The 57,504-nt window shown below is 59.9% G+C and carries 47 protein-coding genes and 3 tRNA genes (2 of these 50 running past the window's edge); 28 read left to right on the top strand and 22 right to left on the bottom strand.

Annotation, left to right across the window (positions count from 1 at the left end; genetic code table 11):
• Positions 1 to 474 carry the 3' portion of a tetratricopeptide repeat protein gene (locus QDT79_RS23935; protein ID WP_308317159.1) on the top strand. 234 nt of this gene lie to the left of the window's left edge, so only the last 474 of its 708 coding nucleotides appear in the window; its start codon lies off the left edge, out of view; its stop codon occupies positions 472 to 474.
• Between the two features lie 32 nt (positions 475 to 506).
• Here the strand turns inward: QDT79_RS23935 and QDT79_RS23930 are convergent, their stop codons facing one another.
• Together QDT79_RS23930 and QDT79_RS23925 are read right to left on the bottom strand one after the other, a co-directional pair.
• Positions 507 to 1,154: a DsbA family protein gene (locus QDT79_RS23930; RefSeq protein ID WP_063990723.1), complete on the bottom strand. Its 648-nt coding sequence runs from the start codon at positions 1,152 to 1,154 to the stop codon at positions 507 to 509.
• A 68-nt stretch (positions 1,155 to 1,222) separates the two neighbouring features.
• Positions 1,223 to 2,107, bottom strand: coding sequence for an MBL fold metallo-hydrolase (locus tag QDT79_RS23925; RefSeq protein ID WP_063990724.1), 885 nt, complete (start codon positions 2,105 to 2,107; stop codon positions 1,223 to 1,225).
• Between the two features lie 108 nt (positions 2,108 to 2,215).
• Between QDT79_RS23925 and QDT79_RS23920 the strand changes: the two genes are divergently transcribed.
• Complete coding sequence (locus tag QDT79_RS23920; RefSeq protein WP_063990725.1) at positions 2,216 to 3,124, top strand: LysR family transcriptional regulator; 909 nt, start codon at positions 2,216 to 2,218, stop codon at positions 3,122 to 3,124.
• 27 nt (positions 3,125 to 3,151) lie between these two features.
• Here the strand turns inward: QDT79_RS23920 and QDT79_RS23915 are convergent, their stop codons facing one another.
• Positions 3,152 to 4,075: a LysR family transcriptional regulator gene (locus QDT79_RS23915; protein ID WP_107227920.1), complete on the bottom strand. Its 924-nt coding sequence runs from the start codon at positions 4,073 to 4,075 to the stop codon at positions 3,152 to 3,154.
• Between the two features lie 133 nt (positions 4,076 to 4,208).
• On the opposite strand from QDT79_RS23915, the gene lysA reads away from it, so the two are divergent.
• Entirely contained in the window at positions 4,209 to 5,471 is a 1,263-nt protein-coding gene (lysA, locus tag QDT79_RS23910; protein WP_308317158.1) for a diaminopimelate decarboxylase, read from the top strand.
• A 52-nt stretch (positions 5,472 to 5,523) separates the two neighbouring features.
• Here lysA and galR read toward each other — a convergent pair whose 3' ends face one another.
• A complete protein-coding gene (galR, locus tag QDT79_RS23905; protein WP_107227918.1) occupies positions 5,524 to 6,543 on the bottom strand; it encodes an HTH-type transcriptional regulator GalR in 1,020 nt (339 codons plus the stop codon).
• A 220-nt stretch (positions 6,544 to 6,763) separates the two neighbouring features.
• Here galR and QDT79_RS23900 point away from each other — a divergent pair, with 220 nt between their 5' ends.
• A complete protein-coding gene (locus QDT79_RS23900; RefSeq protein WP_308317157.1) occupies positions 6,764 to 9,046 on the top strand; it encodes a molybdopterin guanine dinucleotide-containing S/N-oxide reductase in 2,283 nt (760 codons plus the stop codon).
• Here QDT79_RS23900 and QDT79_RS23895 read toward each other — a convergent pair.
• The 4 genes from QDT79_RS23895 to QDT79_RS23880 all read right to left on the bottom strand — a co-directional run bounded on the left by QDT79_RS23895 (position 9,018) and on the right by QDT79_RS23880 (position 13,521).
• Positions 9,018 to 9,563, bottom strand: a complete 546-nt coding sequence (locus QDT79_RS23895; RefSeq protein ID WP_308317156.1) for a hypothetical protein — start codon at positions 9,561 to 9,563, stop codon at positions 9,018 to 9,020. The two genes, QDT79_RS23900 and QDT79_RS23895, sit on opposite strands and share 29 nt — an antisense overlap.
• A 25-nt stretch (positions 9,564 to 9,588) precedes the next feature.
• A complete protein-coding gene (locus QDT79_RS23890; protein ID WP_308317155.1) occupies positions 9,589 to 12,000 on the bottom strand; it encodes a fimbria/pilus outer membrane usher protein in 2,412 nt (803 codons plus the stop codon).
• A gap of 8 nt (positions 12,001 to 12,008) precedes the next feature.
• Positions 12,009 to 12,719 carry a fimbria/pilus periplasmic chaperone gene (locus tag QDT79_RS23885; protein WP_308317154.1) on the bottom strand — a complete coding sequence of 237 codons (711 nt, stop codon included), beginning with the start codon at positions 12,717 to 12,719 and terminating at the stop codon, positions 12,009 to 12,011.
• A 112-nt stretch (positions 12,720 to 12,831) separates the two neighbouring features.
• Complete coding sequence (locus QDT79_RS23880; protein ID WP_063990732.1) at positions 12,832 to 13,521, bottom strand: fimbrial protein; 690 nt, start codon at positions 13,519 to 13,521, stop codon at positions 12,832 to 12,834.
• Positions 13,522 to 14,455: 934 nt separating this feature from the next.
• Here QDT79_RS23880 and aas point away from each other — a divergent pair.
• Together aas and lplT are read left to right on the top strand one after the other, a co-directional pair.
• Positions 14,456 to 16,609: a bifunctional acyl-ACP--phospholipid O-acyltransferase/long-chain-fatty-acid--ACP ligase gene (aas, locus tag QDT79_RS23875; protein ID WP_308317153.1), complete on the top strand. Its 2,154-nt coding sequence runs from the start codon at positions 14,456 to 14,458 to the stop codon at positions 16,607 to 16,609.
• A complete protein-coding gene (gene lplT, locus QDT79_RS23870; RefSeq protein ID WP_049202156.1) occupies positions 16,609 to 17,793 on the top strand; it encodes a lysophospholipid transporter LplT in 1,185 nt (394 codons plus the stop codon). Before aas ends, lplT begins: the two co-directional genes overlap by 1 nt.
• A gap of 36 nt (positions 17,794 to 17,829) precedes the next feature.
• Here the strand turns inward: lplT and QDT79_RS23865 are convergent, their stop codons facing one another.
• From QDT79_RS23865 to mutH, 4 genes are all read right to left on the bottom strand, one after another.
• Positions 17,830 to 18,870, bottom strand: a complete 1,041-nt coding sequence (locus QDT79_RS23865) for an NADP(H)-dependent aldo-keto reductase (protein ID WP_130018245.1) — start codon at positions 18,868 to 18,870, stop codon at positions 17,830 to 17,832.
• A gap of 206 nt (positions 18,871 to 19,076) precedes the next feature.
• Positions 19,077 to 19,295 (bottom strand): YgdI/YgdR family lipoprotein, encoded by a 219-nt coding sequence (locus QDT79_RS23860; RefSeq protein WP_038878690.1) that lies wholly within the window; start codon positions 19,293 to 19,295, stop codon positions 19,077 to 19,079.
• A gap of 155 nt (positions 19,296 to 19,450) precedes the next feature.
• Positions 19,451 to 20,167, bottom strand: coding sequence for a TerC family protein (locus QDT79_RS23855; RefSeq protein WP_063990736.1), 717 nt, complete (start codon positions 20,165 to 20,167; stop codon positions 19,451 to 19,453).
• Positions 20,168 to 20,269: 102 nt separating this feature from the next.
• Entirely contained in the window at positions 20,270 to 20,956 is a 687-nt protein-coding gene (gene mutH, locus QDT79_RS23850; RefSeq protein ID WP_063990737.1) for a DNA mismatch repair endonuclease MutH, read from the bottom strand.
• Between the two features lie 696 nt (positions 20,957 to 21,652).
• On the opposite strand from mutH, the gene rppH reads away from it, so the two are divergent.
• The 12 genes from rppH (at position 21,653) to recD (ending at position 40,296) form a co-directional block, all read left to right on the top strand.
• Positions 21,653 to 22,180 (top strand): RNA pyrophosphohydrolase, encoded by a 528-nt coding sequence (gene rppH / locus QDT79_RS23845; protein ID WP_004931849.1) that lies wholly within the window; start codon positions 21,653 to 21,655, stop codon positions 22,178 to 22,180.
• A gap of 12 nt (positions 22,181 to 22,192) precedes the next feature.
• Entirely contained in the window at positions 22,193 to 24,439 is a 2,247-nt protein-coding gene (gene ptsP / locus QDT79_RS23840) for a phosphoenolpyruvate--protein phosphotransferase (RefSeq protein ID WP_308317152.1), read from the top strand.
• 223 nt (positions 24,440 to 24,662) lie between these two features.
• Positions 24,663 to 25,535, top strand: coding sequence for a prolipoprotein diacylglyceryl transferase (lgt, locus tag QDT79_RS23835; RefSeq protein WP_063990739.1), 873 nt, complete (start codon positions 24,663 to 24,665; stop codon positions 25,533 to 25,535).
• Positions 25,536 to 25,542: 7 nt separating this feature from the next.
• Complete coding sequence (thyA, locus tag QDT79_RS23830) at positions 25,543 to 26,337, top strand: thymidylate synthase (protein WP_016929918.1); 795 nt, start codon at positions 25,543 to 25,545, stop codon at positions 26,335 to 26,337.
• A gap of 174 nt (positions 26,338 to 26,511) precedes the next feature.
• The gene (locus tag QDT79_RS23825; RefSeq protein WP_149559848.1) at positions 26,512 to 27,015 is read left to right on the top strand and encodes a prepilin peptidase-dependent protein; all 504 of its coding nucleotides are present in this window, start codon (positions 26,512 to 26,514) and stop codon (positions 27,013 to 27,015) included.
• A complete protein-coding gene (locus QDT79_RS23820) occupies positions 27,009 to 27,587 on the top strand; it encodes a prepilin peptidase-dependent protein (RefSeq protein WP_308317151.1) in 579 nt (192 codons plus the stop codon). The genes QDT79_RS23825 and QDT79_RS23820 overlap by 7 nt, the downstream gene beginning before the upstream one ends.
• Positions 27,584 to 28,030 (top strand): YgdB family protein, encoded by a 447-nt coding sequence (locus tag QDT79_RS23815; protein WP_308317150.1) that lies wholly within the window; start codon positions 27,584 to 27,586, stop codon positions 28,028 to 28,030. The genes QDT79_RS23820 and QDT79_RS23815 overlap by 4 nt, the downstream gene beginning before the upstream one ends.
• Positions 28,020 to 28,376 (top strand): prepilin-type N-terminal cleavage/methylation domain-containing protein, encoded by a 357-nt coding sequence (locus tag QDT79_RS23810; RefSeq protein WP_107227908.1) that lies wholly within the window; start codon positions 28,020 to 28,022, stop codon positions 28,374 to 28,376. Before QDT79_RS23815 ends, QDT79_RS23810 begins: the two co-directional genes overlap by 11 nt.
• A 32-nt stretch (positions 28,377 to 28,408) precedes the next feature.
• A complete protein-coding gene (gene recC / locus QDT79_RS23805) occupies positions 28,409 to 31,780 on the top strand; it encodes an exodeoxyribonuclease V subunit gamma (protein WP_308317149.1) in 3,372 nt (1,123 codons plus the stop codon).
• A gap of 232 nt (positions 31,781 to 32,012) precedes the next feature.
• The gene (gene ptrA, locus QDT79_RS23800) at positions 32,013 to 34,901 is read left to right on the top strand and encodes a pitrilysin (RefSeq protein ID WP_063990786.1); all 2,889 of its coding nucleotides are present in this window, start codon (positions 32,013 to 32,015) and stop codon (positions 34,899 to 34,901) included.
• The gene (gene recB / locus QDT79_RS23795) at positions 34,898 to 38,449 is read left to right on the top strand and encodes an exodeoxyribonuclease V subunit beta (RefSeq protein WP_308317148.1); all 3,552 of its coding nucleotides are present in this window, start codon (positions 34,898 to 34,900) and stop codon (positions 38,447 to 38,449) included. The genes ptrA and recB overlap by 4 nt, the downstream gene beginning before the upstream one ends.
• Positions 38,446 to 40,296, top strand: coding sequence for an exodeoxyribonuclease V subunit alpha (gene recD / locus QDT79_RS23790; RefSeq protein WP_308317147.1), 1,851 nt, complete (start codon positions 38,446 to 38,448; stop codon positions 40,294 to 40,296). The genes recB and recD overlap by 4 nt, the downstream gene beginning before the upstream one ends.
• Positions 40,297 to 40,333: 37 nt before the next feature.
• Here recD and argA read toward each other — a convergent pair whose 3' ends face one another.
• A complete protein-coding gene (argA, locus tag QDT79_RS23785) occupies positions 40,334 to 41,677 on the bottom strand; it encodes an amino-acid N-acetyltransferase (RefSeq protein WP_175089959.1) in 1,344 nt (447 codons plus the stop codon).
• 221 nt (positions 41,678 to 41,898) lie between these two features.
• On the opposite strand from argA, the gene amiC reads away from it, so the two are divergent.
• On the top strand, positions 41,899 to 43,152 hold the full coding sequence (gene amiC / locus QDT79_RS23780; RefSeq protein WP_107227903.1) for an N-acetylmuramoyl-L-alanine amidase AmiC: 1,254 nt from the start codon (positions 41,899 to 41,901) through the stop codon (positions 43,150 to 43,152).
• A gap of 90 nt (positions 43,153 to 43,242) precedes the next feature.
• On the opposite strand, the gene QDT79_RS23775 is transcribed toward amiC, so the two are convergent.
• The 3 genes from QDT79_RS23775 to QDT79_RS23765 form a co-directional block, all read right to left on the bottom strand.
• Positions 43,243 to 43,319 (bottom strand) — tRNA-Met (locus QDT79_RS23775).
• Positions 43,320 to 43,385: 66 nt separating this feature from the next.
• Positions 43,386 to 43,462 (bottom strand) — tRNA-Met (locus tag QDT79_RS23770).
• 57 nt (positions 43,463 to 43,519) lie between these two features.
• Positions 43,520 to 43,596, bottom strand: a tRNA-Met gene (locus QDT79_RS23765).
• Positions 43,597 to 43,812: 216 nt separating this feature from the next.
• Here QDT79_RS23765 and mltA point away from each other — a divergent pair.
• Positions 43,813 to 44,949, top strand: coding sequence for a murein transglycosylase A (gene mltA, locus QDT79_RS23760; RefSeq protein WP_308317146.1), 1,137 nt, complete (start codon positions 43,813 to 43,815; stop codon positions 44,947 to 44,949).
• A gap of 83 nt (positions 44,950 to 45,032) precedes the next feature.
• On the top strand, positions 45,033 to 45,839 hold the full coding sequence (gene tcdA, locus QDT79_RS23755) for a tRNA cyclic N6-threonylcarbamoyladenosine(37) synthase TcdA (RefSeq protein WP_063990750.1): 807 nt from the start codon (positions 45,033 to 45,035) through the stop codon (positions 45,837 to 45,839).
• On the opposite strand, the gene csdE is transcribed toward tcdA, so the two are convergent.
• Complete coding sequence (gene csdE / locus QDT79_RS23750) at positions 45,830 to 46,264, bottom strand: cysteine desulfurase sulfur acceptor subunit CsdE (protein ID WP_063990751.1); 435 nt, start codon at positions 46,262 to 46,264, stop codon at positions 45,830 to 45,832. The genes tcdA and csdE overlap by 10 nt on opposite strands.
• 19 nt (positions 46,265 to 46,283) lie before the next feature.
• On the bottom strand, positions 46,284 to 47,489 hold the full coding sequence (gene csdA, locus QDT79_RS23745; protein WP_107227901.1) for a cysteine desulfurase CsdA: 1,206 nt from the start codon (positions 47,487 to 47,489) through the stop codon (positions 46,284 to 46,286).
• 196 nt (positions 47,490 to 47,685) lie between these two features.
• On the opposite strand from csdA, the gene QDT79_RS23740 reads away from it, so the two are divergent.
• The 4 genes from QDT79_RS23740 (at position 47,686) to rlmM (ending at position 50,756) form a co-directional block, all read left to right on the top strand.
• Positions 47,686 to 47,910: a YgdI/YgdR family lipoprotein gene (locus QDT79_RS23740; protein ID WP_025304050.1), complete on the top strand. Its 225-nt coding sequence runs from the start codon at positions 47,686 to 47,688 to the stop codon at positions 47,908 to 47,910.
• Positions 47,911 to 48,295: 385 nt separating this feature from the next.
• Entirely contained in the window at positions 48,296 to 49,213 is a 918-nt protein-coding gene (locus tag QDT79_RS23735) for a transcriptional regulator GcvA (RefSeq protein WP_025304049.1), read from the top strand.
• A gap of 51 nt (positions 49,214 to 49,264) precedes the next feature.
• A complete protein-coding gene (locus QDT79_RS23730; RefSeq protein ID WP_004931896.1) occupies positions 49,265 to 49,660 on the top strand; it encodes a DUF423 domain-containing protein in 396 nt (131 codons plus the stop codon).
• The gene (gene rlmM / locus QDT79_RS23725) at positions 49,653 to 50,756 is read left to right on the top strand and encodes a 23S rRNA (cytidine(2498)-2'-O)-methyltransferase RlmM (RefSeq protein ID WP_063990753.1); all 1,104 of its coding nucleotides are present in this window, start codon (positions 49,653 to 49,655) and stop codon (positions 50,754 to 50,756) included. The genes QDT79_RS23730 and rlmM overlap by 8 nt, the downstream gene beginning before the upstream one ends.
• A gap of 39 nt (positions 50,757 to 50,795) precedes the next feature.
• Here the strand turns inward: rlmM and xni are convergent, their stop codons facing one another.
• The 3 genes from xni to queF all read right to left on the bottom strand — a co-directional run bounded on the left by xni (position 50,796) and on the right by queF (position 54,011).
• Positions 50,796 to 51,554: a flap endonuclease Xni gene (gene xni / locus QDT79_RS23720; RefSeq protein ID WP_308317145.1), complete on the bottom strand. Its 759-nt coding sequence runs from the start codon at positions 51,552 to 51,554 to the stop codon at positions 50,796 to 50,798.
• Between the two features lie 54 nt (positions 51,555 to 51,608).
• Complete coding sequence (ppnN, locus tag QDT79_RS23715; RefSeq protein WP_107227899.1) at positions 51,609 to 52,973, bottom strand: nucleotide 5'-monophosphate nucleosidase PpnN; 1,365 nt, start codon at positions 52,971 to 52,973, stop codon at positions 51,609 to 51,611.
• 192 nt (positions 52,974 to 53,165) lie between these two features.
• Positions 53,166 to 54,011: an NADPH-dependent 7-cyano-7-deazaguanine reductase QueF gene (gene queF / locus QDT79_RS23710; protein ID WP_063990756.1), complete on the bottom strand. Its 846-nt coding sequence runs from the start codon at positions 54,009 to 54,011 to the stop codon at positions 53,166 to 53,168.
• Positions 54,012 to 54,074: 63 nt separating this feature from the next.
• Here queF and syd point away from each other — a divergent pair, with 63 nt between their 5' ends.
• Positions 54,075 to 54,623: a SecY-interacting protein gene (syd, locus tag QDT79_RS23705; RefSeq protein ID WP_107227898.1), complete on the top strand. Its 549-nt coding sequence runs from the start codon at positions 54,075 to 54,077 to the stop codon at positions 54,621 to 54,623.
• Positions 54,624 to 55,232: 609 nt separating this feature from the next.
• On the opposite strand, the gene QDT79_RS23700 is transcribed toward syd, so the two are convergent.
• Positions 55,233 to 56,471, bottom strand: a complete 1,239-nt coding sequence (locus QDT79_RS23700; RefSeq protein ID WP_197817111.1) for an MFS transporter — start codon at positions 56,469 to 56,471, stop codon at positions 55,233 to 55,235.
• A 178-nt stretch (positions 56,472 to 56,649) separates the two neighbouring features.
• Between QDT79_RS23700 and QDT79_RS23695 the strand changes: the two genes are divergently transcribed.
• Both QDT79_RS23695 and QDT79_RS23690 read left to right on the top strand, forming a co-directional pair.
• Positions 56,650 to 56,976: a YqcC family protein gene (locus QDT79_RS23695; protein WP_033638567.1), complete on the top strand. Its 327-nt coding sequence runs from the start codon at positions 56,650 to 56,652 to the stop codon at positions 56,974 to 56,976.
• A 145-nt stretch (positions 56,977 to 57,121) separates the two neighbouring features.
• Positions 57,122 to 57,504, top strand: the beginning of a protein-coding gene (locus QDT79_RS23690; protein WP_308317144.1) for an alpha-2-macroglobulin family protein. It continues 5,593 nt past the right edge of the window; only the first 383 of its 5,976 coding nucleotides appear in the window; the start codon lies at positions 57,122 to 57,124; its stop codon lies off the right edge, out of view.

Raw genomic sequence — 57,504 nt, 5'->3', positions numbered from 1 at the left:
TACAACAACGTGGCGTTGTCGCTGATGCACGCCGGCGAATTGCTTAAGGCGCAGGCCTATCTGGCACTGGCGCCGCACGATGACAAATCGCAGCACAACATGAGCCTGTTGCGCCAACGGCTGGCGCAGCGGCCGCCGCCGCAGGGGCCGGGCGGCGTGTATTGGCAATACGCCGGGCGCGGCGTGTGGAGCGAGGTGACGGTGAAGCCGCAGGGCGAGCGCTGGCTGATTGATTTTTCCGGCTACGCCATGCCGCAGATGGGGCTGTATTACGGCCCGAACATGGGCGACTTCACCGCCGAGCTGCCGATCGAGCACGGCAAGGCGGTCTACCACCAGCATGACTCGGAAAGCGCGCAGGTCTGCGACGTGACGATGGCGTTTGGTGAGCAAGCGCTGGAGATGCACTCGCGGGGGGATTGCGGGTTCGGTCACAACGTGCGGGCGGAAGGGCGGTTCGTGCGGGTCGAATGACCCGCCCCGGCAGCCGGGGCGAGAAAGGTTGGTTACGCCAGCGCGGCGGCGCCCAGCAGGTTTTTCCAGGCTTCCACGTTACCCAGATAGTTGCCGGCCGGCAGCAGATGCAGGCGGCCTTCGCTGTCCTGCAGCGCAAAGGTCGGGAAGCCCTGGCCTTGCACTTTGGCCAGCAGCGCCCGGCTTTCCGCGATATGTTGCGCGGTCGGCGCGCCGCTGTTGAAACGCATTTCGGCGATAAACGCCGCCGAAGGCAACCCCAGCTCTTTCGCCAACGCTTCCAGCACCGGCGTGTCGGCGATGCGCCGGCCTTCCTGATAGTGTGCCTGCTGAATGCGGTGCAGCATGTCCAGCCCGCGTCCCGCCAGCTTTTCCGCCGCCAGGATAGCGGTGATCGGCGGCTCGGAATCCATCACCGCCGTGGTGTCGCGCAGCAGACCGTTGAAATAGGCTTCGCCAAAAGGCTGGCCCGTCATCTCGGCGATGCGTTTGTCGTGCGGAATGACGTAGTTGCGCCATTCGTCGGTAATCTGACGGCGGTTGTTGCCGGTCATCATGCCGCCGGCGTGCGGCACGACCTTCAGCCCGGGGAGGCTCTGAGCCGCTTTCACCAGCGGCGCGGCGCCGTAGCACCAGCCGCACAGCGGATCGAAAATGTAATGCAGAGTGGTTTCGGTCATCTTTACTCCTCGCCTGGCGCGCGGCAGCTCACCGCGGCGCCAGGGCTGGTTCAATCACGCACGGGCGCTTATTGTGGCCACTTCATCTCGCCTTTCAGCACTTTCGCGCTCAGTTCCAGGCTCGACTCGTCTTTCAGCGTCGGGTAGTGCGTTTTCATCGCTTCAATCAGCGCGGCGGAATCCTTGGCCTTCGGCAGCTCGGCTTCCAGCGTGGTCAGGTATTTCTGGGTAAATTGTACCGATGCCAGCGTTTGCGCTGCGCCCGGCAGGAAGTGGCCCGGCACGACGACCTGCGGCTTCAGCGCTTCGATGCTTTTCAGCGTCTGCTGCCAGTGCTGGCGCGATTCCACGCTCTGGTTGTCGGCGATCCACGGATGGATGTTGTCACCGGCGACCGCGACACCGCCTACTACCGCTTTCAGCGCCGGGATCCACACGAAGGTGCGATCGGGGGTTGGGCCGTTCAGGCCTTTCACTTCCACTTTCTGGCCGTCGATGGTGAAGCTGTCGCCCTGCAGCGGCTGCGGCACGATCACGGCTTTTGGCGCGTTGTCTTTCAGAATCGGGCCCCAGTAGGCGACTTTGCCGTCTTTGGTGGCGTTGATGTCCTTGATGGTGCCTGGCGAAGCGATGATTTTCGCCTCCGGGAAGGCCGCCTTAATCACGTCCAGACCGAAATAGAAATCCGGGTCTGAGTGGCTGATATAAACGGTGGTCAGTTTCTTGCCGGTCGCCTTGATCTTTTTCACCAGCGCTTCAGCGTCGTTGCGTTGGAACTGAGCGTCGATCAGCGCCACTTCGTGTTTGCCGCTGATGATTTCGGAAGACACCGGGAACACGCTTTTCTCGCCCGGGTTATACACTTCCATGGTCAGGGTGTCGGCAGCGGTGGCGTAGGTGCTGAGGGTGGCGACGCCGGTGAAGGCCAGAGTTAACAGTGATTTCTTAAACATGGGCAGAGGTCCTTAGGTATCGGTTAATGTTGTAATGATGTTAGGTTGCATAAAGCGATAGAAAAACCGGATAATAAGCAATTATTCGTTGCATAAATCGGACTAATCATGGATCGCATTACCGCCGCTGAGGTTTTTGTCACCATCGTCGATCGCGGCAGCATGATCGCCGCCGCCGACACGCTGGAGATGTCGCGTGCGATGGTGACGCGCTACCTGGCGCAGATGGAGCAATGGGCCGGGGCGCGTTTACTGCACCGCACTACCCGTAAGCTTAGTCTGACCGACGCCGGTGAGCGCACTCTGGAACGCTGTCGGCAAATGCTGGCGCTGGCGGGGGAGATCGACCTGGTGGAGGAAGGGCAGAGCGATGAGCTGCGCGGCCTGCTGCGCATCACCTGTTCGCAGTCGCTTGGGCAAACGGCGCTGGTGGGGGCCGTCGCTCAGTATTTGAAGCGTCATCCGCAGGTGGCGGTCGATCTGCAGATGAACAACCGGGCGGTGAACCTGGTGGAAGAGCGCATCGATCTGGCGCTGCGCATCACCAACGAGCTGGATCCCAACCTGATTGCCCGCCCGCTGTCCACCTGCGCATCGGTGGTGTGCGCCGCGCCGGCGTATCTGGCGGCGCACGGCACCCCGCGTCAACCGCAGGATCTGGCGTTGCACAACTGCCTGACCTACTCCTATTTCGGCAAAAGCCTGTGGCACTTCGACGCTCAGGGGGTGAAATCGGCGGTGGCGGTCAGCGGCAATCTGAGCGCCAACGAGTCGGTGGTGCTGATGGCCGGCACGGTGCAGGGGGCGGGCATTTCCATGCAGCCCTATTATTCGGCGGCACCGCTGCTGGCCAGTGGCGAACTGGTCGAACTGTTGCCGGATTACCGGCCGCAGTCGATGGGTATCTACGGCATCTATACCTCACGCCGCCAGATGCCCGCCACCTTGCGCACCATGCTGGACTTTCTGGTGGAGTGGTTCGCCACCGATCCGCAGTGGCAGGCGACGCTGCGCTGATGCTTCGGCAATATTCCCACGCCGCTTTCAGCGCCTGACGGCGGCGGCCAGCCGGGCGGCAAAGGCGGCGGCCTGTTGATGAAGGTGGTCGATAAAGGCGGTGACCAGCGCCGATGAAGGGCGGTGCAGCGGCCGGATCAGGCTGACGGTGAACGGCACGTCGATGCTGAACGGCCGCACGTGCACGCCGCTGCCGGCATAGTCAAGCGCCGTCAGCGGGTTGACGATCGACACCCCGACACCGGCCCTCACCATGGCGCACACCGACGCCGCGCTGTGCGTTTCCATCACCATGCGGCGCTCGACGCCCTGTTCGCCGAACAGCGCATCCAACAGGTGACGATAGCTGTCGGTGCTCGACAGGCTGATAAAGTTCTGCCCGGCGAAGTCCTGCGGCGTCAGCCGATCTTTCACCAGCAGCGGGTGGCCCGTCGGCAGCACGCACACTTCGTTCAACGTCATCAGCGTCACCCGCTCGGTGCCCGCCGGCGTCAGGGTGGTTTCCGTCAGCCCAAGATCGTGGCGCTGGGCAGACAGCCACTCTTCCAGCAGCGGCGACTCTTGCGGAATGACGCTGAAGCTGACTTCGGGGTAACGTTCGATAAAGGGCCGGCACACCGCCGGCAGCAGCGATTGGGAAAATACCGGCAGGCACACGATCGACAGCTGCGCTTGCTGAAACTGGCGGATGCCGGCGGCGGCGTTGACGATGCGATCGAGGCCGTAATAGGAGCGCTGTACCTCTTCGAACAGCCGTAACCCCTGCACGGTGGGAGACAGGCGCCCGCGCACCCGCTCGAACAGCTGCAGCCGGATCAGCTTCTCAAAGCGCGCCAGCTCACGGCTGACGGTCGGTTGCGAGGTTTGCAGCAGGGCTGCCGCCTCGGTCAGGTTGCCGGTGGTCATCACCGCTCGAAAGATTTCGATTTGCCGCAAAGAGATGTTATGCATGGCGAGGCCGCTCGGCTGTGGGTAAAGCCATATCATAAATGAATAGACTACGGCTAAATAGATATTTTCCACCCGATTCAGCGTGCGGCACTATGGCGTTATCTGCCGTCATTTTCGAATTGGGAATATCGCCATGCCACGCCCGTTGCACGACACCTCCACCGCGTTGAACGCCGCTAACCTGTTGGCCTTGCCGCCGCGTTTCGGCTGCCCGGTCTGGGCCTATGATGCGGACATCATCAGCCAGCGCATCGCTCAGCTGCGCCACTTCGACACTGTCCGTTTCGCACAGAAGGCCTGTTCGAACATTCATATTTTGCGCTTGATGCGCGAGCAGGGCGTGAAGGTGGATTCGGTGTCGCTGGGCGAGATCGAACGGGCGCTGCAGGCCGGTTTTCAGCCGGGCGGCGAACCGAGTGAGATCGTGTTTACTGCAGACGTGTTGGATCACGCCACGCTGGCGCGCGTCAGCGAATTGAAGATCCCGGTCAACGCCGGCTCCATCGACATGCTGGAGCAGCTCGGCCAGGTTTCCGCAGGGCACCCGGTGTGGCTGCGCATTAACCCGGGGTTTGGCCACGGCCATAGCCAGAAAACCAACACTGGCGGCGAGAACAGCAAGCACGGTATCTGGTATGCCGACCTGCCGCAGGCGGTGGAGAAGATCCGCCGCTACGGCCTGAAACTGATCGGTGTGCATATGCACATCGGTTCCGGCGTCGATTACCAGCATCTGGAACGGGTCTGCGATGCGATGGTGCAGCAGGTGATCGATCTCGGTCATGACATCAGCGCCATTTCCGCCGGTGGCGGCCTGTCTATCCCGTACCAGTACGGCGAAGAGGCGATCGATACCGAACACTATTTCGGTTTGTGGAACCGGGCGCGTGAACGCATCGTAGCGCATCTGGGGCATCCGGTGCAGCTGGAGATCGAACCGGGGCGTTTCCTGATGGCGGAAGCGGGCGTCCTGGTGGCCGAGGTGCGGGCGGTAAAAGACATGGGCAGCCGCCACTTCGTGCTGGTGGACGCCGGTTTTAACGATCTGATGCGCCCGGCGATGTATGGCAGCTATCACCATATTTCGCTGTTGCCGGCCGATGGGCGCGATACTTCGGGGCAACCGTTGCGCGAAACGGTGATCGCCGGGCCGCTGTGCGAATCCGGCGACGTGTTCACCCAGCAGGCGGGCGGCGGCGTGGAAACCCGCGAGCTGCCGCCGGTCCAGATCGGCGATTATCTGGTGTTCCACGATACCGGCGCGTACGGCGCGTCGATGTCCTCCAACTACAACAGCCGCCCGCTGTTGCCCGAAGTGCTGTTCGAAAACGGCGAACCGCGCCTGATCCGCCGCCGCCAGACCATCGAAGAACTGATCGCGTTGGAGCTAATCTGATCAGCGGGCGGGCGTGTTGCGCCCGCTTCACAGCGTCATGCGGCGGTGCGAATTACGGCTGTTCGTGCGCGTTGTTGAGGGGGGCGACCGAGTGGCGGCGCACCAGCGTCGGGCTGAACATGTTGGTGATTTCCGGCAGCGGTTGCCGAGTGGCCAAGGCCAGGGCCAGTTCCGCCGCCTGAGTGGCCATCGCGACGATAGGGTAGCGAATGGTGGTCAGGCGTGGGCGTAGATAGCGCGAAATCAACACGTCGTCGAAACCGATCAGCGAAATTTGCCCCGGCACGTCGACGCTGTTGTCGCTCAGCACCGACAGCGCGCCGGCGGCCATCGGATCGTTGTAGCAGGTAATGGCGGAGAACGAACGGCCGCGGCCGAGCAACTCGGTCATTGCCTGTTCGCCGCCGATCTCGTCCGGTTCGCCGTAGGCGATCAGCTTTTCATCCACCGCAATGCCGTGTTCCTGCAGCGCGTCGAGATAGCCCTGTAGCCGGTCGGTGGCGTCAGAAATCTGGTGGGTGGAGCAGATGATGGCGATACGCTGGTGCCCTTGCTGGATCAGATGACGGGTCGCCAGCCAGGCGCCGTAGCGATCGTCGAGCGCCACGCAGCGCGTTTCAAAACCCGGCAGCGTGCGGTTGATGAGCACCATGCCCGGGATCTGTTGCATCCAGCCGCAAAGTTCCTGATCGCTCAGCCTTTTGGCGTGTACCACCAGCGCTTCGCAGCGGTGCCGCACCAGCTGTTCAATCGCCTGTCTCTCTTTTTCGGCGTCGTGGTAACCGTTACCAATCAGCAGAAAATTGTGGGTGGCGTAGGCCACCTGCTCGACTGCTTTGACCATCGCGCCGAAGAAGGGATCGGAAACGTCGGAGACGATCAGGCCCAGCGTCTCGGTGGATTGCTGCGCCAGCGCCCGAGCGTTGGCGTTAGGGTGGTACTGCAGTTGTTCCATGGCGGCCAGCACCGCAGTGCGCGACCCTTCGCTGGCCTTGGGGGAATTGTTTATCACGCGGGACACCGTGGCCACGGAAACACCCGCCAGCCTGGCAACATCCTTTATCGTAGCCATATCAGTCAACACATCCTGGGTAATCGCTTACATCCCCCAGTTTTGCGGAAAAAAACCGGGGCTGCAAGCGGTCTCGTGCGCAACTTGTGGTGGCCGTTGCAGAATCTCTTCGAGTCTGTACGCATAACCATCGGCAGCCGACCGATAGCGCAATTTGTACGTTGGCTCTGGCGGCGGGCTGAGGTAACGTCTGTGCATTCCGAATTGCGCCGAGAACGCCATGTCCATTAAACGCTATCCGCAGCTCGCCCATTGGGGCGCTTATACCGCCGTGGTTGAAGACGGCCGGCTTATCCGTTGTGAACCCTTCGTCGACGATCCTGATCCTTCGCCGCTGCTCGATTCCATCGTACCGATGGTCTACTCCGACAAACGTATCCGCAAGCCGGCGGTGCGCCGCTCGTGGATGCAAAAGCGCGAGGGCAGCGACCGTACGCTGCGCGGCAGGGAAGATTTCGTCGAGGTGGACTGGGAGCTGGCGCTCGATTTGGTGGCGCAAGAGAATCGCCGGGTGCGCGATCGCTACGGTCCCTCCGGGCTGTTCACCGGTTCTTATGGCTGGTCGTCGGCCGGGCGTTTGCATCATGCACGCTCGCTGGTGCGGCGGTTCTATTTCAGCGGTGGCGGCGGGGTCGATCAGCAGGGCAACTACAGCTGGGGCGCGGCGCAGTTTTTCCTGCCGTATGTGATCGGCACTTTCTCGCCGTTGACCGGGCGTGTCACCAGTTGGCCGAGCGTGGTGGAGCATTGCGAATTGTTTGTGGCGTTTGGCGGTCTGGCACTGAAAAACGCGCAGGTCTCTTCCGGCGGCGCGGCGGAGCATGCGCTCAAGCCCTGGCTGCAAAAGCTGGCGCATAAGGGCACGCCGGTGATCAACATTAGCCCGATGCGCGACGATTGCCCCGGGTTCGTCAACGCGGAATGGATCCCGATCCGGCCGAATACCGACGTGGCGCTGATGCTGGCGCTGGCTTATGAAATCCAGCGGCTGGGCGCGCAGGATGAAGCCTTCCTGCACAGCCACTGCGTGGGCTATCAACAGCTGGCGGATTACCTGAACGGCGTCGGTGACGGCGTGGCGAAAACGCCGGCCTGGGCCAGCGCCATTACCGGCATTCCGGCGGCGCGCATCGCGCGGCTGGCGCGGCAGCTGATCGGCGTGCGCAGTTTCATCACCTGTTCCTACTCCGTGCAGCGCGCACACCGCGGCGAGCAACCGTATTGGATGATGATCGCGCTGTCGTCGATGTTGGGCCAGGTGGGGCTGCCGGGCGGCGGTTTCTCGTTCGGCCACGGCTCGATGAACGGCGTCGGTAACCCGCGCGTGGACACCCCTGCGCCGACTATGCCGGTAGGGGATAACCCGGCCGGGCTGGCGATCCCGGTGGCGCGCATTTGCGACATGCTGCTGCACCCCGGCGAAGCCTATCAATTTTGCGGCGAGACGCGGCAGTACCCGGATATCCACCTGGTGCATTGGGCCGGCGGCAACCCGTTCCATCACCATCAGCAGCTGAACCGGCTGGTGGAAGGCTGGCAGAAGCCGGATACGGTGATCGTACAAGATATCTGGTGGACGGCGGCGGCCAAAATGGCGGATATCGTGTTGCCGGTCACCAGTTCGCTGGAGCGCAACGACATCGGCGGCTCCTCGCGCGATCGCTACGTGCTGGCGATGCATCAGGCGATTGCACCGCAGCATCAGGCGCGCAACGATTTCGATATCTTTGCCGATCTGGCGGAGCGCCTGGACTATCGCGAACGTTTTACCGAAAACCGCGACGAGCGGGCCTGGATCGAGGATATCTACCGGCAATGCGGCGCAGCGCAGCGGCGTGCCGGTGTCGTCTGGCCCGAGTTTGAGGATTTTTGGCGCCAGGGCTATGTCGAACTGCCCGCGCCGGCCAAGGAGTTCGTCTTTTTTGACGCGTTCCGCGCCGATCCGCAGGCTAACCCGCTGCAAACGTCCAGCGGCAAGATCGAGTTGTTCAGCGAGCGGATCGCCGGCTATCGCTATGAGGATTTCGCTCCGCATCCGCAGTGGCAGCCACCGGTGGAGTGGTTGGGCGCGCCGCAGGCCAAAACCTGGCCGCTGCATCTGATCTCCATCCAACCGAGCGATCGTCTGCACAGCCAGATGGATCCGGCGCCGCTGGCGCAGGGCAATAAGACCGCCGGGCGCGAAACCCTGTATATGCATCCGGAGGACGCGGCGCAGCGCGGCGTGGCGGACGGCGCCGAAGTGCTGGTCAGCAATGCGCGCGGGGGCTGCCTGGCGGGGGCGTCCCTCACTGACGGCGTGACGCGCGGTGTGGTATTGATGGCAACCGGTGCCTGGTTCGAGCCGGGTTTCGACGCGCAGCGCCGGCCGGTCGAGCAGGCGGGCAACCCGAACGTGCTGACGCTCGATATCGGCACCTCGCCGCTGACGCAGGGGCCGAACGCCATGAGCTGCCTGGTTGAGGTTAGCGCATTCACCGAACGTCGGGATCAAGATAGTTAGCGCTGACCAGCAATTGGGTCGACAGCGGGATGTTATCGCGTTGCTGTTGACGCAGTTGTGTCGCGGAGGTGGCGAAACTGGACACTGTTAATGACAGAGTGAAGTGTTGCCCAACCTCGTTATCCGGTACAAGAATGTGTAATGCTTCACGATCGACGGATAAACGATAGTTGGGCAGATGTCTTTGGCTCCGCAGCCCGGGGCCAAGTGAAAAGGCAATCGGCTCACCATCACCATTGCGTAATTCATCAACCGTGAGGCTGAGATAGCTAGAAGCATCGGCTGCGCTGCCTCCGTTTCTATTCTCCCGCAGAGTGAATCCCTGCAACTGCACTGGCTCATCGCAAGCCAACCGATACTGCAATGGGGCGCTGTGCAGCAGAGTGGATTGTTGAGACAGTGACCCGATATTGTGCTCTCCCAGATAAACGCTGTTTTGTGTGGCCGTTAGCGTGCAGTTAGCGTTAGCCCCAAAACTGATGGCGATAGCTGTTAACCCGTAATAAATCACTTTCATATTTTCTCCTGATATCGATGAACGTTTAGCGACACACGGCTTCGGAGTGGCTGATGCCGGCACGATTGCGGGGAGAGGTGTCTGCAGCAATTGCGAAATAACATGCCTGTCCCGCAGAGGTTTTCATGCTGAAGCGTTGTGATGACGCATCGTTCTTCGCGCGGTGCGCTTTCTGATGTTCAATGAAGGCTGCGCCCTGATCATTGGTAAAAGCGACCACTCGTTGTTGTTCATCCAAAATCATGCTGCCGATAGCGGGTTTTGTGCCGTCGGCATAGCTAATCTGAACAATGGCCCGCAATGTATTAATGGCATTGATATTGATATGTTTAACGCTGCCACGTGCCAGATTGATATTGCGCACGCCGTTGTCGATATCGGCACCGGGGGGCAAGGTGCTGGTGTCCACGTTAATCAGGCTGGGTTGATATTCACGCAGCCTTGGGATGACCGCCTTACCTTGCTTGCCATAGGTTTTCACCTTTCCGCCTGGCGTGGACACGCTGATTCCGGCGAGGCCCGGTATCGTCAAGATGCCGAAGGTATCGCCGATTTTCTGGGGTGAGAGCGTTAGCCCGCTGCTGTCTGCCACCAGGGAGCCTGTGGCGCTGTAGTAAGATGCCTGCTGATTTTCTGACAGATGGCTATAGCTGCCGGAAAGAGTGGCAAACGGGCTCAAGTAGTTCACATTGCCTGAATAGGTGCCGTTATTGGATTGGGTGCCTTGCGTTGCATTGAGTCCATACGCCAGATCGCCATTCAGCGCTTGGCCGGAAAGCGAATTGCTGATGCTACGATTTCTTCCGTTGCTTATCATATTGGCGCTATAACGTCGGTTTTTTCCCAGCGGTAATGAAAGGGTGGCGAACAGTCGGGTATCGTTATCGCGAACGTCGCGGCTGCGCTCTTTTTCCAGGCTAACGCCAACGGTGGCTGCGCCAAATTGACGGTTCCAGAAGGCGTAGACTCGCTGATTCTGTTGTTCATTTCCCCCTTCAGTGCGTGTAACGCCCAAAGATAGATTTCCAATGTACTGATGGTGCCAACCTAGGCCCAGGCTGTAGCTTTGACGTTGGTGTGAAGATGATGCGCCGTGCGGTAGATGCCAATAAGCCCCTTCGCTGTCATCTTTGCGCGGAGAACGAAGCTGTGTGGGTGAACGGTATCGCTCTGACTGGATGCTGTATCCGGCGTTCAGCTTAAGGTTTTTTATCAGAGGCAATGCACTATTCAGCTGCAGTTTGGTGCCCTTACCGCTTGGTGACTGTGCCACGTGGCTCAAAGCCGTAAAACGATAATCGCTATCGGTAACGCTATAACCGGCGGCGAGGCCGCGATAATCGCGACTGAGGAAACTTCCCCCTCTCACTTGGTGATGATTGAGCCATGGCAAAGAAAATGAGCCAGTGATGAAAGACATTTCTGTGCTTTTTTCCAGGCTGTGAGTGCGCCCGAGAGCAAGGGAATAACTGCCCTGGCGGGGAGCCGGGCGTCCTGATGTCGTCAGATAAGGGACGATGAATTGTTTGCGACTACCGTTGCTTTCCGTGACGGTGACGGACAAATCGACTGCGTCGAACTGCGCGGGGATATCCGTCAGGTGGAAAGCGCCCGGTTGCACCTGCGTGGCGTAAACTAATCTGCCATTCTGAAAAATCTCAACCTTGGCTTGGCTCTCGGCGATGCCTTCGACTGCCGGCACATCACTGCGTTGACTAAATGACAGTGACGAGTCAGGTAGCCATTGCAGGCCGTCCAAGGTAATGCCGCTGTATAGCGAATCTGATAACGTTGCTCGTCCCAAACGCATCATGGCGTCGTGGTCCGTCAATGTCCGCTGCACATAACTATTATAAGGCGTGTACCCCTGATGCCGTTCGGACTTGTTATAGGTGCCATTATGGCGAAACATCCAGTTGCTGCTGTTAAAGCCGGTTTCCAACGCCGCGTAATCACTGCTGTGGTTTTGGCTGTCGAATCGGCTCGCAGTATAATTCAGCATCAGGGCATGGCCACCAAATTCATAGTCGGCCGGTTGTCGACGGATATAGCGCTCGGGCAACAGCAAAATCAATTGATTATTACCGGTTTCATTGTCGATGCGGCTGCCTTGATAGCATTGGCTCATCAGCATATCTGTTTGAGTGTTGAGCTTGCAGGGGTGTAACCCCAGGTTTTCTGCGAGTTCAGCGTCGTATTGCCATTCGCCTTGTTTGTCGATATTGACTTCATGCCGTCCATGGTTTTGGCCGTTGACGCTGATGAAGAGCGATTGTTTTCCTGCGGGGAATTTCGTTCCAGAGGAAAAGTAATCAGCAATCTCACTGGACAATCCAAGTGCGCGCATCATCTCAATATCGTAGTCGGCCTGGCTGGTCGAGACACAGCCGATAGGCAGACAAAACGCCAGCAGACGTAACGGTATGTGCAATTTCAAAGGCTGTCTCACTGGATTGGGGCAAGGTTAACCGTGATATCGGGTATGGCGCGCCCTGTGTTACTGATTGGCGTGAAGTGCAAACGGGAGGGGGGGCTGATAAGCCTATCGCCCTTACGTGTACCGATCGTTTGCCCAGGCAGCAAATAAGGTTGTTCCAAAACAAACTGCTGGTTGCTGGGTTGTACGGTGATAGTCGGGGCTAACCTGACAACGTAAGGGCTGAGATTTTTGACTTGTATAGAATGTCCGTTTTGTTGCCAGATCAGGGTTTGCCAGGGAGATTTGTTTTCTGCCAGCGCGGAGGGCGTGGCGATAGCGACGACCCGATGCCGAGTATTTACCTTAAGTTGGTTGCTTTTTTCTCCCATATCGGGAATTTCCTGGAAATAGATATGGCGCATTTGCTGACGAGCCTTATCAAGTCCCGAGGGATCGGCAAGCATGACGCGTACCAGCTGAGATTTACCCGGATCAATGCGCGCGGCTGGCGGAGAGAGAATGAACAGGGGATCTTCTCCTTGCTTGCTTAATGCATTCTTAACAACGGACGAAAATAACAACACAGGATAATTACCGATATTATCGACTCTTACGGTTGTCTCTCCTTTCTCTTGATTGACCAAGAGGCTTATTTTTTCCAGTTTAATGGTTGCCTGGCCGTAAAATGGAGTCAGCAATATAAATATTGCGGTGAGATAATGGATGAGACCTTTCATTTTATTTCCTGAATAGCGGAGAATAACGAACTCTAGTCAAAGGACGTTAAGATATTTTGCCAAACAACCAGGCTGAAATAAGTGGGGACAGAGAAATGTCCCCACCTGGTGATTACAGGTAGTGAACCGAAAGATTCACAGAGGCTTGCAATGCAATGCTGTCTTGCATTTGGATGCTTTTATCATCAATGTAGCTGAGCGGGGTAAGGAAGGAACGGTAGCTGAATGTACCGCTCAGGTTCTGGCCGATCGCCATATTGTCGTAATTAGCATCTGATGTGACCGCAAAGCGATTACCTGAGGCAGCAGAGAAAATAGCCTGTTCGTGATCTGCACCGTCAGTTACATTGGTCAAATCAAAGATATCATCGCCTTCGGGAATCAGCGCCGCACGGACGGTTTCACCATCCATAGCGATATCCGACAGTGCCAGGCCCAACACGGCGATATCTTTATTGCTGGCGTCTTTTGCCAGCGATGCGGTGAAGCTTCTGTCCATATACTTGAAATCGGCATCGCCACTGGCGCTGGTCACTTCAATACCCATGTTGGTCGGTGCCGTGCAGTTTACGGTGAACGGAATGCTACCCATGCCGTTGCCTTCCAACTGGACGGGATTTACTTTATCAAAAGCTTCGCTGGAATGGCGGCCAAGATCAATGCTATTGGTGTTGGCAGCAATACTGCAGCTGGTGTTATTGTAAATTTCTCCGGAGAAATCTACAGACGTACTGGCTGTTTTTGCAGCCAATACGCTCGTGCACGACAGAGGTAGCAGAGCTAAAAATAAATATTTCTTCATTCGGAGTTCCTTCTGAGAATATGCCAATAAATAAATGAAAATCGTATTGCTTGAAAAGATAAAGCAAGGATGTCGCAACGTTTTACTCGCGATTCAATGCAGGAGTATTTTATTTCTCAATCTAAATCCCTGCAATATTGTGCTAAGGATTTATATAAAAATAGATTTATATTCTAACTAATTGTCTTCTGTTATCGAATCTTACTTGTTTGCCCTGTTTGGTAGCTAACGTATAGGTTTTATTGCTTACGGTTTTTTTAATTATTAATAATTAATTATCCTCGATGCATGCTTTTACTGTGAGGTTACGATAACCGCAAGATCGGGAAGCGGCTCTGTTTTTAGTTTGACCATTTTTAACTTTGTCTTTTTGTTGTTATTGTTGTGCTTGAAAAGCAAGAAAGCGTGTTGCATATGTTGACGAAAATTACACGTTAGATATCTCGTCTAACTTGGTTTTTGCTTTTGAGAATAGTTTTCGTTAATTGATTTCTTTAGCGTTTAGGAGACAAGAGAGATTAGATGATCTGTTTCAGTTTCGATTTGGCTAAACGCCAATGTGCCGTACGTATCTGCGTATGCACAGGGTTTTTTCTTACCACCGACCCGCTTCCATCCGATGAGGCATCATTATTGATCTTTCTGTTGTGAGGATTATTTAAGTTTCATTGAGTTATTACAGCAGATCGCGAGAAATTTACAGCTGGTTGCATTTGGAGCAAAACTCTTGCGATTCGTCGGTAGTTTCCTGCACGCCATCTCTCTAGAGTAGGTGATCCCAGAGGTATTGATTGGTGAGAAATCAGCATACTCTGTATGTTGAAGCCATTTTCAATTGCACCAACCTACGCGGATGCGTAGGTTTTTTTTTGCCTGCCATATAGTATTCTTTTCCCTACAACGATTTACGCCTCCATGGCCAAGGGAGAAGGGCATGATCTTTTCACTGCTGCGCGCGCTGTTTCGCCTGCTGTTTCGGGTACGGGTCGAAGGGGACGTCCAGCACTTCGATCGGCAAAAACTGCTGATTACGCCGAACCACGTCTCTTTCCTCGACGGCGTGCTGCTGGCGCTGTTCCTGCCGATTAAACCGGTGTTTGCGGTTTACGCCAGCATCGGCGAGAGCTGGTTTATGCGCTGGCTGCGGCCCTACATCGATTTCGTCTCGCTCGATCCCACCAAGCCGATGGCCATCAAACAGCTGGTGCGGATGGTCGAGCAGGGGCGGCCGATCGTGGTGTTCCCTGAAGGGCGCATCACCGTGACCGGCGCGCTGATGAAAATCTACGACGGTGCGGCGTTTATCGCCGCCAAATCGGGCGCCACTGTAGTGCCGGTGCGGATCGACGGCCCCGAATTCAGCCGGTTCGGCCGCATGGCCGGGGTATTCAAGATCCGCTGGTTCCCGCAAATCAGCATCCGCATCTTGCCGCCAACCACGCTGCCGATGCCGGAAGCGCCGCGCGCGCGCGAACGCCGGGCGCTGGCGGGCGATCGGCTGATGCAGATCATGATGCGGGCGCGGATGGATACGCGCGAACCGCAGACCCTGTTCCATGCCTTGCTGGCGGCGCAGCACCGCTACGGGCGCCGCAAGCCCTGTATCGAAGACATCGCTTTCAAAGAAGACAGTTATCAGGCGCTGATCAAGAAATCGCTGGGCGTCAGCCGCATTCTGCAGCGCTTTACCGCCGAAGGGGAACACGTCGGGCTGCTGTTGCCGAATGCCACCATCACCGCGGCGGCGATCTTCGGCGCTTCGCTGCGCAACCGCATTCCGGCGATGCTCAACTACACCGCCGGTGCTAACGGCCTGAACAGCGCGATGCTCGCCGCCGGCATCAAGACCATCGTTACCTCGCGCCAGTTTCTGGAGAAGGGCAAGCTGACCCACCTGCCGGAGCAGGTGACGCAGGCCAACTGGGTGTATTTGGAAGATCTGAAGGATACCGTCACGCTGGCGGACAAGCTGTGGATTTTGCGGCATTTGCTGCAGCCGCAGCGCGCGGCGTTGCCGCAACGCCCGGAGGACGCGGCGCTGATCCTGTTTACTTCCGGTTCTGAAGGCCATCCCAAGGGCGTGGTGCATTCGCACGCCAGCCTGCTGGCCAACGTCGAACAAATTCGTACCATCGCCGACTTCACGCCGCGCGACCGCTTCATGTCGTCGCTGCCGCTGTTCCACTCGTTCGGCCTGACGGTAGGGCTGCTCACGCCGCTGATCACCGGCAGCCGTATTTTCCTCTACCCCAGCCCGCTGCACTATCGCGTGGTGCCGGAGCTGGTGTATGACCGCAATTGCACGGTGCTGTTCGGCACGGCGACCTTCCTCAACAACTATGCGCGCTTCGCGCATCCGTATGATTTCGCCCGTCTGCGCTACGTGGTCGCCGGCGCGGAGAAACTGGCGGACAGCACCAAACAGATCTACCAGGACAAATACGGCATCCGCATTCTGGAAGGTTATGGCGTGACCGAATGCGCGCCGGTGGTGTCGATTAACGTGCCGCTGGCGACCAAGGTGGGTACCGTCGGCCGCATTATGCCGCAGATGGAGGCGCGCCTGATCGCGGTGCCGGGCATCGATAACGGCGGCCGCCTGCAGCTGAAGGGGCCGAATATCATGAAAGGCTATCTGCGGGTTGAGCGCCCCGGCGAGCTGGAACCGCCGGCGGCGGAAGATGCGAACGGCGTGCTGCAGCCGGGCTGGTACGACACCGGCGATATCGTCAGCCTGGATGAACAAGGTTACTGCACCATTCGCGGGCGCGTGAAGCGCTTCGCCAAGTTGGCGGGGGAGATGGTGTCGCTCGAGAGCGTCGAATTGCTGGCGCAGCGGCTGTCGCCGGAAAAACTGCATGCCGCCACCGTCAAAAGCGACAGCAGCAAAGGCGAAGCGCTGGTGCTGTTTACCACCGATCCTGCTATCACCCGCGAAGCATTGCTGCGGGTGGCGCGTGAGCTGGGCAGCCCTGAGCTGGCGGTGCCGCGCGATATTCGCCTGTTGAAAACGCTGCCGGTGCTCGGCAGCGGCAAACCCGATTTTGTCACCCTGCGTCATATGGCCGAACAGCCGGAGAGTGCCTGATGAATCCTTCGACCGAATCCCCTTTGTTGTCACGCGGCATGATCGCCGTCATCAGTGCGCAGTTCCTCTCGGCGTTCGGCGACAATGCGTTGCTGTTCGCCACGCTGGCGTTGATCAAGCAGCAGCTGTACCCGGATTGGAGCCAGCCGATCCTGCAGATGGCCTTCGTCGCCACCTACATTATCCTGGCGCCGTTTGTCGGCCAGGTGGCCGACAGCTTCGCCAAAGGGCGGGTGATGATGTTCGCCAACGCCCTGAAGCTGGCGGGGGCGCTGGTGATCTGCTTTGGGTTCAACCCGTTTCTCGGTTACAGCCTGGTCGGTGTGGGGGCCGCCGCGTATTCGCCGGCCAAATACGGCATTCTGGGCGAGATCACCAGCGGCGAAAAACTAGTCAAGGCTAACGGTCTGATGGAGGCCTCGACCATCGCCGCCATTCTGACCGGTTCGGTGGCCGGCGGTATTCTGGCGGACTGGCATGTGGTCGCGGCGCTGGCGGCCTGCGCCTTGGTTTACGCGGGGGCGGTGGTCGCCAACCTGTATATTCCGCGTTTGGCGGCGGCGCGTCCGGGGGCATCCTGGCGCCCGCGGGCCATGACGAACAGCTTCTTCACCGCCTGCGTCACGTTATGGCGCGATGGGCAAACGCGTTTCTCCTTGATCGGCACCAGCCTGTTCTGGGGGGCCGGCGTGACGCTGCGTTTTCTGCTGGTGCTGTGGGTACCGGTGGCGCTCGGCATCGCCGATAACGCCACGCCGACGCTGCTGAACGCCATGGTAGCCGTCGGTATCGTGGTGGGGGCCGGCGCCGCCGCGCGCTTCGTCACGCTGAAGACGGTAAAACGCTGCATGCCGGCCGGGATCCTGATCGGCGTCGCGGTCGCGGTGTTCGCGCTGCAAACCACCATGCTCAATGCCTATGTCTTGTTGGCGATCATCGGCATGCTGGGGGGCTTCTTCGTGGTGCCGCTCAATGCGTTGCTGCAGGAGCGGGGCAAGCATTCGGTCGGTGCCGGCAATGCGATCGCGGTGCAAAACCTGGGTGAAAACGCCGCCATGTTGCTGATGCTGGCGCTGTATTCGCTGGTAGTGAAGCTGGGCGTGCCGGTGGTGGGCGTCGGCGTAGGGTTTGGCGTGGTGTTTGCGCTGGCGATTAGCGTGCTGTGGTGGTCGCAGCGGCGGTAAAAAAACGGGGCGCAGCTTGGCTGCGCCCCGGCTGTATTAAGGTGCCGGAATGGTAAACCGGGTATGGATCTCTTCCAGCGCCTGCAGCACGTCCTCATCCAATACCACATCGAGGCTGTCGATGTTGATTTTCAACTGCTCCAGCGTGGTGGCGCCCAGCAGGGTACTGGCAACGAACGGCTGCTGACGCACGAAGGCCAACGCCATCTGCGAAGGATCCAGCCCGTGTTTTTTGGCCAGCGCCACGTATTCGGCGATCGCCAGCTGGGTTTGCTGCCCTGAATAACGGTTGAAGCGGGTGAACAGCGTATTGCGCGCACCGGCCGGTTTAGCGCCGTTGAGGTATTTGCCGCTCAGAGTACCGAACGCCAGACTGGAATAGGCCAGCAGTTCCACCCCTTCGTGCTGGCTGATCTCGGCCAGGCCAATCTCAAAGCTGCGGTTCAGCAGGCTGTACGGGTTTTGAATCGACACGATGCGCGGCAGCTCGTGTTTCTCCGCCAGCTGCAGGTAGCGCATCACGCCCCAAGGCGTTTCATTGGAAACCCCGATATAGCGAATCTTGCCGGCGCGCACCTGCTCGGTCAGCGCCTCCAGCGTTTCCAACAGCGTAACCGTAGCTTTGTCATCGGTGTATTGATAGTTGAGTTTGCCAAAGCAGTTGGTGGCGCGCTGCGGCCAGTGCAATTGGTAAAGATCGAGATAATCGGTGTTCAGCCGCTTGAGGCTGGCGTCCAGCGCGGCGCGGATGTTTTTGCGATCCAGCGCCTGCTGCGGGCGGATGCTGCTGTCGGTGCCGCGCACCGGGCCCGAGACTTTGCTGGCCAGGACGATTTTTCCGCGATTGCCGCGCGCCTTGATCCAGCTGCCGATATAGCTCTCGGTCAGGCCCTGGGTTTCCGGGCGGGGCGGCACCGGGTACAGTTCGGCGGTGTCTATCAGGTTCACGCCTGCGGCCAATGCATAGTCCAGTTGCGCATGGGCGTCGGCTTCGCTGTTCTGTTCGCCAAAGGTCATGGTGCCCAGTCCCAGCACGCTCACTTCTAAAGAACTGTGGGGAATACGGTGGTATTGCATTAACGGCCTTCCTTTCTTGTTAGCGCTGACGGGCCGCGCGGCCCGGTGAAACAGGAGCCCAATGTCAGAAGACGGCGCAAAGTCCGTCGGGCGGCGATGTCGCCTTTCCTGACTATAACCAAGCGGTGAAGATGGGGGAAGCGGATTCCGCGCGGACGCGAATGAGGGCTACCGCGCTCGAGCGGGCGATAGCCGGCGGGCGATGATTAGCGTTCGATAACCTGGGAAACCTGATCGCCGTTGATCTGGCGGTGGTTGCCTTTCTCGTCTTTATAACTGATGAGGCCAGTGTCTTTGTCGATCTCCGGTTTGCCTTGCGTCAGGATCATGTTGCCGTCTTTGGTCGCCATTACGTAGTCGCTGGAACATCCCGCCAGGCCGGCCACCATCACCAGCGCAGATACTGCCATTACCCACTTTTTCATCCTGCGGATCCTCGATTATGCAGAAAACAATGTTCTTTCAAGATTAGCAAACTCTCGGCGGAGGGCGTCTCAGATAAGTCTTTATCTGATAAGAAAAAGTGAAATGAGGGGGCAACGAAGCGATGGAAGCCGCCGATGGCGGCTTCCGGGTAGGGTTATTCCGGCGCGCGATTTTTCTTGCTGCGCATCAGATTGAGCGCTTCTACCGACATGGAGAAGAACATGGCGAAGTAGATGTAGCCTTTCGGCACGTGCACCTGGAAACTTTCCAGCATCAGCGTGAAGCCCACCAGGATCAGAAACGCCAGCGCCAGCATTTTTACCGACGGATGGCGGTTGACGAATTCGCCGATCGGCCGGGCGGCGAACATCATCACGCCGACGGCGATCACCACTGCCGCCATCATGATGAACAGATGATCGGAAAGACCCACGGCGGTAATCACCGAGTCCAGACTGAAGATAATATCCAGCAGCATAATCTGCACGATCGCGCCGAAGAAGCTATGCACCTTGGTGTGGTGCTCTTCTTCCGATCCTTCGATGGTTTCGTGGATCTCTTTGCTGGCTTTCCAAATCAGGAACAGCCCCCCCAGCAACAGGATCAGATCGCGGGCGGAAATAGCGTGATCCAGCACGGTGAACAGCGGGTGCGTCAAGCGAATCACCCAGGCGATAGAGGCCAGTAGCGCCAGGCGCATAATCATGGCAGCGGCCAGCCCGAGCCGGCGAGCTTTGTTCTGTTGCGCTTTGGGCAGCTTGGCCACCACCAGCGACAGAAAAATGATGTTATCAATACCCAGTACGATCTCAAGAATGGTTAGCGTACCTAACGCTAACCAGGCATTGGGATCCATAATCCATTCGAACATTGCCCGGTACACCTTTTAATACTTAATAAATGCAAAACGTGAATTATACGCGTTTATCGTGGCGCTGACAGTGGGAGCTAAACCAGAGTTAAACGAAATCGCTTAGATTGAGAAATGTCTTGCCAGCAGCGCACCGGTAAAACTCTTTTTCAGATAGAAACCGCGCGGTAACGTCATGATAGGTTGCCCCTGTTCGCCGATGGCTTCGGTGAGCGCCTTGCTGTTGGCCGCTTTGGGGCGCAGCTGCAGTACTTCGCCATGGCGTGCGGTGATGCGCTCTACGTGGCCGAGCACGATCAGATCCATCAACTCTTCCCAATCGCGGCGCAACATCTCTTCTTCTGCAGTGCTCGGGCTCCACAGCAGCGGCGAACCGACGCGGCGTTCGGCCAGCGGGATCTGCCGTTCGCCTTCTACCGGTATCCACAAGACGCGCGCCAGCTTGTGGCGAACGTGGCTGCTGGCCCAGGTGACGCCGCTGTTGCCGGTGAGAGGAGCAACGCAGACAAAAGTGGTTTCCAGCGGTTTACCGGCGGCGTCGACAGGAATGGTTTTCAGCTCGATGCCCAGTTCGGGAAAGTCCTGCTCCGGTTTGCTGCCGGCCATGGCGCCGAGATACCGTTCCAGCAGCATGCCCACCCAACCTTTATCACGCTTCAGATCTTTGGGGATCGGCAACTGCGCGCGGGCGGCCAGCTCGCCAAAGCTGGCGCCTGCCAGCGCCTGAGCGCGTTCGAACAGCTGCCGTTCATTTTCCGGCGGAGGCGGCAAAGAGGATAAAAACGCCATAAATCAAGCCTGTCGAATATGGTTGAAAAACGTACTGCAATTATACGCGGCGAGCGATAACCGCTATCGTCTGGGGAAAAGAATAATAGTAGCATGATTTTACATGACTTTTTTCCTTTCCTTGCGTGGCCGACAATGCACTCCTGGGGCTTGTTCACCTGAAGCCACCGACAATAAACAGGATCTTACACCTATTTATCCACAGATTTATGGGATAACCCAAATTTTTGCCGATCACTGGTTCAATTTACAGCCTTGACTCGGGCGGTTTTTTACGAATTTGTCCGTTTTGTGCGTAACTTGCCCGGATAATCTGTGGATAAAAACGACGTTGATGGATCTTTCGCCAGGGTAAGATCCTTACCGTGCACAGATCACATTTTTGCCCTGTACATAACGATACAACATTATTTAATTATATGTTTTTAATGTTATTTTGTTTTTTTAGGGCTGGGAGGGGATTTTGGGGTTTAAGAGTTTTACCGGCTTATCCCTCGAGTTCTACACACACCTATCCACAGAAAAAGTGAATAAAACCGGTCTGAAAGGGTGGGGTATGTTTATAACTTTGCCTATATCTGTGAGTTATCCCAATGTTATCCGGCCCGCAGTGCCGTAAAGCAGTGGTTTACCGCCTGTAGCTTGTGTGAAACAATCAGGACATCTATGCGAATTTAAGCTTATCGAGGTAGTCCGGTGATCGATGATGATGGCTACCGCCCGAATGTTGGTATCGTAATCTGTAATCGTCAGGGGCAGGTCTTATGGGCCCGCCGTTACGGTCAGCACTCCTGGCAGTTTCCCCAAGGTGGGATTAACCCTGGCGAAACTGCGGAGCAGGCGATGTACCGTGAGCTGTTCGAAGAAGTGGGGCTGAGTAAAAAGGATGTGCGCATCCTGGCTTCGACCCGCAACTGGTTGCGCTATAAATTGCCGAAACGTTTGGTGCGTTGGGACACAAAGCCGGTTTGTATCGGCCAAAAGCAAAAATGGTTTTTGTTGCAGCTACTGTGCAATGACGCTGATATCAATATGCAGCGCAGCAGCACGCCGGAGTTCGACGGTTGGCGCTGGGTGAGCTTCTGGTATCCGGTGCGCCAGGTGGTGTCGTTCAAACGCGACGTCTACCGCCGGGTGATGAAAGAATTCGCCGTGACCGTGATGCCGATGCAAGAGCAGGCGGCGCCGCGACAGGCCCCCGCTTATCGCCGAAAGAGAGGTTAAGTTAAGCCGACTATGCTCACGCGCTTGCGAGAAATTGTAGAGAAGGTGGCCGCGGCGGCCAGTCTGACGGATGCGCTGGATCTGCTGGTCAATGAAACCTGTCTGGCGATGGACACCGAAGTGTGTTCCATCTACCTGGCGGACAACGACCGCCGCTGTTACTACCTGATGGCCACGCGCGGGCTGAAAAAGCCGCGCGGGCGCACTATCGCATTGGCGTTTGACGAGGGCGTCGTCGGGTTGGTCGGCCGCCGGGCCGAGCCTATCAACCTGGCCGATGCCCAAAGCCACCCCAGTTTCAAATACGTTCCGCAGGTGAAAGAGGATCGTTTCCGATCCTTCCTCGGGGTGCCAATCATTCATCGGCGCCAGCTGCTGGGCGTGCTGGTGGTGCAGCAGCGCGAGCTGCGCCAGTTTGACGAAAGCGAAGAGTCTTTCATGGTCACCCTGGCTACGCAGATGGCCGGGATCCTTTCACAGTCGCAGCTTAATGCCATTTTCGGCCAGTATCGCCAAACGCGCGTGCGCGCGCTGGCGGCCTCGCCCGGCGTGGCGGTGGCGGAAGGGTGGCAGGACAGCAGCCAGCCTTCGCTCGATCAGGTGTACCGCGCGTCGACGCTGGACACCGCCAGCGAGCGCGAGCGCCTGACGCTGGCGCTGGAAGAGGCCGGCGCGGAATTTCGTCGCTTCAGCAAGCGTTTTGCCGCCAGTTCGCAAAAAGAGAGCGCGGCGATTTTCGATCTTTATTCTCACCTGTTAAACGACGCCCGTCTCAAGCGTGAACTGTTCGCCGAAATCGACAACGGTTCGGTGGCGGAGTGGGCGGTGAAACAGGTGATAGAAGCCTTTGCCGAGCAGTTCGCCAAACTGCAGGACACCTACATGCGCGAGCGCGGCAGCGACCTGCGCGCGCTGGGCCAGCGTCTGCTGTTCCACCTCGACGACACCACCCAGGGCGCCACCCAGTGGCCGGCGCGTTTTGTGCTGGTGGCGGATGAACTGACCGCGACATTGCTGGCCGAAGTGCCGCAGGACCGCCTGGTCGGCGTGGTGGTGCGCGACGGCGCCGCCAACTCGCATGCGGCGATTTTGGTGCGGGCGATGGGGGTGCCGACGGTAATGGGCGCCGACATCCAGCCTGCTCTGCTCAGCCAGCGGCTGCTGATCGTCGACGGTTATCGCGGTGAACTGCTGGTCGATCCTGAGCCGGTACTGGTGCAGGAATATCAACGGCTGATCAGCGAAGAGCTGGAGCTGAGCAAGCTGGCGGAAGACGACGTCGAACAGCCGGCGCAGTTGAAAAGCGGCGAACGCATTCAGGTGATGCTGAATGCCGGCCTCAGCCCGGAACATGAACAGCTGTTGGGCGGCCGGGTGGATGGCGTGGGGCTATACCGCACCGAAATCCCCTTTATGTTGCAAAGCGGCTTCCCTTCCGAAGAGGAGCAGGTCGCGCAGTACCAGGGCATGCTGCAGCTTTACCCGAGCAAGCCGGTCACGCTGCGCACCCTGGACATCGGTGCCGACAAGCAGCTGCCCTATATGCCGATCAGCGAAGAGAACCCTTGCCTGGGCTGGCGCGGCATCCGCATTACCCTGGATCAGCCGGAGATCTTTTTGATTCAGGTGCGTGCGATGCTGCGCGCCAACGCTGGCACCGGCAACCTGGGCATTCTGCTGCCGATGATCACCAGTCTGGAAGAGGTCGACGAGGCCAAACGCCTGATTGACCGCGCCGGGCGCGAGGTGGAAGAAGTGCTCGGCTACGCGATCCCGAAACCGAAAATCGGCGTGATGCTGGAAGTGCCGTCGATGATTTTCCTGATCCCGCATCTGGCCGGGCGCGTTGATTTCATCTCGGTCGGTACCAACGACTTGACCCAGTACCTGCTGGCGGTGGATCGCAACAACACCCGGGTCGCCTCGCTGTATGACAGTTTGCATCCCGCGATGCTGCAGGTGCTGAAACTGATCGCCGAGCAGGGGAAAACGGCCGGGCTGCAGCTTAGCCTGTGCGGTGAACTGGCCGGCGATCCTATGGGCGCGTTGTTGCTGGTGGGCATGGGTTATCGCAACTTGAGCATGAACGGCCGCAGCGTGGCGCGTATCAAATACCTGCTGCGGCATATCGACCTTGCCGACGCCGAAATGTTGGCGCAGCGGGTGTTGAACACCCAGATGACCACGGAAGTGCGCCATTTGGTGGCGGCGTTTATGGAGCGACGCGGCATGGGCGGATTGATTCGCGGCGGCCGATAATCGCTGCGCGGTGTGATTTTTTTACAGAACTTTTCCCGCCCTGCCGGACCGGACCGCGCTAAGCCTATGTTATGATGCGCAACCTCAGCGCGGCGCATGCTCGTCGCCTTGTAGACCCGCAGCGGCCAATGCTGCCGTTTGCAAGGCGCGGGATAATCTCCGTCGCCGCTTGGCACCTGCCGCCCCCGCATGGGGAAAAATAACAGACATGTTGTGGTGATAGATGAGCAATAGCTATCTGGCGTTTCCTAAATTTGATCCGGTCATTTTCTCCATTGGCCCGGTTTCTCTGCATTGGTACGGCCTGATGTACCTGGTCGGCTTCGTTTTTGCCATGTGGCTGGCGGTGCGCCGTGCCAACAAGCCGGGCAGCGGCTGGACCAAAGACGAAGTGGAAAACTTGCTCTACGCCGGCTTCCTGGGCGTATTCGTCGGCGGCCGCGTAGGCTATGTGCTGTTCTACAACCTGCCGCTGTTCCTGGATAACCCGCTCTATCTGTTCAAGGTCTGGGATGGCGGCATGTCGTTCCACGGCGGCTTGATGGGGGTGATTCTGGTGATGTTCTGGTTCGCTCGCCGCACCAAACGCACCTTCTTCCAGGTTTCCGATTTTATCGCGCCATTGATTCCATTCGGCCTGGGCGCCGGCCGCCTCGGCAACTTCATCAACGGCGAGCTGTGGGGCCGCGTGACCACCGATACCCCTTGGGCGATGCTGTTCCCAAGTTCACGCAGCGAGGACGTGGCCCTTGCCGCCGCCGATCCTTCTTTGCTGCCGTTATTGAATCAGTACGGCGTACTGCCGCGTCACCCATCGCAGCTGTATGAACTGCTGCTGGAAGGCGTGGTGCTGTTTGTCATTCTGAACCTGTTTATCCGCAAGCCGCGGCCGATGGGCGCCGTATCAGGCCTGTTCCTGATCGGTTATGGCGCATTCCGTATCATCGTTGAAGCGTTCCGCCAGCCGGATGCCCAGCTCGGCCTGTTCGACGGCGTGATCAGCATGGGGCAGATCCTGTCCATCCCGATGGTGGTGGCCGGTATTATTATGATGATTTGGGCGTACCGTCGTCGCCCGCAGCAACAACTGTCGTGAGGGACAAATGAAACAGTATCTGGATTTGATGAATAAGGTGCTCGCCGAGGGCACCCCTAAAGCCGACCGTACCGGCACTGGCACGTTGTCGATTTTCGGCCACCAGATGCGTTTCAACTTGCAGGAAGGTTTCCCGTTGGTGACGACCAAGAAATGTCATCTGCGTTCGATCATTCATGAGCTGTTATGGTTCCTGAACGGCGATACCAACATCGCCTACCTGCGTGACAACAAGGTCACCATTTGGGACGAGTGGGCCGATGAAAACGGCGATCTCGGCCCGGTGTACGGCAAACAGTGGCGCGCCTGGGGCGCAGCGGACGGCCGTCAGATCGATCAGTTGAGCAACGTGCTCCAACAGCTGAAGCAAGATCCGGATTCGCGCCGCATCATCGTTTCCGCCTGGAACGTCGGCGAGCTGGATCAGATGGCGCTGGCGCCGTGCCACGCGTTCTTCCAGTTCTACGTAGCGGACGGCAAGCTCTCTTGCCAGCTGTACCAGCGTTCCTGCGACGTCTTCCTCGGCCTGCCGTTCAACATCGCCAGCTACGCGCTGTTGGTGCACATGATGGCGCAGCAGTGCGATCTGGAAGTGGGCGATTTCGTCTGGACCGGGGGCGATACCCACCTGTATAGCAACCACATGGAACAGACTCAGTTGCAGTTGACGCGTGAACCGCGTCCGTTGCCGAAGCTGGTGATCAAACGCAAACCGGCTTCGCTGTTTGATTACCGTTTCGAAGACTTCGAGATCGAAGGTTACGATCCGCATCCGGCCATCAAGGCGCCGGTCGCGATCTGACCTTAACCGCATCACACCAGGGGCGCAGCGATTGCGCCCCTTTTTTTATCCGCATTGCGCACCGCGCCGCATTTTTTTGTCGACGTCTGTAGTCGTAGATAAAACATTGCGCAGCTTGCCGCAGCGCTTGCGCATGCGGCTTTACCGCGTTGTTGCGGCCCTTACACTGGCCGCATGAACGACAATACTCTCTCGAACATCGATGACCGCCAGCGTGGCATGACGCTGATTGAGCTGTTGGCGGCGATATTGATCGCCGCCATGCTCACTGGCTGGGGCGTCGGGCAATGGCGCTATCATCAGCAAGCGCTGCGGTTGGAACACACGGCCCAACAGCTGCTGGCGTTTTTGCTGCGATTGCAGGCGGACGCCAACTGGCGTAACCGCACGACGCTGCTGTGGTTCAACAACGGCACGCCCTGGTGCCTGGGTGGTGGCGTGCCGCCGACGGATTGCGCTTCCGCCGAAGGCTCCGTTTTCTCGCCGCCTTATCGCGACGTTGTGCTGAGCGGCTACTCCGGCAAAGAGATTGGGTTTTACGGTTTGCGCAATACTGCGCAGGCAGGGCACCTCCTTCTCAGCAACGACGCAGGCAGCCTGCGGTTGGTGCTCTCCGCCCGTGGGCGGCTGCGTTTGTGCAGCGAAGGGCCGCGGGTCAGGGGCATGGCGCTATGCTGACTTGCGAACGCGGTTTTACCTTGCCGGAGGTGATGTTGGCACTGGTATTCGGCAGCGTGATCGCGCTCGGCGCGGCGAAAACTTACCCGCTGTTACGCCAGCAAAGCGTGGCCGTCGGCCAGCACTTTCGGCTGGAGTCAACGTTGCGGCAGTTGGCGTTCGGCATTGAGAAAGATCTGCGCCGCGCCGGTTTTTGCGCCGGGCAGTGCGCCGGCCGGCCGCTACTGATCGGCCAGGCATCGGGAGAGGCGGCGGGCAGTTGCGTTATCGTCGCCTACGACATCGCTCGCAGCGGGCAATGGCTCACTTCGGGCGAGGATGCGGGCTATTTCGGTTATCGGCTGCGCAATGGCGGCGTGGAAGGGCAGCGCGGCGTGAGCCAATGCGATGGCGGTGGCTGGGAGCGGCTACTCGATCATGGCGAAGTGCGCATTGAGCGTTTTCATGTGGCGATAGCGTGGGGCGATCACGGCGCGGCCTTGGCTCGCCTGACGCTGGTGGGGCGCTCCGCCAGCGATACGCGTATCATGCGCAGCCTGAACGGGAGCGTCGAAATGGCGGCGCTGCCATGAACCGGCAAACCCAGCGAGGCGGTAGCGCTCTGGCGGCGGTGATGTTGCTGTTGGCGCTGGGGCTGATGTTGCTTAACGCTCAGCATCGGCAGTTGGATAACGCGCTGTTACTGGCTGCCGATCAGCAGCGTTACCTTCAGGCTTACAATCAGGCCGCTTCGGCGCTGAGTTGGGGCATGAGCCAGCGCTGGCCACGTGCCGAGCTGAGCGCGGCGGCCTGGTTATGCAGGCAGCGCGCGGAGCTGACGGCCTGCGCTCGGCTGTCTGCCAGAGCCGGCGTTGTGACGGTACGCGGCCTTGGCGAGATGCGCAGCGGTGAACCCCTATGGTTGTATCAATGGGGCACTTTTAACGGCGCGGAGGCCGCTGGCAAGGTGCAAGCACAGCCGGGCGGTCGGCTGGATTTTTGCCCAGAGAAAAGGCTGGCCGACTGTGACGGCTAACGCTCGGGCAGGGCGGATATCCCGCAACGGCTTCAGCCTGCCGGAAGTGTTGGTGGCGGCCTTGCTGTTCTCGGTGTCGCTGCTTGGCTTGTTACAGTATCATCAGGTGCTGCTGCAGTCGTTCCAGCGCCAGTGGCACTACCGGCAAGCTTGGGGACTGGCGCATCAGCAGTTGGAGGCGTTCGCCGTCACCGGCCGGCTCGATGCCGAACCGCCGCCGGAAGGCTGGCGTCGCGAGACCGTGCTCGGCGATGTGGAGAGTGATTGCCGCCGATTGACGGTCAGGATCCAAACGCCGCAGCGGCAGTGGGCAATGCTGAGCCGCTGGTATTGCACCCGCTTTTAAGCCGGTATGTCTTTTGTTTTAAAGGAGCCTTGATGTTCACGGTTTATCATTCCAATCAGCTGGATTTGTTGAAAACGCTGACCAGCGCGCTGATAGCCAGAGATCCGTTGGCCGATCCTTTTCAACCGGAAGTGGTGCTGGTGCAAAGCCCCGGCATGGCGCAATGGCTGCAGATGCAGCTGGCGGAGCAGTTCGGCATCGCCGCCAATGTCGCGTTTCCGCTGCCGGCGACCTTTATTTGGGACATGTTCACCCGGGTGTTGCCGGATATCCCGAAAGAGAGCGCCTTCAGCAAGGACGCCATGACCTGGAAGCTGATGTGGTTGCTGCCGGAGATGCTGACCCAGCCGGCGTTTGCGCCGCTGCAGCACTATCTGACTGATGACGGCGACAAGCGCAAGATTCACCAGTTGGCCGGCCGGGTCGCCGACCTGTTCGACCAGTATTTGGTTTATCGCCCGCAGTGGCTGGAGAGCTGGCAGCGCGGTGAGCGTATCGACGGTCTGGCGGAGGCTCAGCAATGGCAGGCGCCGCTTTGGGCGCGATTGGTGGAGTACACGCGCGAACTGGGGCAGCCGGAATGGCACCGCGCCAATCTGTACAGCCGCTTTATCCACGCGCTGGAGCAGGCAAAAACGTGCCCGCCCGGTTTGCCGCCGCGGGTGTTTATCTGCGGCATCTCGGCGTTGCCGCCGGTCTATTTGGAGGCGCTGCAGGCGTTGGGGCGGCATATCGATATCCACCTGATGTTCACCAACCCCTGTCGTTATTACTGGGGCGACATTCAGGATTACGCTTTCCTGGCCCGCTTGCAGAGCCGCAAACGCCGTCACTACCACCAGGCTCGTGAGCAGGGGCTGTTCCGCGAGCCGGATGAAGCGGCGCGCCTGTTTGACGCCGAAGGGCAGCAGCAGCTCAGCAACCCGCTGCTGGCCTCCTGGGGCAAGCTGGGGCGCGATCACCTCTATCTGCTGTCGCAGATGGAAGGGGCGCAAGAGGTCGACGCCTTTGTCGATATCCCGGCTGATACCATGCTGCACGCCGTTCAGCGCGATATGCTGGAGCTGGAAGACCATGCGGTAATCGGTATTACCGCGGAAACGCTGGAAACCAGCTTCAGCAAACGTCCGCTTGATGAGAACGACCGCTCCCTCAGCCTGCATGCCTGCCACAGCCCGCAGCGGGAAGTGGAGGTTTTGCACGATCAACTGCTGAGCATGCTGGCGCAGGATCCGTCGTTGACGCCGCGCGACATCATCGTGATGGTGGCGGATATCGACAGCTACACGCCTTACATTCAGGCGGTGTTCGGCAATGCCCCCGCCGAGCGCTACCTGCCGTTCGCCATTTCAGACCGTAAAGCGCGCCAGGCGCATCCGGCGCTGCAGGCGTTCATTTCACTGCTCGATCTGCCGCAAAGCCGCTTTACTTCGGAACAGGTGCTGGCGCTGCTGGAGGTGCCGGCCCTGGCCGCCCGTTTCGCCATTGGCGAAGAGGGGCTGCGCCTGCTGCGTCATTGGGTCGGTGAATCCGGCGTGCGCTGGGGCCTGGACGACGATAACGTGCGCGAACTGGATCTGCCCGCCACCGGCCAGCATACCTGGCGCTTCGGCATTACGCGCATGCTGCTCGGCTACGCGATGGACAGCAGTGCCGGCGATTGGCAGGGCATTTTACCTTATGACGAATCGAGCGGATTGGTCGCCGAGTTGGCGGGGCAGTTGGCGGATCTGCTGGCGCAGCTCAGTCACTGGCGGCAAATCTTGAGCGAAGCGCGCCCGCTCGAGGCGTGGCTGCCGCTGTGCCGGCAACTGCTGGATGCCTTCTTCGCTGCGGACAGCGACACCGAAGTCGTGCTGGCGCTGATCGAACAGCAGTGGCAACAGGCCATCAATTTTGGCCTGGCGGCGCGCTATCCTGATGAGGTGCCGTTGACCATTCTGCGTGACGATCTGGCGGCGCGCCTCGATCAGGAGCGCATCAGTCAGCGCTTCCTCGCCGGGCAAATCAACTTCTGTACGCTGATGCCGATGCGTTCCATTCCGTTCAAGGTAGTGTGCCTGCTGGGCATGAACGACGGCGTGTATCCGCGCACGCTGCCGCCGCTGGGTTTCGATCTGATGGCGCAGCAGGTCAAACGCGGCGACCGTAGCCGTCGCGATGACGACCGCTATCTGTTCCTGGAAGCGATTTTGTCCGCTCAGCAGCGGCTGTATATCAGCTTCATCGGCCGTTCCATTCAGGACAACAGCCCGCGCTACCCTTCGGTGCTGGTTACCGAGCTGCTGGAGTACCTGGAGCAAAGCTATTGTCTGCCGGGAGATGAGGAACTCAGTGCAGACGACAGCGCTCGGCGGGTTGGTGAGCACTTGCTGAAGTGGCACGCGCGCATGCCGTTCGCCGCCGAGAATTTCTTGCCGGGCTCGGAGGCGCAAAGCTATGCCGCCGAGTGGCTGCCCGCCGCCGATGGGCGCGGTGCGGCGCATCCGGCGTTCAACCAGCCGCTGCCTGCCGAAGCGCTGCAGCAAATATCGTTGGATGAGCTGCTGCGGTTTTACCGCCATCCGATCCGTGCGTTTTTCCAACTGCGGCTGGGCGTCAGTTTTATCCTGGAAGAGACCGAGCTGCCGGACGAAGAACCCTTCACGCTGGATAACCTCAGCCGCTACCAGTTCAACAGCCAACTGCTGAATACGCTGATCGACGGCGACGATCCCGAACGGCTGTTCCAGCGGGTGCGCGCCGCCGGCGGCTTGCCCTATGGCGCCTTCGGCGAAATCTATTGGCAAAAGCAGCAGGAAGAGATGAGCGAACTGGCCGAGCAGGTGCGTGCAGAGCGCGCAGAGAGCCATAGCCTGGAGCTGGATATCGATATCGCCGGCGTGCGCCTCAGCGGCTGGCTGCATCAGGTGCAGGATGACGGCCTGCTGCGCTGGCGGCCCGCTACGCTGTCGGCGGTGGACGGCATATTGCTGTGGCTGGAGCACCTGGTGTACTGCTGCGCCGGCGGCACCGGCGAGAGCCGCATGTATGGCCGCAAGAACTCCGCCTGGCGCTTTGCCGCGCTGGCGCCAGAAGAGGCACAGGCGCAGCTGGCGGAACTGCTGGCGGGCTATCAGCGTGGTCTGAGTCAGCCGCTGCTGTTGCTGAACAAGAGCGGCTGGGCGTGGCTAAGTCAGTGTTATCTGCCGGAAACGCAGCAAATCGACTGGGAGGAAGACGCGCAAATTAAGGCACGCGCCAAATTGCTGCAGGCCTGGCAGGGCGATCAGCGCATTCCCGGAGAAGGGGAAGATCCCTACGTGCAGCGAGTGTTCCGCCAAATGGATAATGAATACTTAGCGCAAATACTGGCCGAAACAGAGCGTTATCTGCTGCCGGTGGCGCGGCATAACCTGGGGTAACAATCCCCCGGTGGTGCTGTGCGGCGGGAGGTGGTAAAAATAACGAAGGTTATATTCAACCATTGGGGTAATTCCCGGTCTTACATAACGTACAGGCATATACCCGCCGTGTTTCTGGCCGCCACATTGGCGAAGAACCCGGCGAGTACCGATTTGGTTATGTGGTTTTGATGCACGTCGCCAACGTCAGGGAGTGGGCGTAGCGACGTCAGAATAGGGGTTTATTTTGGATATGCGCAGACAGTTGGCCCGTATCGTAGGGCTGGTATTATTGGCTATGTGTTGGGCACCGTTGAGTTGGGCCGCGCAAGGATGGCAACCGCTGGCGGAGAAGATCAACAAGAGCGAACACGACCCGCGTCAGTATGAAGCGATCAAGTTGGCTAACGGCATGACGGTGTTGCTGGTGTCCGATGCCCAGGCACCGAAATCGCTGGCGGCGCTGGCATTGCCGGTCGGGTCGCTCGAAGATCCGAACAGCCAACTTGGGCTGGCGCACTATCTGGAACATATGGTGCTGATGGGCTCCAAACGCTATCCAGAGCCGGAAAACTTGTCCGAATTCCTGAAAAAGCACGGCGGCAGCCACAACGCCAGCACGGCCTCTTATCGCACCGCCTTTTATCTGGAAGTGGAAAATGACGCGCTGGAGCCGGCGGTCGATCGCATGGCCGACGCCATTGCCGAGCCGCTGCTGGATCCGGGCAATGCCGATCGTGAGCGCAACGCGGTGAACGCCGAATTGACGATGGCGCGTTCGCGCGACGGCATGCGTATGGCGCAGGTCGGCGCGGAAACCCTTAACCCGGCGCACCCGAGCGCGCGCTTCTCCGGCGGCAATCTCGATACGCTGAAAGACAAGCCGGACAGCAAGCTGCACGATGAGTTGACCGGCTTCTATAAGCGTTACTACTCCGCCAACCTGATGATGGGCGTTTTGTACGGCAATCAGCCGCTGCCGAAGCTGGCTGACATTGCGGCGAAAACCTTTGGCCGCGTGCCGAATCACGACGCCAGCGTGCCGCCTATCACCGTGCCGGCCGTGACGCCGGAACAGCAGGGCATCATCATTCACTATGTGCCGGCACAGCCGCGCAAGCAGCTGAAGGTCGAGTTCCGCATCGATAACAACAGCGCCGCGTTTCGCAGCAAAACCGATACCTACATCAGCTACCTGATCGGCAACCGCAGCAAGAACACCCTGTCTGACTGGCTGCAGAAGCAGGGGCTGGCGGACGCCATCAATGCCGGCGCCGATCCGATGGTCGATCGCAACGGCGGCGTCTTCGCCATCAGCGTCTCCCTGACCGACAAAGGCCTGGCCCAGCGCGATGAGGTCGTCGCCGCCATTTTCAACTACCTGAAAATGCTGCGCAGCGAAGGCATCAAGCAGAGCTACTTCGATGAAATCTCGCATGTTCTGAACCTGGATTTCCGTTATCCGTCGATCACGCGCGACATGGACTACATCGAATGGCTGGTGGACACTATGCTGCGCGTGCCGGTTGAGCATGCGCTGGACGCGCCTTACCTGGCCGACCGTTATGATCCCAAGGCGATCGCCGAACGTCTGGATGCCATGACGCCGCAAAACGCGCGCATCTGGTTCGTCAGCCCCGATGAGCCGCATAACAAGACGGCCTATTTCGTCAATGCGCCTTACCAGGTCGACAAAATCACGCCACAGCGCTTTACGCAGTGGCAGCAGATGGGCAGCGGCATTTCCCTGTCATTGCCGGCGCTCAACCCGTACATCCCGGATGACTTTACCCTGACCAAGCCGTCTCACGAGTTCAAAAAGCCGGAAATGGTGGTGGATAAACCCGGCTTGCGTGTGCTGTACATGCCGAGCCGTTACTTCGCCGACGAGCCGAAGGCCGACGTCACCGTCGCTTTCCGCAACGCCAAGACCATGGATTCCGCGCGTAACCAGGTGCTGTTCTCGCTGACGGATTATCTGGCCGGCCTCGCGCTGGATCAACTGAGCTATCAGGCATCGGTCGGCGGGCTGAGCTTCTCGACCTCGCCGAACAACGGCCTGATGTTTAACGCCAACGGTTTTACCCAGCGTTTGCCGCAGTTGCTGACGGCGCTGATCGAGGGCTATTCCAGCTTCACGCCGACGGAAGATCAGCTCGCGCAGGCCAAATCCTGGTATCTGGAGCAGCTGGACGCCGCCGAGAAGGGCAAGGCGTTTGAGCTGGCCATTCAGCCGGTGCAGATGGTTTCTCGCGTGCCGTATTCCGAACGCAGCGAGCGCCGCGAAGTGCTGAAAACGTTGACGCTGAAAGACGTGCTGGCCTATCGCGACAGCCTGCTGGCCGAGGCCACGCCGGAGCTGCTGGTGGTGGGCAACATGAGCAAGCAGCAGGTAGACACGCTGGCGTCGACGCTGAAACATCGCCTGGGCTGTACCGGCATCGAATGGTGGCACGGCGAAGACGTGGTGGTGGACAAGAATCAGCTGGCCAACCTGCAACAGGTGGGCAGCAGCACCGATTCGGCGCTGGCGGCGGTCTATGTGCCGACCGGCTACGACGAAGTGACCGGCATGGCCTACAGCTCGCTGCTGGGGCAGATTATTCAGCCGTGGTTCTATAGCCAGCTGCGCACTCAAGAGCAATTGGGGTATGCGGTCTTTGCCTTCCCGATGTCGGTGGGGCGCCAGTGGGGCGTGGGCTTCCTGTTGCAGAGCAACAGCAAACAGCCGGCCTACCTGTACCAGCGCTATCAGGATTTCTACCCGAAAACCGAGAAACGCTTGCGCGACATGAGCGAAGCGGACTTTGAACAGTACAAGCAGGCGCTCATCAATGAGCTGAAGCAGCGGCCGCAAACCCTGAGCGAAGAGGCCAGCCGGTTCGCCAACGATTTCGATCGCGGCAATTTCGCCTTCGATACTCGTCAGAAGCTGATCGCGCAGGTGCAACAGCTGACGCCGGCCAAACTGGCGGATTATTTCCACCAGGCGGTGATCCAGCCACAGGGGCTGGCGGTGTTGTCGCAGGTGAGCGGCAGCGGGCAAGATAAGGCGGATTACGCGGCGCCTAAGGACTGGGTCACCTATCCGAACGCGTCTGCATTGCAGCAGATTCTGCCGCGCAAAGTGGCGACGCCATGACGGAAACTGCCCCGCAGAGGCTGGAGCCGCTGACGCTGCCGCTGTTCGGCGAACGCCTGATCGAGGCGTCGGCGGGCACCGGCAAAACCTTTACCATCGGCGCGCTGTACCTGCGCTTGCTGCTGGGGTTGGGCGGTGAAGCGGCGTTTCCCCGCCCGCTGACGGTTGAAGAAATCCTGGTGGTGACCTTTACCGAGGCCGCCACCGAGGAGCTGCGCGGGCGTATCCGCGACAATATCCACGGGTTGCGCATCGCCTGCGTGCGGGGCGTCAGCGTCAACCCGCTATTTTCGGCGCTGATGGCTGAAATTGACGATTTGACCGACGCCGCCTCGCAGCTGCTGGCGGCGGAGCGGCAGATGGACGAAGCGGCGATCTACACCATTCATGGCTTTTGCCAACGAATGCTGACGCACAACGCCTTTGAGTCCGGCATGCTGTTTGAACAAACGCTGGTGCAGGACGAACTGCCGCTGCGGCGGCAGGCCTGTGCGGATTTCTGGCGTCGCCACTGCTATCCGTTGCCGCTGGGCGTGGCGCGTGCGGTCAGCCAGGAGTGGAGCGGCCCGGAAGCGTTGCTGGCCGATCTCTCCGGCTATCTGCACGGTGAAGCGCCGGCGCTGCGTCGGCCGCCGAAAGAGGAAGAAACCGTCCTGATGCGCCACGAGCAGATCGTCGCGCGCATCGACGCCATCAAGGCGCAATGGCGCGCGGCGGCGGGCGATCTGGAGGCGCTGATCGCCCAGTCCGGCGTCGATAAGCGCAGTTACAGCAGCAAACACCTGCCGAACTGGCTGAACAAGGTCGGCGAATGGAGCGGGCAGGAAACTCAGGACTACCAACTGCCGAAGGAACTGGATAAATTTCGCCAGTCGGTGCTGCTGGAGAAGACCAAGAAAGGCGAGCCGCCGCGGCATGTGCTGTTCACGGCGATCGACAAGCTGTTCGATGAGCCGTTGACGCTGCGTGACCTGATCATGGCGCGCGCGCTCAGCGAGATTCGCACTTCCATTCAGCAGGAAAAGCGCCAGCGCGCCGAGCTGGGGTTTGACGACCTGCTCAGCCGGCTGGACGGCGCCCTGCAAAGCGGCGGCGGCGAACAGCTGGCGCAGGCGATCCGCCAGCGTTACCCGGTGGCGATGATCGATGAATTCCAGGATACCGATCCGCAGCAATACCGTATTTTCCAAAAGCTTTACGTCGGCCGGCCCGATTGCGGCCTGCTGCTGATCGGCGATCCCAAGCAGGCGATTTACGCCTTTCGCGGCGCCGACATTTTTACCTACATGCGGGCGCGTTCAGAGGTGAGCGCCCACTATACGCTGGAGACTAACTGGCGTTCGTCGCCGTCGATGGTCGCCAGCGTCAATCACCTGTTTTCTCAGGTAGAAAAGCCTTTCCTGTTCGGCCAAATCCCCTTTATCGAGGTCAGCGCGGCGGAAAAGAACCAAGGGCTGGCGTTTGACCTGCACGGCAAGCCGCAACCGGCGATGCAGTTCTGGCTGCAGCAGGGGGAAGGCGCCGGTGTAAGTGATTACCAACAGCTGATGGCGCGCCTGTGCGCTACGCAAATTCGCGACTGGCTCAGCGCCGGGCAGCAGGGCCAGGCGTGGCTGCAGGGCGGCAAGGAGCCACGGCCGGTGCAAGCCTCCGATATTACAGTGCTGGTGCGCAGCCGCAATGAGGCGGCGTTGGTACGCGATGCGCTGAGCGCGCTGTCCATTCCGTCGGTCTACCTGTCCAACCGCGACAGCGTGTTCGATACCCCGGAGGCCAAAGACCTGCTGTGGCTATTGCAGGCGGTGTTGGCGCCGGAGCAGGAGCGCACGCTGCGCAGCGCCATGGCCACCGGGCTGATGGGGCTGGACGCGCCGACGCTGGACGGTCTGAGTCGCGATGAGCGTGCCTGGGACGCGCTGGTTAACGAATTCGATGATTACCGCACGCTCTGGCTGCGCCGCGGCGTGCTGCCGATGCTGAGCGAGGTGATGAAAGCACGCCAACTGGCGGAGAACCTGCTGGCCAGCGCCGGTGGCGAGCGCCGCTTGACCGACGTGCTGCATCTGGGCGAGCTGTTGCAAGAGGCGGCGGCGCAGCTCGACAGCGAGCATGCGCTGGTGCGCTGGCTGGCACAGCAGATCGCCCAGCCTAATCGCCAGTCCGATAATCAGCAGCTGCGGCTGGAGAGCGACCGGCATCTGGTGCAGGTGATCACGATTCACAAATCCAAGGGGCTGGAGTTCGATCTGGTGTGGCTGCCGTTCGTCGGCAACTTCCGCCAGCAGCAGCAGGCGCTATATCACGATCGCCACAGTTTCCAGGCGTTGCTGGATCTCGACGCCAATGAAGAGAGCCAGGCCTGGGCGGAGGAAGAGCGGTTGGCGGAAGACCTGCGTCTGCTGTATGTGGCGCTGACCCGCTCGGTGTACCACTGCAGCATCGGCATCGCGCCGCTGTTCCAGGGCACGCGCAAGAAACAGGGCGATACCGATCTGCACCGCAGCGCATTAGGCTATCTGGTGCAGAGCGGGCAGGCCGGCGACGCCGTGTATCTGCAGGAGCGCCTGCAGCAATTGGCGGGCGGCGGCATCGCGCTGTCGCTGGTGGAACCGCCGGATGAAGCACCCTGGCAACCCCAGGCGTCGCTGACCGAAGCGCTGGAGGCGAAACGTTTTACCCGGCGGATCCAGGATTTTTGGCGGGTGACCAGCTATACCGGTTTGCAACAGCACGGCGCGAGCCTGATGCAGGATCTGCTGCCGCGTCTGGATGTCGACGCCGCGGGCGAGCGGGGTGAGGAGAGTGAGCCAGCGCTCACACCGCATACCTTCCCGCGCGGCGCAACGCCCGGCACCTTCTTGCACAGCCTGTTCGAAACATTAGATTTCACTCAGCCGTTGGACGAACAGTGGCTGATGGAACAGCTGCAACAGCAAGGCTTCGCCGAGCATTGGCAGCCGATTTTGCTGGCGTGGATGCAGGTGCTGTTCAATACGCCGCTCGACGACAGCGGCGTGACGCTGGCGGCGCTGAGGCCGCAGCACAAGCAGGCCGAGCTGCAGTTTTATTTGCCGATCAACCGGCTGTTGCAGGCGAAGGAGCTCGATGCCCTGGTGAAGCGTTACGATCCGCTTTCCGCACGCTGCCCGGCGCTGGATTTCTATCAGGTGCAGGGCATGCTGAAAGGCTTTATCGACCTGGTGTTCTGCTGGCAGGGCAAATACTACCTGCTGGACTACAAGTCCAACTGGCTGGGGGAAGACAGCAGCGCCTATACCCGGCCGGCGATGGAGCAGGCGATGGCGGAGCATCGTTACGATCTGCAATATCAGCTGTATACGCTGGCGCTGCATCGTTATCTGCGTCATCGGTTGCCGGATTACGATTACCGGCGCCATTTTGGCGGGGTGATTTATCTGTTCCTGCGCGGCGTGGATGCGGCGCACCCGGGCAATGGCATTTTCACCTGCCTCCCCGAGTTTGAGCTGGTGGAGGGGATGGATCGCTTGTTCAGCGGCGAAGCTGCGGCGACGGAGGAAGGATTATGATCGCACTGCTGGAGCAGGCGGTGGCGCTTGGCGTGCTGCGCCCGCTGGACGTGCAGTTCGCCCGCGTGGTGGCGAATGAAGACGAGCCCGATATTTTGCTGGCCGCCGCCTGCTTGAGCGCAGAGGCGGGGGCCGGTCACGTCTGCCTGATGCTGGAACAGCTGCAGGCGGACACGCTGTTTGAAGGGCGCCAGCCGGCGTTGGCGCTGGCGGTGTGGGAGGCGGCCGGGCGACCGGATAGCGCGCGTTGGCAGCAGCGTTTGGCGGCCAGCGCGGCGGTCGGGGACGGCAGCGGCGCGACGCCGCTGGTGCTGCGCGGGCAGCGCTTGTATCTGCAGCGCATGTGGCAAAACGAAGGTGAAGTGGCGGCGTTTATCGGCGGCGAAGGCGAGTCGCTGGCGGTGCCGGAGGCTGAGCTGCGCACCATTCTCGACCGCTTGTTCGGCGCGGCGAGCGACGAACCCGATTGGCAGAAGATCGCCGCCGCAGTGGCCGCTACGCGGCGTATCGCGGTCATTTCCGGCGGGCCTGGCACCGGTAAAACTACCACCGTCGCCAAGCTGTTGGCGGCGCTGGTGCAGCTGGATGAAGGCGCGCGCTTGCGCATTCAGCTGGCTGCACCAACCGGCAAGGCGGCGGCGCGCCTGACGGAGTCGCTTGGCAGCGCCAGCCGTCAGTTGACCCTGACCCCGGCGCAGCAGGCGCTATTCCCGACGGAGGCGGCGACGTTGCACCGTCTGTTGGGGGCGCAACCGAACAGTCAGCGCATGCGCTATCACCGTGGCAACCGGCTGCATTTGGATGTGCTGGTGGTGGATGAGGCCTCGATGGTCGATCTGCCGATGATGGCGCGCCTGATTGCCGCGCTGCCCGATCGGGCGCGGGTGATTTTCCTCGGCGACCGCGATCAGTTGGCCTCGGTGGAGGCCGGCGCGGTGCTGGGGGATATTTGCCGCTTTGCCGAGCAGGGATACAGCGACGCGCGTGCCGCAGAGCTGAGCCGCCTGACCGGCTGTTCGCTCGCAGGGCGGCAGGCCGACGCGGAAGCGGCGGTGCGCGACAGCCTGTGTCTGCTGCGCAAGAGCTACCGTTTCGATACCCGTTCCGGCATCGGTCAGCTGGCGTTGGCGGTCAACGCCGGTGCGGGGGATCGCGCGCTGGCGGCATTAAACGGCAGTTTCGACGATGTCGCGGGCTATGCGCTGGCGACGAGCGAAGAGTATCAGGCGCTGTTGGATGCCTGCGTAGCGGGCTATCGCGATTATTTGCGGCTGACCGCCGAAGGCGCGGACGCGGCGGCGGTGCTGGCGGCCTTTGGCCGTTTTCAAGTGTTGTGCGCGCTGCGTGAAGGGCCGTTCGGCGTCGCCGGCCTGAATGATCGTATTGAGCTCGGGCTGCAGCGTGCCGGTCTGATCGACCGCAAACCGGGCGTGCTCGGCCGCTGGTACCGGGGGCGGCCGGTGATGATCGGCCGCAACGACAGCGCGCTGGGGCTGTTCAATGGGGATATCGGCATCACGCTGCCGGATGAGCACGGCGATCTGCGCGTGCATTTCCAACTGCCGGACGGCAGCATCAAGTCGGTGCAGCCGAGCCGTTTGCCGGCACATGAAACCGCCTATGCCATGACGGTGCACAAATCTCAGGGATCGGAGTTTGACCATACGGTCCTGGTGTTGCCGAATCACTTCCTGCCGGTGCTGACGCGTGAGCTGGTCTATACCGCGATCACTCGCGCGCGTAAGCAGCTCTCGCTGTATGCCACGGAGGCGGTGTTGCTGCGGGCCATTCGCATGCCGACCCAGCGTCGCAGCGGATTGGCTGAACGGCTGCAGGCGACGGAATAAGCGTTGAAGGGGCGCGGCAACGGCCGCGCCGCGGGGATTACAGATCGGCCAGCAGGATTTTGGAACGGCGCTGGTAGTTGTACAGCGCCTGCTTTTGCATCGGCAGCACGTCGACTTCCGCCGGGGTGAATCCGCGCTCCTGGAACCAGTGGATGCTGCGGGTGGTCAGCACGAACAGCTTCTTCAGCCCCATCTGCCGCGCCTGATTTTCCACCCGTTGCAGCAGCATTTCGCCGCGTGATGAGCTGCGGTAATCGGGATGCACTGCGACACAGGCCATCTCACCGATTTTTTCCTCTAAGAACGGGTACAGCGCCGCGCAGGCGATGGTCAGGTTGTCGCGTTCGATAATGGTGAACTTGTCGATTTCCATCTCCAGCTGTTCACGCGAACGGCGCACCAGAATACCCTGCTGTTCGAGCGGCCGGATCAGTTCCAGGATGCCGCCGATGTCGTTGATCGTTGCCCGGCGCACCTGCTCGGCGCTTTCCATCACGATTTGGGTGCCGATGCCGTCGCGCGAGAACAACTCCTGCACCAGCGCGCCGTCCTCCTGGTAGCTGATCAGGTGGCTGCGGCGCACGCCGCTGCGGCAGCCTTTCACCGCGCCGCGCAGGAAGCGCACGGTGCCGGAATGGTAGTCGCCGCCTTCCTCGAGCTCTTCAAGGCGCTTTTGCGCGTCGTTGGGGAACAGCTCGGAAAGGATGTTGCCTTCCGAGTCGGTCACGCCTTGCGAGGAGCAGAAACCGATCATTTTTTCCGCTTTCAGCTTGATCGCCAACTGGGTAGCCACTTCTTCCGAAGTCAGGTTGAAGCTCTCACCGGTGACCGAAACCGCGACCGGGCCGATCAGCACGATGGCGTTGCTGTCGAGCTGGCGATGGATCGCGTCTTCATCGATGCGGCGAATGCGGCCGCTGTGGCAATAGTCGATGCCGTCATCGATGCCCAGCGGTTGCGCGATGATGAAGTTGCCGCTGACCACGTTAATGTGCGCACCCTGCAGCGGCGTGTTGTTGAGACTCATCGACAGCCGGGCGGTGATGTCAAGCTGCAGCAAACCGGCGGCCTGCTTGACCAGTTCGAGCGTATGGGCGTCGGTCACACGGGTGTGCTTATGATAGATCGGCTCATAGTTATGCTGCGCCAGATTGGCGTCGATCTGCGGCCGTGCGCCGTAAACCACCACCAGGCGAATGCCCAGACTATGCAGCAGCCCGATATCGTTGACGATGTTGGAGAAATTCTCGTGTTCGATGGCTTCCCCGCCGAGCATGATGACAAACGTCTTGCCGCGGTGGGCATTGATATAGGGGACTGAGTGACGGAATCCTTGCACCAGCTCTGTACTACGTTCCTTCACGACAAACCTCTTTTGCATATTTATACGGTATTTTTGTATTTTTATTCTTTTATTGTGCCGATGGCAAGCAAGAAATCGTCATGAGAAGTGCGCTAAGGGTGCTAAATCGTTAATAAATTGAAAAACCATAAAAAGATTTTCTGATGACAGGGCTGGAATGATTGGTTAAAGTTTTCGGCATCCCCATTTCATTGGTGTTTTTTTCATCTGTTGTAAACAGCTATTACTGCCGGAGCCGCATGCCAAACTCTAATCACAATCTGGGCCGCCGTCGTTTATTACAGGGGGTTGCCGCCAGCTGGTTGCTGAGTGTGAGTCGCACGGGCTTCGCTGCGTCATCGCACGTGATCGCCGTGCGCGTCTGGCCGTCCTCCACCTATACCCGCGTCACGCTGGAATCCAACGTCGAACTGAAATACAAACAGTTCGCCCTGACTAATCCCGATCGCGTGGTGGTGGATATCGAAGGCGTCCACCTCAACAGCGTGCTGAAAGGCATCGCCGGGCAGGTGCGCGCCGACGATCCGTATCTCAAGCAGGCGCGCGTCGGCCAGTTCGATCAGAATACCGTGAGGCTGGTGCTGGAGCTCAAGCAGAGCGTCAGCCCGCATATTTTCACGTTGGCGCCGGTGCCGGAGTATCGCAACCGTCTGGTGATGGATCTCTACCCGACCAAGGGCGGCGGCAGCGGCGAGGAGTATGATCCACTACTGGCGTTACTGGAAGATTACAACAAGGGCGATCTGGAGCGCACGCTGCCGCCGGAAGCGCCGCAGGCCGGCAAAGCGGGGCGCGATCGGCCGATCGTCATCATGCTGGATCCTGGCCACGGTGGTGAAGATCCCGGCGCGATCGGCAAGTACAAGACGCGCGAGAAAGACATCGTATTGCAGATTGCCCGCAAGCTGAGCGCCATGATTAAGCGCGAGCCGAACATGAAAGTATTCATGACGCGCAACGAAGACGTGTTTATCCCGCTCAAAGTGCGTGTCGCCAAGGCGCGCAAGCAGCGCGCGGATTTGTTCGTTTCGATTCACGCCGACGCCTTTACCAGCCGCGCAGCGCGCGGTTCATCGGTGTTCGCGCTGTCCACCAAGGGCGCCACCAGCTCGGCGGCCAAGTTCCTGGCGCAGACGCAGAACGCCTCGGACCAAATCGGCGGCGTCAGCAAGAGCGGCGACCGTTATCTCGACCACACCATGTTCGATCTGATCCAGACAGCGACCATCAACGACAGCCTGAAGTTCGGCAAGGAAGTGTTGAATCGGATGGGGAAAATCAACCGGTTGCACAAGAATCGCGTCGATCAGGCCGGTTTTGCGGTGTTGAAGGCGCCGGATATCCCGTCGATCCTGGTGGAGACGGCGTTTATCAGCAATATCGAAGAGGAGCGCAAGCTGCGCACCAGCCATTTCCAGCAGCAGGTGGCGGAGTCGATTCTGGCGGGCATCAAGGCTTATTTCGCCAACGGCGGCGCGCTGGCGAGCCGATAGAAGCAGGGCCGGGCGCGAGTCCGGCTATTTTTGCGGATTGCAGATACAAAAAAACACCCGTCAGGGTGCTTGTCTGTTTTCATCAAGAGTTGGTTGCGGAGGCCGGATTTGAACCGACGACCTTCGGGTTATGAGCCCGACGAGCTACCAGGCTGCTCCACCCCGCGTCCGTCTTGATGCTGTATTACTACGAAACCACCGTTTCACGTTATGCCGCTGGTACGACATTCGGTTGGTTGCGGGGGCCGGATTTGAACCGACGACCTTCGGGTTATGAGCCCGACGAGCTACCAGGCTGCTCCACCCCGCGTCCGTATAATACTTTGTTATCGAAGCCAAACGCAAATACCGCCAATGCGGCATCGGTTGGTTGCGGGGGCCGGATTTGAACCGACGACCTTCGGGTTATGAGCCCGACGAGCTACCAGGCTGCTCCACCCCGCGTCCGATGGATGCGCACTATACTCTCCGTGCGTTTTGTTGCAAACCCTTTTTGCATTTTATTGGCCTAAACCCGTTTTTCTGCTGGATTTGCCCGCAATTTGCCTTCTTTTTCATCACCATCCTCCGTGCGGCTTTTTTTATTTGCAGCGATTCCTTTATCAATGAGCGTTTGTTATCGTTCAGCCGGTAGATCATATCAGTTTGAGAGTGTGCGCGATGAAAGGACGTTGGGGCAAATACCTGCTGGGCGGGTTGATGGTGGCGGTGTTGGCGGGCTGTTCGTCCAAGCCGACCGATCGGGGTCAGCAATATAAAGACGGCCGTCTGGATGAATCGCTGGAGCTGGTCAATCAGCCCAACGCCAAAGGTTCGCCGGTCAACGCCAAGGATTACTCGGATCAGCTGATGGAGATCAAGTACGCGTCGCCTTCGCTGTTTAACCGCAACAACGGTACCTATCAGGCGGTGCAAAGCTGGATGGCGTCCGGCGCCGACACGCGCATGCTGAGTCAGTACGGCCTCAGCGCTTACCAGATGGAAGGCGTCGACAATTTCGGCAACGTGCAGTTTACCGGCTACTACACGCCGGTGGTGCAGGCGCGCTATACCCAACAGGGCGAGTTCCGCTATCCGCTGTACCGCATGCCGCCGAAGGGCAGAGGCCGCTTGCCGGATCGCGCGGGCATCTATTCCGGCGCGCTCGACGATCGCTATATTATCGCTTACACCAACTCGCTGATGGACAACTTCATGATGGAAGTCCAGGGCAGTGGCTATGTCGACTACGGCAACGGCCAGCCGCTGGTGTTCTTCGGCTACGGCGGCAAGAACGGTCACGCCTATCGCAGCATCGGCAAGGTGCTGATCGATCGCGGCGAAGTGGCCAAGGCGGACATGTCGATGCAGGCGATCCGTCAGTGGGCGGATACCCACAGCGCCGCAGAGGTGCGTGAGCTGCTGGAGCAGAATCCGTCGTTCGTGTTCTTCCGCCCTGAAGCTTTTGCGCCGGTGAAGGGCGCCAGCGCGGTGCCGCTGATCGCCAAAGCCTCGGTGGCCTCCGACCGTTCGCTGATCCCGGCGGGCACCACGCTGCTGGCCGAAGTGCCGCTGCTGGACAACAAGGGTAAATTCACGGGAAAATACGAGATGCGCCTGATGGTCGCGCTCGACGTGGGCGGCGCCATCAAGGGCCAGCATTTTGACATGTATCAGGGCATCGGGCCGGAAGCCGGCCACTCGGCGGGGTATTACAACCACTATGGCCGCGTCTGGGTGCTGAAGAACAACGGCGGTGGCCAGTTGTTCAGCGCCAATCAGTCAAACGGCGGCGGTTCGTTGCTGGCCACCCGCTAAACGCATACGGCGTGAAAGAGTGACCCGCAAGGGCCGGATTTTCCGGCCCTTATCATTTGCATTACGAAGGTAATTAAAGCGTTATGAGCACAGCTTATTCGGAAGCCTATCTGCAGCGTTTCGGCGGCACGGCGCGGTTGTACGGCCAGCAGGCGCTGGCGGTGTTCGCGCAGGCGCACGTCTGCGTGATCGGCATCGGCGGCGTGGGTTCCTGGGCGGCTGAGGCACTGGCACGCACCGGCATCGGCGCCATCACCCTGATCGACATGGATGATGTCTGCGTCACCAATACCAACCGCCAGATCCACGCGTTGCGTCAGCATGTCGGGCAATCGAAAACCGAGGTAATGGCGGAGCGTATCCTGGCGATCAACCCGGAATGCCGGGTGACCTGCATCGACGATTTCCTCACCCCGGACAACGTCGCCGAGCTGCTGGACCAGAACTTCAGCTACGTCATCGACGCGATCGACAGCGTGCGGCCGAAGGCGGCGTTGTTGTCATACTGCCGCCGCTTCAAGATCCCGGTGGTGACCACCGGCGGCGCCGGCGGGCAGATTGACCCGACCAAGATTGAAGTGGCCGATCTGGCGAAAACCATCCAGGATCCGCTGGCCGCCAAGCTGCGCGAGCGGCTGAAGCACGATTTCAACGTGGTGAAAAACGGCAAGGGCAAGCTGGGTATCGACTGCGTCTTCTCCAGCGAGCCGCTGGTTTACCCGCAGCCGGACGGTTCGGTGTGCGCTTCACGCAGCACGGCGGAAGGGCCGAAAAGAATGGATTGCAGCGCGGGGTTCGGCGCGGCGACCATGGTCACCGCGACCTTCGGCTTCGTCGCCGTGTCGCACGCGCTGAAAAAGATGGTGGCGAAGGCGGCGCGTCAGGCGTAACGGGCGGCGATCGCCTTTACGGCGGCGGCCAACGCCGCCAGGCCGCTGGCGCGGGTGGCGCTCAGCTGCGCGCGCAATGCCAGGCGGTCGAACAGCGCCAGCGGATCCAATGCGGCGATCTGCTGCGGCGTTTTCCCTTCCACTTCGGTCAGCAGCACTGCCAACAGGCCGCGTACGATGCGGCCTTCGCTGTCGCCATAGAAGTGCAGCGTGCCGTCTTCCAGCAATTGGTGCCCCAACCAGACGCGGTTTTCACACCCGCTCAACGCCATTTCTTCACTGCGCAAAGCCTCCGGCAGCGGCGGCAGCCGTTTCGCGAGCATGATCAGCTGGCGGTAGCGGTCTTCCCACTGTTTCAGCGCGCTGAAGGTGGCGATCAACGCTTCGGCGGTGATCTCTCGGCCGAAAGGATGGGGGGCGAGCATAGTGTCTCCGGGAATCAAGTCAATCGGCCAGCAGATCGAGGGCGTGAGTCAACGCGCTGACCAGCGTATCGACGTCCTGTTGCGTATTGTAGGGGGCGAACGACGCGCGCAGCGTACCGCTGACGCCTAACGCCGCCATCAGCGGCTGCGCGCAGTGCTGGCCGGCGCGTAGCGCAATGCCTTGCTCCGCCAGCAGCGTGACGATGTCGCTGTGGTGTACGCCGGCGATATCGAACGCCAGCAGGCTGGAGCCGGAGCTGCGGAAGCTGCGAAAGCCCGGCAGCTGCGCCAACCGCTGCTCCGCCTGGTCCGCCAGCTCGCGGCTGTAGCGCTCTGCCGCCGCCATGTCCTGCTCGCTGAGCCAGGTGAGCGCCGCGGCCAAGCCCAGCACGCCGGCGATGTTCGGCGTGCCGGCTTCGAAGCAGTGCGGCGGTTTTTGCGGGGTAAAACCGTCGAACGACGCCTGGGTCAGCATCTTGCCGCCGCCTTGCCAGGGTGCCATCTGCGCCAGCAGCTCGGCTTTGCCGTACAGCGCGCCGATGCCGGTCGGGCCATACAGCTTGTGGCCGGAGAAGGCGTAGAAGTCGATGTCGAGCTGCTGGACGTCGGCCGGGCCGTGAACCACGCCCTGTGCGCCGTCGATCATCACGCGTGCGCCGGCGGCATGGGCCATCGCGATCGCTGGCGCCAGATCCGGGCAGCCGCCGGTGACGTTGGACATTTGCCCCAGCGCCAACAGGCGGGTTTTGTCGTTGAGCAGGGCGGGCAGCTGTGTCAAATCCGGCAACCGATTGGCGCCGATCGGCAGTTTCACCACCCGCGCGCCGGTTTGCTCCGCCACCATCAGCCAGGGGATCAGGTTGGCGTGGTGTTCCGCTTCGCTCACCAGAATTTCATCGCCCGGCTGCAGACGCGGACGCAGGTAGCTCTGCGCCACCAGGTTGATCGCCTCGGTGGTGCCGCGCGTCCAGACGATGTCGTCGGCCGACGGCGCATTGATTAACTGCGCCACCTGGCCGCGCGCCCGTTCGAAACGGGCGGTCAGATCCTGCGCCGCCCGATGCTGGCTGCGGTGCACAGTGGCGGCGTCATCGCGATAAAATTGTTGCGTGGCGTCGATCACCGCCTGCGGTTTCAGCGCGGTGGCGGCGCTGTCCAGATAGATACCGTCCTGCGCGAGCGCGGGAAACTGTTGGCGAAAAAGGCTGGGGTTAAAAGGCGTCATACCCTGATTGTCACTGGCTTGAGTCGATGGGTGATCCTGTCCTATTTTGCCGCCGGAGACAAGCGATCCCGCCTATTAGGACTTATCGCCTGGCAAAATTGGGAAAGTTTGTTATGCTATTAAATGTGCGCTTATTAATCGCATCTATACACATAAAAGGTATTTATCAGCATTTAAAACTAAAAAGGAGTCCTCAATGAAGAAAACAGCCGCAGTTCTCTCTGCCCTGATGCTTACGTTCACCCTGGCCGCCTGTTCCAGCAACTACGTGATGCATACCAATGACGGACGCACCATTGTCGCTGACGGCAAGCCTAAAGTGGACAACGATACCGGCATGATCAGCTATAAAGACGCCAATGGCGTCGAGCAGCAGATCAACCGCGCCGATGTGAAAGAGATGGTTGAAAGCAACCAGTAACCGTCAGGCAAAAAAAAGCACCGCAAGTTTTGCGGTGCTGCATAAAATCACTATGGACAGACAGGGTAAATGTACAGGAAGTGAAAAAACAGTAGCCTAGCTACCATGTCCGGAATCGCCGGACAATTTGCAAACACAACATCACAACCACAAGCCAAAAGTTCATCGGCGTCCTCGACACCCACTCCCTTTTCGTTCCGGCCCGGGAAGTGCCGCCACTATAGGTATTTGCTGGCGCATCCTCAACGGACAAATTATAATGGCTCGGATTAAAAAAACTAATGGCAATACGCCGTTAGCGCTTACCGATGGCTTGCCACACAAAGCCGCCCGATTTTCGGCGCCGAATCATTCGGATTAATGTTACACAAAAGTAGCTAATTTAATGTCTAAACGCTTACCTCCTCTCAATGCGCTGCGCGTGTTCGATGCGGCCGCTCGCCACCTGAGTTTCACCAAGGCGGCGGAAGAGCTGTTCGTGACCCAGGCCGCGGTGAGCCACCAGATCAAGTCGCTGGAGGACTTCCTCGGGCTGAAGCTGTTTCGCCGGCGCAATCGCTCGCTGCTGCTGACCGAAGAAGGCCAAAGTTATTACCTCGATATCAAGGAGATCTTCTCTTCGATCAACGAAGCGACACGCAAGCTGCAGGCGCGCAGCGCCAAGGGGGCATTGACCGTCAGCCTGCCGCCGAGCTTCGCCATTCAGTGGCTGGTGCCGCGCCTGTCCGGCTTTAACTCAGCTTATCCGGGGATCGACGTGCGCATCCAGGCGGTGGACCGCGAAGAGGACAAGCTGGCGGACGACGTCGACGTGGCGATTTTCTACGGCCGCGGCAACTGGCCGGGGCTGCGCGCCGAGCGCCTGTATGCGGAATATCTGCTGCCGGTGTGTTCGCCGAGCCTGCTGACCGGCGATCATCCGCTGAAAACCGCCGAGGATCTGGCTTATCATACGCTGCTGCATGACGTTTCACGCCGCGACTGGCTGGCCTATACGCGCCAATTGGGGTTGCAGCACATCAACGTGCAACAGGGGCCGATTTTCAGCCACAGCGCCATGGTGGTGCAGGCAGCGGTGCACGGCCAGGGCGTGGCGCTGGTGAACAACGTGATGGCGCAAACCGAGATTGAAGCCGGTCGCCTGGTGTGCCCGTTCAACGATGTGCTGGTCAGTAAAAACGCTTTTTATCTGGTATGTCATGACAGCCAGGCAGAACTGGGTAAAATAGCCGCCTTCCGGCAGTGGATCCTGGCGCGTGCCGCCAGCGAACAAGAGAAGTTCCGCTTCCGCTACGAACAATAAGGCCGGCCGCCGCCTTGCCGCGGCCGGTGATTTTTAATGGGATAGATCACGATGAGCAGCCGTTCCATGCTGGTTTTCGCCGCTATCAGCGGCTTTGTGTTTGTCGCGTTGGGCGCATTCGGCGCGCATGTGTTAAGCGGTACGCTCGGCGCCAACGAAATGGCCTGGATCCGCACCGGGCTTGAGTATCAGGGGTTCCACACCCTGGCCATTCTGGCGCTGGCGGTCGCAATGCAGCGCCGCGTGAGCCTGTGGTTTTACTGGAGCGGAGCGCTGTTGGCGTTCGGCACCGTGTTGTTCAGCGGCAGCCTCTATTGCCTGGCGCTGTCGCACCTGAAGGTCTGGGTATATATCACGCCGGTTGGCGGCGTGTGCTTCCTGATCGGCTGGATATTGATGTTGATTGGCGCTTTGCGTCTGAGGAAAAAGGCCGAGCGCCATGAATAAGATTGCGTTGTACTGCCGTCCCGGCTTCGAAAAAGAGTGTGCGGCGGAGATCACCGACAAAGCCGCCCAGCGGGAGATTTTCGGCTTTGCGCGGGTAAAAGAGCACAGCGGTTACGTGCTGTTCGAATGCTATCAGCCGGATGATGCTGACCGCCTGGCGCGGGAAATTCCGTTCCGTGAACTGATTTTTGCTCGCCAGATGATCGTGGTGGGCGAGCTGCTGCGCGATCTGCCGCCGGAAGATCGGGTATCGCCGATCGTCGGCATGTTGATCGGCGTGGTTGATCGCGGCGGCGAGCTGCGGGTGGAAGTGCCGGACACCAACGAAAGCAAAGAGCTGATGAAGTTCTGCCGCAAGCTGACGGTGCCGCTGCGCGCCGCGATGCGCGAGCAAAAGGTATTGATGGCGCGGGAGAACCCGACTCGCCCGGTGGTGCACGTGTTCTTCATCGCGCCGGGTTGCTGCTATGTCGGTTACTCCTACAGCAACAACAACTCGCCGTTCTACATGGGCATTCCGCGTCTGCGCTTCCCGGCCGATGCGCCGAGCCGTTCGACGCTGAAGCTGGAAGAAGCGTTTCACGTGTTCATCCCCGCCGATGAGTGGGACGAACGCCTGGCCAGCGGCATGCACGCGGTCGATCTGGGCGCTTGCCCGGGCGGCTGGACCTATCAGCTGGTGAAACGCAGCATGATGGTGCATTCGGTGGATAACGGCCCGATGGCGCCGAGCCTGATGGAAACCGGCCAGGTGACGCACCACCGCGCCGACGGCTTCAAGTTCGAGCCGAACAGCAGCAAGATCTACTGGCTGGTGTGCGACATGGTGGAGAAACCGGCGAAGGTGACCAGCCTGATGATTCAGTGGCTGCTGAAAGGCTGGTGCCGCGAAGCGATCTTTAACCTCAAGCTGCCGATGAAAAAGCGCTATGAGGAAGTGTCGCAAAACCTGATGAGTATCCGCGAAGCGCTGGGCGCTGCCGGCATCAGCGTCGAAGTGCATGCCAAGCAGCTGTATCACGACCGCGAAGAGATCACCGTACACGTGCGCCGCATGTGGTCGGCGGTGCCGGGCCGGCGCGACGAGCGCGATTAATCGCGTTAAGCTTGATGAAGGGCGCTGCTTGCAGCGCCCTTATTGTATCGGCAGGCGCAACTGCTGCAGGTTGCCGTCCAGCGACAGATCGGTGCGCAGCGTGGCGACGTGTTTGCTGACGTAGGCCAGCTCGCGGTGCTGCTCCAGCTTGCCGCGCCATTTCTCCGGCACCTTTTCCAGGTGCTGATAGAGCCCGTCCAGACTGCCCGACTGCTGCAACAGCAGCACGGCGGTTTTCGGCCCGATACCGGCCACGCCGGGGATCTTGCTGCTGCCGATCCCCGCCAGCCCCCAATAGTCCGGCAGTTGCTGCGGCTGTACGCCGAACTCCTGCTGCACGAAAGGCATATCCAGCCAGCGTTTCTGGAAGTAATCGCGGATCTGTACGTTCGGCGCCAATAGCTGGCAGTAGCCTTTGTCGGTGGAGACGATGGTCACCTGGTGGCCGCCGCCGGCGACCTTGGCCGCCAGCGTAGCCGCCAGATCGTCCGCTTCGTTGCCGGGAGAATGCCAGCTGGCGACGCCCAATTCGGCGAAGGCCTCGCGCAGCTGCGGCATCTCCTGCTGCAGGTTTTCCGGCATCGGCGAACGCCCGGCCTTGTAGTCCGGCAGAATTTGGTGGCGCCAGCTGTCGCTGCGATCGTCCTCGTCGAAGACCGCCACCGCGTGGGTCGGGCGGCTGTGTTGGATCAGCTGCTGCAGCGCGTGGTGGCAGGCATTGACGCAAGGGGAGCCCTGCACGGCGTGAATGCGGCGGATGAGGTTCAGGGCGTCGACAATCAGTAGGTGTATCATCATGGGCGGCAAGGTCAGAAAAAACAGGGCGGCTGTTACGCCGCCCGGGATTGAGGGTCAGGCTACGATTTCGTAGCAGGGCACATAGGCGCTGCCCGGTAGCTTCATGCGGTGCTGGGCGACAAAGCCCTGCAGCAGGCTGTCCATCTGCTTCATCATCTGCGGTTCGCCGTGCAGCTTGTACGGGCCGAACTGCTCGATGGCGTGGATGCCGTTTTCCTTCACGTTGCCGGCCACAATGCCGGAGAACGCGCGGCGCAGCGCGGCGGCCAATTGCTCCGGCGGCTGGTTCGGATACAGGTTGAGGTTCGCCATGTTCTCGTGGCTCGGCTCGAACGGCAGCTGCAGATCCGGCGCGATGCGGATCGACCAGTTGAAGCTGTAGGCGTCGCCGGTATTGCGGCGGTTTTCCTTCACCAGAGGCATGGCTTTTTTCATCTGCCGCGCCACTTCCGCCGGATCGTCGATGATGATGGTGTAATGGCGGCGCGCTTCGTCGCCCAGCGTGTTCATGATGAACTCGTCTAGCACGCGGAAGTAGTCGGCGCTTTCTTTCGGCCCGGTCAGAATCAGAGGCAGCACCTGTTCGCTGTTCTCCGGGTTCATCAGGATACCCAGCAGGTACAGCAGCTCTTCGGCGGTGCCGACGCCGCCCGGGAAGATGATGATGCCGTGCGCGATGCGCACGAAGGCTTCCAGGCGTTTTTCGATGTCCGGCATGATCACCAGCTCGTTGACCAGCGGGTTAGGCGGCTCGGCGGCGATGATCGACGGCTCGGTCATGCCGATGAAGCGGCTGTTACGGTAACGCTGCTGCGCGTGACCGACCGCTGCGCCTTTCATCGGCGCTTCCATGGCGCCCGGCCCGCAGCCGGTGCAGATGTTCAGCTCGCGCAGGCCCAGCTGGCTGCCGACCTTGCGCGCGTACAGGTATTCGTTTTCGTTGATCGAGTGGCCGCCCCAGCACACCACCATATTGGGATCTTCATCCAGATGCAGCGTGCGTGCATTGCGCAGGATCGAGAATACCAGGTTGGTGATGTGGGCCGAGTTTTCCAGGTTAAGGTGCTGGAAACGGCCGGCGCTGGCGATTTGGCCGTGCACGAACAGGATGTCGCGCAGCACGGCGAACAGGTTGGCCTGCAGCGAGCGGATGAGGCGGCCGTCGACGAACGCCTCTTCCGGCGGGTTGACCAGCTCCAGCTTCACCCCGCGCTCGCGGCGCAGCACGTTGATGTCGAAGGTTTCATAGCGCGACAGCAGCTGCTTGCTGTTGTCGGTCTGGCTGCCGGAGTTCAACACGGCCAGCGAACAGTTGCGGAACAGGCGGTACAGGTCGCTGCTGGCGGTGCGCTTCAGCATGTCTACTTCCAGCTGCGACAATAAATCCATAGAGCCAAGCGGGCTGATGTGTGTAATCAAGGTAACTCCTTTGCACCCGGTGCGGGGCAGTAGTAATCCATACGCAGCAAAACAGCATCTCGTTATGGTTGGCGTGCTGCGGCACAGCGGGCGCTCTGCCCGGCCGCAGCCTCGTTTTAACCTTACCGCCGTCCCTGTGCTTTTACCAACACAAACCGCTCGTTAGCTCAGTTGTTGAGCAATGTTTCGCACTTATTGGCGCGCCAGGCGGCCGTGCTCGGGGGCGAATTCGACGTTGCTGCGCCACGGGTTGATGTCCAGCCCGCCACGGCGGGTGTAGCGGGCGTAAACCGTCAGGCTTTGCGGCCGGCAATAGCGCATCAGATCGTTGAAGATGCGCTCGACGCACTGCTCGTGGAATTCGTTGTGGTGGCGGAAGGAGACCAGGTAGCGCAGCAGCGCTTCGCGATCGATCTTGCCGCCGCGGTAGCTTATCTGCACCGAGCCCCAGTCAGGTTGATGGGTGATCAGGCAGTTGGACTTCAGCAGATGGCTGACCAAGCGCTCTTCCACCACCTCTTCATCGGCGGCGTTCAGCAGGTAGTCGGCGTTGAACTCATAATTGTCGATGCGGATATCCTGCTGATCGATGCAGTCGCCGGCCAGGCGGGCGATCGGCGTGCCTTCCAACTGCTCGACGCTGAACAGGGTGACGCTCACCTCGCCCTGCGCGCAGGCGGACAGATCGCGCTCCAGCGTGCTGCGCACCGTTTCCCAATCGGCGAACGGGGTTTGGTTGAAGCTGTTGAGATACAGCTTGAAGCTTTTCGATTCGATCAGGTTCAGGCTGTCGGCGTTGAGGCTGATTTCACCGACAGCCACCTGCGGCAGTCCGTTGGCGTTCAGCCAGGAGAGCTCGTACAGCGTCCAGATGTCCGCGCCGTGGAAGGGCAGGTTATCGGGGTACAGCCCCAGCGGCTCGCGGTTCATGCTGCGCGGCACAGCCTGCAGCAGCGTGGCGTCGTAGCGGTCGCGGTAGGCGGTGGGTTTGCCCAGCGTCAGCCCCGACAGGGCCTGGTGGTCTTGATATGAGGACATCTGCTGTCACCTCGGTCAGAGATAGGTACAATGGCCGTCAGTTTAACGTATGCGAGAAAGAATATGGACCATGATGTATCGCACGCTCTGCGTGAATTCACTCAACGCTATGTCGAGTTGTGGCAGCATGAGCGCGGCCACGCGCCGGCCAGCCAAGCGCTGTACGGCGTGCCGTCGCCCTGCATCGTGGAGAACCGCGAGGACGAAGTGCTGTGGTTGCCGCAGCCTTTCGAACCGGCGGCGACGCTGGAGAAGGTAGAGGCCGCGCTGGAGCTGCGTTTGCAGCCGGACGCGCACCGTTTCTACACGCAGCAATATGCCGGCGACATGAGCGCGCAGTTCGGCGAGCATCGCCTGAGCCTGCTGCAGGTCTGGAGCGAAGAGGATTTTATCCGCCTGCAGGAAAACCTGATCGGTCATCTGGTGACGCAAAAACGCCTCAAGCTGTCGCCGACCCTCTTCCTGGCGACCACTGAATCTGAAATGACGATGGTGTCGTTGTGCAACGTCAGCGGTAACGTGGTGCTGGAACAGTTCGGCAGCGATAAGCGCACCCTTCTGGCGGCGACGCTGGGGAATTTCCTCGATGCGCTGCGCCCGGCGCTGGACTGAATCGCGACGGATTCGCCGTCGCCCGTGTGAGAGATCTCTCACACGGGCTGTGAGATATCGCTCTTAATTTTTCCCACCTTTCCCCAGGCTATGAGATTATTGTTATCCAGATCAATTGGTTAGAATTTCTTTAGGATAACTCTTAGTCTTAATTTAGTGTGAGACACCTCCCAAACCCTTGTGATTCCGGGGAATTTAAGCGATCTTATCGTTACCGGAACGGAACCGGCGGAGCAGGAAAGCATCAGGATGATGCAGCTTCAGGAAGAAGAAAGGGATGCGCTCAGGCAAGAGCGAAGGATGGCGTCAGGAGATGCCCAGGATGTTTCAGGATAGAAACCAGGGACACCTCCAGGACGGAGATTGAGAGCCGGCACGGGACTGTCGGCGGGTCAGGAAGGCTGAGGAACCGCGTCAGGACGATGCTGCAGGATGATGCAAGGATCACTTGGTCAGGATGGCCGCAGGAAAAGTTTTCAAGGATTGAGCAGGGAGCACACTGTGTAGCGGGATAGCTATAAAACGAACCGGGGGCACTGTTAACGCAGTGCCCCCAACTTTTTGTTTTATCCCGCCGCGCGGGCGCCCTGCCTTAATCCCTCTTCAGCATTAACCAATCGCGCCCAGCGTATCGCCTGCGCTCTGTTTTTTCGGCAGCAGGAACAGCGTGGCGTAGATATCCAGCAGGTAAATTGCCGCCAGCAGGCTGATGGCCGCGGTAAACGACACCTGCGTCACCAGCGCACCGATCACCAATGGCCCCAGGCCGCCGACGCCGCGCCCGAGATTGAACAGGATGTTCTGCGCGGTGGCGCGCGCCTGCACCGGATAGGTATCGGAAATCAATGCGCCGTAGCCGCCGATCATGCCGTTGACGAACATGCCCATTACGGCGCCGGCGAACAGCATCAGCATCGGATCGCTCAACTGGGCGTAGCCGATCACCATCACCACGGCGCCGATCTGATAAAGCACGAAGATCTTCCAGCGGGCGAAGCGATCGGCCAGCACGCCAAACAGCCAGATGCCGAACGTCATGCCGACCACCGTCACCGCCGTCCACAGGCCGGACTTGGTGAGCGAGAAGCCGAAGTTTTTCGCCAGGTAAGTCGGCATCCAGATCATCAGGCCGTAGTAGCCGAAGTTCTGCACCGAACAGAGAATGAAGATGCCGACGCTGGCTCTGCTGGTGGCGCGATCCTTAAACAGCAGGCGCAAACGCTGCAGGAAGGAGAGCGGTTGCCCAGCCTCTTTCTGTCGCACGAACGCCTCCGGCTCGCCCAGGGTGCGGCGGATCAGGAATGACGCCAGCGCCGGCAGCAGGCCGACCAAAAACATGCCGCGCCAGCCGATGTGTTCCAGCAGCAGCGGCGTCAGGAAGGCGGCCGCCAGTACGCCCAACTGCCAGCCCATGCCGACGTAAGCCGAAGCGCGGTTGCGCTTCTCTGCCGGCCAGGCTTCGGCGATCAGCGCCATGCCGATGCCGAATTCGCCGCCCAGCCCGATGCCCGCCAGGGTGCGATAGGCCAGCAGATCCCAATACCCTTGCGCCACGGCGCACAGGCCGGTGAACAGTGAAAACATCAGGATGGTGATCGTGAGTACCCGGATACGGCCGAAGCGATCGCTGAGGTGGCCGAAGATCACACCGCCCAGCACCGCGCCGATCAGCGTCCAGGTGACCAGTGAACCGGCGGCCGATGAGGTTAATCCCAATTCGATGCTGATGGCCGGCAGCATAAAGCCGAGGATCAGCAGGTCAAACCCGTCCATGGCATAACCGGTGACCGAAGCCAGCATGGCCTTACCGGGCGTCGCGTGGTTTTTTTTCTCTGTTATTACGGACATGAATCTTTATCTGTGTGGTGAACTCGGTGGGCCTATTGTGCCGCGCGGCGGCGAACGCCACCAGATAAAAACGGCGAGCTGTCTCAGGTGCGCCGAATTTGGGCTATAAAAATGCTATGCTTTGCCGCCTTTCAGCCAGCGCGCTGAATACCATGATGAAAAGAGATCGGGAATGCAGATGAGTATACATAACCAGGTGCGCCGCAGTTTGCAGGCGATTGAACAATCCATGCGCGATCTGGCGCTGTGGCAGGCCGCGCCGCCTGATCATGAGGCTTTCTCCAGCACCGAGCCGTTCTGCATCGACAGCATGTCGGCCGAAGCCTGGCTGCAGTGGGTGTTCTTGCCGCGCATGTATGCGTTGCTGGACGCCGAAGCGCCGTTGCCAACGCGCTTCGCCATCACGCCTTATTTCGAAGAGGCGCTGAAAGATCGTGAGCCGAGCAGCCTGCCGCTGCTGGTGCTGCTGCAACAGCTGGATTTGATGTTGAATAAAGAGCCGTAATTCCCCGGCGGCGCGCAGATTTTTGCCGCCCGGCAGTGTAGAGTACTCGCGCGGATGCCGGGCAGGAGAGCCGACGGCGTCTTTCGGCTCGGTTGAACCGCGGCGGTTGACCGGGGCTGCATTAGGATGATGAGGTGCTGCAATAATGGATTTATTAAGGTTTATCCTGCGTTTGCCTTTTACCCTGGTTAAGGGCGTTTGTCGCCTGCTCGGTGGGGCGTTGTCGCTGTTGGGGCGGTTGCTGAGACCGCTGGTCGGCAACCTCAGCTGGCGTGCGCCGGCCTGGTGGGCTGCGCTGCCGCGCGGTTTTTTGCGGCTCGAAAGCGGCGTGGATAAACACCCGAAAGCGATTGGTCTGGGCCTGCTGCTGTTGGCTGGTGCCGCAGGCGGCGCGTTTTACGGCTGGCACTGGTGGCAAAACCGGCCTCAGCCTATCGAGCCTGCGCCGATGGTAGTCCAAGAGGTCAGCGCCGCGCTGGCCAACCCCGAGCCGATAGATTACGCCGCCGCCCGGCTGGCGCCGCAAAC

Origin of the sequence: Serratia marcescens (genome assembly GCF_029846115.1) — a bacterium.
In the GTDB taxonomy this organism is placed as follows: domain Bacteria; phylum Pseudomonadota; class Gammaproteobacteria; order Enterobacterales; family Enterobacteriaceae; genus Serratia; species Serratia marcescens_L.
The sequence above is the reverse complement of the archived record's forward strand: the minus strand, read 5'-3'. Positions and strand labels throughout refer to the sequence as shown.

What these genes read in the sequence shown, in the direction of transcription:
- QDT79_RS23930 (WP_063990723.1), bottom strand. Translation starts at nt 1,154, where the DNA reads ATGACCGAAACCACTCTGCATTACATTTTCGATCCGCTGTGCGGCTGG.
- QDT79_RS23925 (WP_063990724.1), bottom strand. Translation starts at nt 2,107, where the DNA reads ATGTTTAAGAAATCACTGTTAACTCTGGCCTTCACCGGCGTCGCCACC.
- QDT79_RS23920 (WP_063990725.1), top strand. Translation starts at nt 2,216, where the DNA reads ATGGATCGCATTACCGCCGCTGAGGTTTTTGTCACCATCGTCGATCGC.
- QDT79_RS23915 (WP_107227920.1), bottom strand. Translation starts at nt 4,075, where the DNA reads ATGCATAACATCTCTTTGCGGCAAATCGAAATCTTTCGAGCGGTGATG.
- lysA (WP_308317158.1), top strand. Translation starts at nt 4,209, where the DNA reads ATGCCACGCCCGTTGCACGACACCTCCACCGCGTTGAACGCCGCTAAC.
- galR (WP_107227918.1), bottom strand. Translation starts at nt 6,543, where the DNA reads ATGGCTACGATAAAGGATGTTGCCAGGCTGGCGGGTGTTTCCGTGGCC.
- QDT79_RS23900 (WP_308317157.1), top strand. Translation starts at nt 6,764, where the DNA reads ATGTCCATTAAACGCTATCCGCAGCTCGCCCATTGGGGCGCTTATACC.
- QDT79_RS23895 (WP_308317156.1), bottom strand. Translation starts at nt 9,563, where the DNA reads ATGAAAGTGATTTATTACGGGTTAACAGCTATCGCCATCAGTTTTGGG.
- QDT79_RS23885 (WP_308317154.1), bottom strand. Translation starts at nt 12,719, where the DNA reads ATGAAAGGTCTCATCCATTATCTCACCGCAATATTTATATTGCTGACT.
- QDT79_RS23880 (WP_063990732.1), bottom strand. Translation starts at nt 13,521, where the DNA reads ATGAAGAAATATTTATTTTTAGCTCTGCTACCTCTGTCGTGCACGAGC.
- aas (WP_308317153.1), top strand. Translation starts at nt 14,456, where the DNA reads ATGATCTTTTCACTGCTGCGCGCGCTGTTTCGCCTGCTGTTTCGGGTA.
- lplT (WP_049202156.1), top strand. Translation starts at nt 16,609, where the DNA reads ATGAATCCTTCGACCGAATCCCCTTTGTTGTCACGCGGCATGATCGCC.
- QDT79_RS23865 (WP_130018245.1), bottom strand. Translation starts at nt 18,870, where the DNA reads ATGCAATACCACCGTATTCCCCACAGTTCTTTAGAAGTGAGCGTGCTG.
- QDT79_RS23860 (WP_038878690.1), bottom strand. Translation starts at nt 19,295, where the DNA reads ATGAAAAAGTGGGTAATGGCAGTATCTGCGCTGGTGATGGTGGCCGGC.
- QDT79_RS23855 (WP_063990736.1), bottom strand. Translation starts at nt 20,167, where the DNA reads ATGTTCGAATGGATTATGGATCCCAATGCCTGGTTAGCGTTAGGTACG.
- mutH (WP_063990737.1), bottom strand. Translation starts at nt 20,956, where the DNA reads ATGGCGTTTTTATCCTCTTTGCCGCCTCCGCCGGAAAATGAACGGCAG.
- ptsP (WP_308317152.1), top strand. Translation starts at nt 22,193, where the DNA reads ATGCTCACGCGCTTGCGAGAAATTGTAGAGAAGGTGGCCGCGGCGGCC.
- lgt (WP_063990739.1), top strand. Translation starts at nt 24,663, where the DNA reads ATGAGCAATAGCTATCTGGCGTTTCCTAAATTTGATCCGGTCATTTTC.
- thyA (WP_016929918.1), top strand. Translation starts at nt 25,543, where the DNA reads ATGAAACAGTATCTGGATTTGATGAATAAGGTGCTCGCCGAGGGCACC.
- QDT79_RS23825 (WP_149559848.1), top strand. Translation starts at nt 26,512, where the DNA reads ATGAACGACAATACTCTCTCGAACATCGATGACCGCCAGCGTGGCATG.
- QDT79_RS23820 (WP_308317151.1), top strand. Translation starts at nt 27,009, where the DNA reads ATGCTGACTTGCGAACGCGGTTTTACCTTGCCGGAGGTGATGTTGGCA.
- QDT79_RS23815 (WP_308317150.1), top strand. Translation starts at nt 27,584, where the DNA reads ATGAACCGGCAAACCCAGCGAGGCGGTAGCGCTCTGGCGGCGGTGATG.
- recC (WP_308317149.1), top strand. Translation starts at nt 28,409, where the DNA reads ATGTTCACGGTTTATCATTCCAATCAGCTGGATTTGTTGAAAACGCTG.
- ptrA (WP_063990786.1), top strand. Translation starts at nt 32,013, where the DNA reads ATGCGCAGACAGTTGGCCCGTATCGTAGGGCTGGTATTATTGGCTATG.
- recB (WP_308317148.1), top strand. Translation starts at nt 34,898, where the DNA reads ATGACGGAAACTGCCCCGCAGAGGCTGGAGCCGCTGACGCTGCCGCTG.
- recD (WP_308317147.1), top strand. Translation starts at nt 38,446, where the DNA reads ATGATCGCACTGCTGGAGCAGGCGGTGGCGCTTGGCGTGCTGCGCCCG.
- argA (WP_175089959.1), bottom strand. Translation starts at nt 41,677, where the DNA reads ATGCAAAAGAGGTTTGTCGTGAAGGAACGTAGTACAGAGCTGGTGCAA.
- amiC (WP_107227903.1), top strand. Translation starts at nt 41,899, where the DNA reads ATGCCAAACTCTAATCACAATCTGGGCCGCCGTCGTTTATTACAGGGG.
- mltA (WP_308317146.1), top strand. Translation starts at nt 43,813, where the DNA reads ATGAAAGGACGTTGGGGCAAATACCTGCTGGGCGGGTTGATGGTGGCG.
- tcdA (WP_063990750.1), top strand. Translation starts at nt 45,033, where the DNA reads ATGAGCACAGCTTATTCGGAAGCCTATCTGCAGCGTTTCGGCGGCACG.
- csdE (WP_063990751.1), bottom strand. Translation starts at nt 46,264, where the DNA reads ATGCTCGCCCCCCATCCTTTCGGCCGAGAGATCACCGCCGAAGCGTTG.
- csdA (WP_107227901.1), bottom strand. Translation starts at nt 47,489, where the DNA reads ATGACGCCTTTTAACCCCAGCCTTTTTCGCCAACAGTTTCCCGCGCTC.
- QDT79_RS23740 (WP_025304050.1), top strand. Translation starts at nt 47,686, where the DNA reads ATGAAGAAAACAGCCGCAGTTCTCTCTGCCCTGATGCTTACGTTCACC.
- QDT79_RS23735 (WP_025304049.1), top strand. Translation starts at nt 48,296, where the DNA reads ATGTCTAAACGCTTACCTCCTCTCAATGCGCTGCGCGTGTTCGATGCG.
- QDT79_RS23730 (WP_004931896.1), top strand. Translation starts at nt 49,265, where the DNA reads ATGAGCAGCCGTTCCATGCTGGTTTTCGCCGCTATCAGCGGCTTTGTG.
- rlmM (WP_063990753.1), top strand. Translation starts at nt 49,653, where the DNA reads ATGAATAAGATTGCGTTGTACTGCCGTCCCGGCTTCGAAAAAGAGTGT.
- xni (WP_308317145.1), bottom strand. Translation starts at nt 51,554, where the DNA reads ATGATGATACACCTACTGATTGTCGACGCCCTGAACCTCATCCGCCGC.
- queF (WP_063990756.1), bottom strand. Translation starts at nt 54,011, where the DNA reads ATGTCCTCATATCAAGACCACCAGGCCCTGTCGGGGCTGACGCTGGGC.
- syd (WP_107227898.1), top strand. Translation starts at nt 54,075, where the DNA reads ATGGACCATGATGTATCGCACGCTCTGCGTGAATTCACTCAACGCTAT.
- QDT79_RS23700 (WP_197817111.1), bottom strand. Translation starts at nt 56,471, where the DNA reads ATGTCCGTAATAACAGAGAAAAAAAACCACGCGACGCCCGGTAAGGCC.
- QDT79_RS23695 (WP_033638567.1), top strand. Translation starts at nt 56,650, where the DNA reads ATGAGTATACATAACCAGGTGCGCCGCAGTTTGCAGGCGATTGAACAA.